71 protein-coding genes and 1 other annotated feature (2 of these 72 cut by a window edge) are annotated in these 55106 nt (G+C 55.0%); of the genes, 70 read left to right on the forward strand and 1 reads right to left on the reverse strand.

From position 1 onward, the window contains the following. The 70 genes from CBW65_RS08165 to CBW65_RS08510 form a co-directional block, all read left to right on the forward strand. Positions 1-165 carry the 3' end of an HAD family hydrolase gene (locus tag CBW65_RS08165; RefSeq protein WP_087456420.1) on the forward strand. Its footprint begins 489 nt before the window's first position, so only the last 165 of its 654 coding nucleotides appear in the window; the start codon falls outside the window, past its left edge; the stop codon is at positions 163-165. Between the two features lie 163 nt (positions 166-328). Beyond that, complete coding sequence (locus CBW65_RS08170) at positions 329-790, forward strand: CtsR family transcriptional regulator (RefSeq protein WP_087456421.1); 462 nt, start codon at positions 329-331, stop codon at positions 788-790. Between the two features lie 20 nt (positions 791-810). Next, entirely contained in the window at positions 811-1347 is a 537-nt protein-coding gene (locus CBW65_RS08175; RefSeq protein WP_087456422.1) for a protein-arginine kinase activator protein McsA, read from the forward strand. A gap of 3 nt (positions 1348-1350) precedes the next feature. Then, positions 1351-2427, forward strand: coding sequence for a protein arginine kinase (locus tag CBW65_RS08180; protein ID WP_087456423.1), 1077 nt, complete (start codon positions 1351-1353; stop codon positions 2425-2427). Between the two features lie 46 nt (positions 2428-2473). Further along, complete coding sequence (locus CBW65_RS08185; RefSeq protein ID WP_087456424.1) at positions 2474-4918, forward strand: ATP-dependent Clp protease ATP-binding subunit; 2445 nt, start codon at positions 2474-2476, stop codon at positions 4916-4918. A 148-nt stretch (positions 4919-5066) separates the two neighbouring features. Continuing rightward, positions 5067-6440 carry a DNA repair protein RadA gene (radA, locus tag CBW65_RS08190; protein ID WP_087456425.1) on the forward strand — a complete coding sequence of 458 codons (1374 nt, stop codon included), beginning with the start codon at positions 5067-5069 and terminating at the stop codon, positions 6438-6440. 5 nt (positions 6441-6445) lie between these two features. After that, the gene (disA, locus tag CBW65_RS08195) at positions 6446-7522 is read left to right on the forward strand and encodes a DNA integrity scanning diadenylate cyclase DisA (protein ID WP_087456426.1); all 1077 of its coding nucleotides are present in this window, start codon (positions 6446-6448) and stop codon (positions 7520-7522) included. A gap of 28 nt (positions 7523-7550) precedes the next feature. Further along, positions 7551-8279: a CDP-diacylglycerol--serine O-phosphatidyltransferase gene (pssA, locus tag CBW65_RS08200; RefSeq protein ID WP_087456427.1), complete on the forward strand. Its 729-nt coding sequence runs from the start codon at positions 7551-7553 to the stop codon at positions 8277-8279. A gap of 300 nt (positions 8280-8579) precedes the next feature. Next, on the forward strand, positions 8580-9656 hold the full coding sequence (locus tag CBW65_RS08205; protein ID WP_087456428.1) for a PIN/TRAM domain-containing protein: 1077 nt from the start codon (positions 8580-8582) through the stop codon (positions 9654-9656). 74 nt (positions 9657-9730) lie between these two features. After that, positions 9731-10426, forward strand: coding sequence for a 2-C-methyl-D-erythritol 4-phosphate cytidylyltransferase (gene ispD / locus CBW65_RS08210; RefSeq protein WP_087456429.1), 696 nt, complete (start codon positions 9731-9733; stop codon positions 10424-10426). Continuing rightward, a complete protein-coding gene (gene ispF, locus CBW65_RS08215; protein WP_157721837.1) occupies positions 10423-10902 on the forward strand; it encodes a 2-C-methyl-D-erythritol 2,4-cyclodiphosphate synthase in 480 nt (159 codons plus the stop codon). Before ispD ends, ispF begins: the two co-directional genes overlap by 4 nt. 52 nt (positions 10903-10954) lie before the next feature. Continuing rightward, a complete protein-coding gene (gene gltX, locus CBW65_RS08220) occupies positions 10955-12406 on the forward strand; it encodes a glutamate--tRNA ligase (protein ID WP_087459165.1) in 1452 nt (483 codons plus the stop codon). Positions 12407-12727: 321 nt separating this feature from the next. Beyond that, positions 12728-13402 (forward strand): serine O-acetyltransferase, encoded by a 675-nt coding sequence (gene cysE / locus CBW65_RS08225; protein WP_087456430.1) that lies wholly within the window; start codon positions 12728-12730, stop codon positions 13400-13402. Continuing rightward, the gene (cysS, locus tag CBW65_RS08230; protein WP_087456431.1) at positions 13383-14771 is read left to right on the forward strand and encodes a cysteine--tRNA ligase; all 1389 of its coding nucleotides are present in this window, start codon (positions 13383-13385) and stop codon (positions 14769-14771) included. The genes cysE and cysS overlap by 20 nt, the downstream gene beginning before the upstream one ends. 4 nt (positions 14772-14775) lie before the next feature. After that, positions 14776-15246 carry a Mini-ribonuclease 3 gene (locus CBW65_RS08235; RefSeq protein WP_087456432.1) on the forward strand — a complete coding sequence of 157 codons (471 nt, stop codon included), beginning with the start codon at positions 14776-14778 and terminating at the stop codon, positions 15244-15246. Between the two features lie 159 nt (positions 15247-15405). After that, a complete protein-coding gene (gene rlmB, locus CBW65_RS08240; protein WP_198299840.1) occupies positions 15406-16242 on the forward strand; it encodes a 23S rRNA (guanosine(2251)-2'-O)-methyltransferase RlmB in 837 nt (278 codons plus the stop codon). Positions 16243-16256: 14 nt separating this feature from the next. Then, entirely contained in the window at positions 16257-16769 is a 513-nt protein-coding gene (locus tag CBW65_RS08245) for an NYN domain-containing protein (protein ID WP_087456434.1), read from the forward strand. A 160-nt stretch (positions 16770-16929) separates the two neighbouring features. Beyond that, positions 16930-17577, forward strand: coding sequence for an RNA polymerase sporulation sigma factor SigH (gene sigH, locus CBW65_RS08250; RefSeq protein WP_269768008.1), 648 nt, complete (start codon positions 16930-16932; stop codon positions 17575-17577). A gap of 200 nt (positions 17578-17777) precedes the next feature. Next, positions 17778-17927 carry a 50S ribosomal protein L33 gene (gene rpmG, locus CBW65_RS08255; RefSeq protein ID WP_087456435.1) on the forward strand — a complete coding sequence of 50 codons (150 nt, stop codon included), beginning with the start codon at positions 17778-17780 and terminating at the stop codon, positions 17925-17927. Positions 17928-17957: 30 nt separating this feature from the next. After that, positions 17958-18200 (forward strand): preprotein translocase subunit SecE, encoded by a 243-nt coding sequence (secE, locus tag CBW65_RS08260; protein ID WP_087456436.1) that lies wholly within the window; start codon positions 17958-17960, stop codon positions 18198-18200. A gap of 66 nt (positions 18201-18266) precedes the next feature. After that, on the forward strand, positions 18267-18800 hold the full coding sequence (gene nusG / locus CBW65_RS08265; protein ID WP_087459167.1) for a transcription termination/antitermination protein NusG: 534 nt from the start codon (positions 18267-18269) through the stop codon (positions 18798-18800). A gap of 105 nt (positions 18801-18905) precedes the next feature. Further along, entirely contained in the window at positions 18906-19331 is a 426-nt protein-coding gene (gene rplK, locus CBW65_RS08270; protein ID WP_087456437.1) for a 50S ribosomal protein L11, read from the forward strand. A 106-nt stretch (positions 19332-19437) separates the two neighbouring features. Further along, positions 19438-20121, forward strand: a complete 684-nt coding sequence (gene rplA / locus CBW65_RS08275) for a 50S ribosomal protein L1 (RefSeq protein ID WP_087456438.1) — start codon at positions 19438-19440, stop codon at positions 20119-20121. 71 nt (positions 20122-20192) lie between these two features. Continuing rightward, positions 20193-20331: a sequence feature (ribosomal protein L10 leader region), on the forward strand. A gap of 25 nt (positions 20332-20356) precedes the next feature. Beyond that, positions 20357-20848, forward strand: coding sequence for a 50S ribosomal protein L10 (gene rplJ, locus CBW65_RS08280; RefSeq protein WP_087456439.1), 492 nt, complete (start codon positions 20357-20359; stop codon positions 20846-20848). Between the two features lie 50 nt (positions 20849-20898). Further along, positions 20899-21264, forward strand: a complete 366-nt coding sequence (rplL, locus tag CBW65_RS08285; protein WP_087456440.1) for a 50S ribosomal protein L7/L12 — start codon at positions 20899-20901, stop codon at positions 21262-21264. A 116-nt stretch (positions 21265-21380) separates the two neighbouring features. Further along, entirely contained in the window at positions 21381-21989 is a 609-nt protein-coding gene (locus CBW65_RS08290) for a class I SAM-dependent methyltransferase (RefSeq protein ID WP_087456441.1), read from the forward strand. 260 nt (positions 21990-22249) lie between these two features. Further along, on the forward strand, positions 22250-25783 hold the full coding sequence (rpoB, locus tag CBW65_RS08295; RefSeq protein ID WP_087456442.1) for a DNA-directed RNA polymerase subunit beta: 3534 nt from the start codon (positions 22250-22252) through the stop codon (positions 25781-25783). 23 nt (positions 25784-25806) lie between these two features. After that, positions 25807-29469 carry a DNA-directed RNA polymerase subunit beta' gene (gene rpoC, locus CBW65_RS08300; RefSeq protein ID WP_087456443.1) on the forward strand — a complete coding sequence of 1221 codons (3663 nt, stop codon included), beginning with the start codon at positions 25807-25809 and terminating at the stop codon, positions 29467-29469. 316 nt (positions 29470-29785) lie between these two features. Continuing rightward, a complete protein-coding gene (gene rpsL / locus CBW65_RS08305; protein WP_087456444.1) occupies positions 29786-30205 on the forward strand; it encodes a 30S ribosomal protein S12 in 420 nt (139 codons plus the stop codon). 42 nt (positions 30206-30247) lie between these two features. Then, positions 30248-30718, forward strand: a complete 471-nt coding sequence (gene rpsG, locus CBW65_RS08310) for a 30S ribosomal protein S7 (protein WP_087456445.1) — start codon at positions 30248-30250, stop codon at positions 30716-30718. An 86-nt stretch (positions 30719-30804) separates the two neighbouring features. Beyond that, positions 30805-32880 carry an elongation factor G gene (gene fusA / locus CBW65_RS08315; protein WP_087456446.1) on the forward strand — a complete coding sequence of 692 codons (2076 nt, stop codon included), beginning with the start codon at positions 30805-30807 and terminating at the stop codon, positions 32878-32880. 30 nt (positions 32881-32910) lie between these two features. Continuing rightward, positions 32911-34098, forward strand: coding sequence for an elongation factor Tu (gene tuf / locus CBW65_RS08320; RefSeq protein WP_087456447.1), 1188 nt, complete (start codon positions 32911-32913; stop codon positions 34096-34098). Positions 34099-34499: 401 nt separating this feature from the next. Next, on the forward strand, positions 34500-34808 hold the full coding sequence (gene rpsJ / locus CBW65_RS08325; RefSeq protein ID WP_087456448.1) for a 30S ribosomal protein S10: 309 nt from the start codon (positions 34500-34502) through the stop codon (positions 34806-34808). A gap of 30 nt (positions 34809-34838) precedes the next feature. Continuing rightward, entirely contained in the window at positions 34839-35462 is a 624-nt protein-coding gene (gene rplC, locus CBW65_RS08330; RefSeq protein ID WP_087456449.1) for a 50S ribosomal protein L3, read from the forward strand. A 30-nt stretch (positions 35463-35492) separates the two neighbouring features. Next, the gene (rplD, locus tag CBW65_RS08335; RefSeq protein WP_087456450.1) at positions 35493-36113 is read left to right on the forward strand and encodes a 50S ribosomal protein L4; all 621 of its coding nucleotides are present in this window, start codon (positions 35493-35495) and stop codon (positions 36111-36113) included. Continuing rightward, positions 36113-36403 carry a 50S ribosomal protein L23 gene (gene rplW / locus CBW65_RS08340; protein ID WP_087456451.1) on the forward strand — a complete coding sequence of 97 codons (291 nt, stop codon included), beginning with the start codon at positions 36113-36115 and terminating at the stop codon, positions 36401-36403. The genes rplD and rplW overlap by 1 nt, the downstream gene beginning before the upstream one ends. Positions 36404-36426: 23 nt before the next feature. Further along, positions 36427-37260 carry a 50S ribosomal protein L2 gene (gene rplB / locus CBW65_RS08345; protein WP_087456452.1) on the forward strand — a complete coding sequence of 278 codons (834 nt, stop codon included), beginning with the start codon at positions 36427-36429 and terminating at the stop codon, positions 37258-37260. A 30-nt stretch (positions 37261-37290) separates the two neighbouring features. After that, positions 37291-37569: a 30S ribosomal protein S19 gene (rpsS, locus tag CBW65_RS08350; RefSeq protein ID WP_087456453.1), complete on the forward strand. Its 279-nt coding sequence runs from the start codon at positions 37291-37293 to the stop codon at positions 37567-37569. 32 nt (positions 37570-37601) lie between these two features. After that, entirely contained in the window at positions 37602-37937 is a 336-nt protein-coding gene (gene rplV, locus CBW65_RS08355) for a 50S ribosomal protein L22 (protein ID WP_087456454.1), read from the forward strand. Between the two features lie 20 nt (positions 37938-37957). Continuing rightward, positions 37958-38629 (forward strand): 30S ribosomal protein S3, encoded by a 672-nt coding sequence (gene rpsC / locus CBW65_RS08360; protein WP_087456455.1) that lies wholly within the window; start codon positions 37958-37960, stop codon positions 38627-38629. Between the two features lie 3 nt (positions 38630-38632). Continuing rightward, positions 38633-39067, forward strand: a complete 435-nt coding sequence (rplP, locus tag CBW65_RS08365) for a 50S ribosomal protein L16 (RefSeq protein WP_087456456.1) — start codon at positions 38633-38635, stop codon at positions 39065-39067. Continuing rightward, positions 39057-39254 carry a 50S ribosomal protein L29 gene (gene rpmC / locus CBW65_RS08370; protein WP_087456457.1) on the forward strand — a complete coding sequence of 66 codons (198 nt, stop codon included), beginning with the start codon at positions 39057-39059 and terminating at the stop codon, positions 39252-39254. The genes rplP and rpmC overlap by 11 nt, the downstream gene beginning before the upstream one ends. A gap of 27 nt (positions 39255-39281) precedes the next feature. After that, positions 39282-39545: a 30S ribosomal protein S17 gene (gene rpsQ / locus CBW65_RS08375; protein WP_087456458.1), complete on the forward strand. Its 264-nt coding sequence runs from the start codon at positions 39282-39284 to the stop codon at positions 39543-39545. A gap of 44 nt (positions 39546-39589) precedes the next feature. Further along, a complete protein-coding gene (rplN, locus tag CBW65_RS08380; protein ID WP_087456459.1) occupies positions 39590-39958 on the forward strand; it encodes a 50S ribosomal protein L14 in 369 nt (122 codons plus the stop codon). A gap of 43 nt (positions 39959-40001) precedes the next feature. Continuing rightward, positions 40002-40331: a 50S ribosomal protein L24 gene (rplX, locus tag CBW65_RS08385; protein WP_087456460.1), complete on the forward strand. Its 330-nt coding sequence runs from the start codon at positions 40002-40004 to the stop codon at positions 40329-40331. A gap of 24 nt (positions 40332-40355) precedes the next feature. Beyond that, positions 40356-40901, forward strand: coding sequence for a 50S ribosomal protein L5 (gene rplE, locus CBW65_RS08390; RefSeq protein WP_087456461.1), 546 nt, complete (start codon positions 40356-40358; stop codon positions 40899-40901). A gap of 31 nt (positions 40902-40932) precedes the next feature. After that, entirely contained in the window at positions 40933-41118 is a 186-nt protein-coding gene (locus CBW65_RS08395) for a type Z 30S ribosomal protein S14 (protein WP_038092297.1), read from the forward strand. 34 nt (positions 41119-41152) lie between these two features. Then, positions 41153-41551 (forward strand): 30S ribosomal protein S8, encoded by a 399-nt coding sequence (gene rpsH / locus CBW65_RS08400; protein ID WP_087456462.1) that lies wholly within the window; start codon positions 41153-41155, stop codon positions 41549-41551. 31 nt (positions 41552-41582) lie between these two features. Continuing rightward, the gene (gene rplF / locus CBW65_RS08405) at positions 41583-42122 is read left to right on the forward strand and encodes a 50S ribosomal protein L6 (protein WP_087456463.1); all 540 of its coding nucleotides are present in this window, start codon (positions 41583-41585) and stop codon (positions 42120-42122) included. Positions 42123-42165: 43 nt separating this feature from the next. Further along, positions 42166-42534 carry a 50S ribosomal protein L18 gene (gene rplR / locus CBW65_RS08410; protein ID WP_087456464.1) on the forward strand — a complete coding sequence of 123 codons (369 nt, stop codon included), beginning with the start codon at positions 42166-42168 and terminating at the stop codon, positions 42532-42534. A 29-nt stretch (positions 42535-42563) separates the two neighbouring features. Then, positions 42564-43061: a 30S ribosomal protein S5 gene (rpsE, locus tag CBW65_RS08415; RefSeq protein WP_087456465.1), complete on the forward strand. Its 498-nt coding sequence runs from the start codon at positions 42564-42566 to the stop codon at positions 43059-43061. Positions 43062-43076: 15 nt separating this feature from the next. Next, a complete protein-coding gene (gene rpmD, locus CBW65_RS08420; RefSeq protein WP_087456466.1) occupies positions 43077-43259 on the forward strand; it encodes a 50S ribosomal protein L30 in 183 nt (60 codons plus the stop codon). A gap of 33 nt (positions 43260-43292) precedes the next feature. Next, positions 43293-43736, forward strand: a complete 444-nt coding sequence (gene rplO / locus CBW65_RS08425; protein ID WP_087456467.1) for a 50S ribosomal protein L15 — start codon at positions 43293-43295, stop codon at positions 43734-43736. Further along, positions 43736-45019: a preprotein translocase subunit SecY gene (gene secY / locus CBW65_RS08430; RefSeq protein WP_087456468.1), complete on the forward strand. Its 1284-nt coding sequence runs from the start codon at positions 43736-43738 to the stop codon at positions 45017-45019. Before rplO ends, secY begins: the two co-directional genes overlap by 1 nt. Positions 45020-45074: 55 nt before the next feature. Further along, complete coding sequence (locus CBW65_RS08435) at positions 45075-45725, forward strand: adenylate kinase (RefSeq protein WP_087456469.1); 651 nt, start codon at positions 45075-45077, stop codon at positions 45723-45725. Next, entirely contained in the window at positions 45722-46468 is a 747-nt protein-coding gene (gene map / locus CBW65_RS08440) for a type I methionyl aminopeptidase (protein WP_087456470.1), read from the forward strand. The genes CBW65_RS08435 and map overlap by 4 nt, the downstream gene beginning before the upstream one ends. A gap of 10 nt (positions 46469-46478) precedes the next feature. Continuing rightward, a complete protein-coding gene (locus CBW65_RS08445) occupies positions 46479-46811 on the forward strand; it encodes a KOW domain-containing RNA-binding protein (RefSeq protein ID WP_198299787.1) in 333 nt (110 codons plus the stop codon). Next, complete coding sequence (gene infA / locus CBW65_RS08450; RefSeq protein ID WP_087456472.1) at positions 46798-47016, forward strand: translation initiation factor IF-1; 219 nt, start codon at positions 46798-46800, stop codon at positions 47014-47016. The genes CBW65_RS08445 and infA overlap by 14 nt, the downstream gene beginning before the upstream one ends. Positions 47017-47041: 25 nt before the next feature. After that, on the forward strand, positions 47042-47155 hold the full coding sequence (gene rpmJ, locus CBW65_RS08455; RefSeq protein ID WP_018131305.1) for a 50S ribosomal protein L36: 114 nt from the start codon (positions 47042-47044) through the stop codon (positions 47153-47155). Positions 47156-47274: 119 nt separating this feature from the next. Further along, positions 47275-47643 carry a 30S ribosomal protein S13 gene (gene rpsM / locus CBW65_RS08460; protein ID WP_087456473.1) on the forward strand — a complete coding sequence of 123 codons (369 nt, stop codon included), beginning with the start codon at positions 47275-47277 and terminating at the stop codon, positions 47641-47643. Between the two features lie 19 nt (positions 47644-47662). Then, the gene (gene rpsK, locus CBW65_RS08465; RefSeq protein WP_087456474.1) at positions 47663-48073 is read left to right on the forward strand and encodes a 30S ribosomal protein S11; all 411 of its coding nucleotides are present in this window, start codon (positions 47663-47665) and stop codon (positions 48071-48073) included. Positions 48074-48158: 85 nt separating this feature from the next. Next, on the forward strand, positions 48159-48785 hold the full coding sequence (rpsD, locus tag CBW65_RS08470) for a 30S ribosomal protein S4 (protein WP_087456475.1): 627 nt from the start codon (positions 48159-48161) through the stop codon (positions 48783-48785). Between the two features lie 86 nt (positions 48786-48871). Next, entirely contained in the window at positions 48872-49816 is a 945-nt protein-coding gene (locus tag CBW65_RS08475) for a DNA-directed RNA polymerase subunit alpha (RefSeq protein WP_087456476.1), read from the forward strand. A gap of 43 nt (positions 49817-49859) precedes the next feature. Then, complete coding sequence (rplQ, locus tag CBW65_RS08480; RefSeq protein WP_087456477.1) at positions 49860-50222, forward strand: 50S ribosomal protein L17; 363 nt, start codon at positions 49860-49862, stop codon at positions 50220-50222. A 70-nt stretch (positions 50223-50292) separates the two neighbouring features. Next, positions 50293-51030: a tRNA pseudouridine(38-40) synthase TruA gene (truA, locus tag CBW65_RS08485; protein WP_087456478.1), complete on the forward strand. Its 738-nt coding sequence runs from the start codon at positions 50293-50295 to the stop codon at positions 51028-51030. Positions 51031-51145: 115 nt separating this feature from the next. Then, positions 51146-51580: a 50S ribosomal protein L13 gene (gene rplM / locus CBW65_RS08490; protein WP_087456479.1), complete on the forward strand. Its 435-nt coding sequence runs from the start codon at positions 51146-51148 to the stop codon at positions 51578-51580. 18 nt (positions 51581-51598) lie between these two features. Further along, positions 51599-51994 (forward strand): 30S ribosomal protein S9, encoded by a 396-nt coding sequence (rpsI, locus tag CBW65_RS08495; protein ID WP_087456480.1) that lies wholly within the window; start codon positions 51599-51601, stop codon positions 51992-51994. A gap of 106 nt (positions 51995-52100) precedes the next feature. Continuing rightward, positions 52101-52823 carry an N-acetylmuramoyl-L-alanine amidase CwlD gene (cwlD, locus tag CBW65_RS08500; RefSeq protein ID WP_087456481.1) on the forward strand — a complete coding sequence of 241 codons (723 nt, stop codon included), beginning with the start codon at positions 52101-52103 and terminating at the stop codon, positions 52821-52823. A 33-nt stretch (positions 52824-52856) separates the two neighbouring features. After that, a complete protein-coding gene (locus CBW65_RS08505) occupies positions 52857-53288 on the forward strand; it encodes a hypothetical protein (RefSeq protein ID WP_087456482.1) in 432 nt (143 codons plus the stop codon). A 50-nt stretch (positions 53289-53338) separates the two neighbouring features. Beyond that, positions 53339-54421, forward strand: coding sequence for an Mrp/NBP35 family ATP-binding protein (locus tag CBW65_RS08510; protein ID WP_087456483.1), 1083 nt, complete (start codon positions 53339-53341; stop codon positions 54419-54421). A gap of 187 nt (positions 54422-54608) precedes the next feature. Here the strand turns inward: CBW65_RS08510 and gerD are convergent, their stop codons facing one another. After that, positions 54609-55106, reverse strand: the 3' portion of a protein-coding gene (gene gerD / locus CBW65_RS24565) for a spore germination lipoprotein GerD (RefSeq protein WP_232463524.1). It continues 297 nt past the right edge of the window; 498 of the gene's 795 nt are visible here — the last part of the coding sequence; the start codon falls outside the window, past its right edge; it ends in the stop codon at positions 54609-54611.

Consider the following 55106-nt stretch of genomic DNA (forward strand, 5'->3'; position numbering starts at 1 on the left):
CAAAACGCGATCATGGTCGGCGACCGCAAATCGGACATTACCGCCGGAAGAGCGAATAATCTTTTTACGGTCGGGTGTGATTTTGGTTTTGCCGGGCAGAATGAGTTAGTGGAGGCCGACGTGGTCATCCAGCGTTTCCCTGATCTTTTGTCAAAGGTCAAATAAGGTCAAGATAATCAAAGATAGTCAAAGAAAGTCCAACCAGACCCTCAGAATTGCCTGAAAAACAGACTTGGGAATCGGTGAGGGTCTGCATATAATAAAGACAAAAGGTCAATATTAGTCAAAGTCAAACCTTCGAACCAGAGGAGGGGGGATCTCCGGCACCATGCGCAACATCTCTGACATCATTGAACAGCATATTAAGAAAATTATGTCCGGCGGCGGCAGCGGGATCTGTGAGATCAAGCGCAGCGAACTCGCCGACATGTTCAATTGTGTGCCCTCCCAAATCAACTACGTGATTTCCACACGCTTCACCATAGAAAAGGGATATGTCGTCGAATCGAAGCGCGGCGGCGGCGGTTTCATCCGCATCACCAAGGTCGGTCTTGAACTCAATCATACGTTGCACCGCGTCATCCTTGATCTGATGGGCAGTTCGGTCACCGCCAAGGAAGCGGAGGGCATGATCCAGCGCCTGCACGATGAAGGGGTGTTAAACCCCCGCGAAGCCCGCGTGATGCGCTCCGTGGTCTGCACCGACATTTTGGCGCTCACGCCCGCCATCCGCGACCAGATCCGCGCCAACTATCTGTCGGCGATGCTGGTCGCACTGCTCAAAGGATAAGCGCAGAAGGAGGAATACCGATGCTCTGTCAGCGTTGTCAACAACGGGACTCTACGGTTCATTTTACGAAGATTCTCAATGGAGAAAAGAGCGAGATCCATCTATGCGAAACGTGTGCCCGCGAAAACGGCGAGTTCATGATGAAGCCCGGCGAAAACTTTTCCTTTCACAATCTGCTCAGCGGATTGTTGGGATTTGAAAACGGGGGCGCCTTTGGTCAAATGTCGGGTGTGCAGAAGCCGCAGATCACCCGCTGCAACACCTGCGGCCTCAGCTACCAGCAGTTTGCCGAACTGGGCCGCTTCGGCTGCGCAGACTGCTACAGCAGTTTTGGCCCGCGCTTAGAACCGCTGCTCCGCCGCATCCACGGCGGCGCGACCACCCACACCGGGAAAGTGCCGCACCGCACCGGCGGGATCATCAAGCAGCGCAAACAGATTGAGACGCTCCGCAGCGAACTCCAGCAGAAGATCCAGATGGAACAGTTTGAAGAAGCCGCGACGCTCCGCGACCGGATTCGCGAACTGGAACAACTAAGCGAAGCAGGAGGGAACTAAAGGATGCCGATTCAAGATTTTGTGCACGACACCAGCCGCTGGATGAACGACGAAGGCCCGCACTCGGACATCGTCATCTCCACCCGCATCCGCCTTGCCCGCAACCTGATCGAACATCCGTTCCCGATGCTGCAAAGCGAGCACCAAGCCGATGAAGTGATCGAGCGGGTCCGCTCGGCGATCGAAAGCGACACGTTTGCCGAACAGGGCGGGGGGCGCTTCGAACTGATCCAGCTCGACACGATCACCGACCTCGACCTGAAGACGCTGGAGGAGAAATACCTCATCTCCAGCACGATGGTCGATCATGCTGCGCGTGGCGCTGCGGCGATTCGCGAAGATGAGCTGGTCTCGATCATGATCAATGAAGAAGACCATTTGCGCCTGCAAGTGCTGATGCCGGGCCTGCAGCTCGCCGAGGCGTGGGAGACGGCCAACCGGGTCGACGACCTGCTCGAAGCCAAGCTGAATTACGCGTTCGACGAACGCTTCGGCTACCTCACCGCCTGCCCGACCAACGTCGGCACCGGCATCCGCGCCTCGGTCATGCTCCACTTGCCAGCCCTTGTCGCCACTGGCCAGATCAACCGTGTGCTCTCCGCGCTCGGTCAGGTCGGACTGGTCGTGCGCGGCGTGCATGGCGAAGGGACGGAAGCGATCGGCAACCTCTTTCAGCTGTCCAACCAGATCACGCTTGGCGTGCCGGAAGAGGAAGTGATCCACAGCCTCGAATCGGTGGCGCAAAAGATCATCGAGCACGAGACGCAAGCCCGCACCTATCTCCTGCAGGAGAGCCGTGAGGACATCGAAGACCGCATCGCCCGCTCCTTTGGCATCCTCGCCTACGCGAGACGTTTGTCTGCCAAAGAGACGATGCAGCGCCTGTCTGACATTCGCCTCGGCATCGACCTTGGCGTGATCAAAGGCATGTCGAAAAACATTCTCAAAGAGCTGATGGTGATGACCCAGCCCGCCTTTTTGCAAAAAAAATCGGGGGTGGCGTTAGCGCCCGGCGAGCGCGATTTTCGCCGGGCCGAACTGGTCCGCGACAAGCTTCGCAGCGGAGCAGGTCATATCTGATCCCGGCTTTTGAATAAACTCAAATACCGCTTGGAGGTGGATTCCTATGATGTTTGGACGTTTTACGGAGCGAGCGCAAAAAGTGCTCGCCTTGGCACAGGAAGAAGCAAGCCGTCTCGGTCATTCCGGAGTAGGCACCGAGCACATTCTGCTCGGCCTCGTTCGCGAAGGGGAAGGCATCGCGGCAAAAGCGTTGGTGTCGCTTGGCCTCTCCAGCGATAAGATCCAAAAAGAAGTGGAAAAGATCATCGGCCGCGGTCCGGGCCAATCGGCCGGCATGGCCTACACCCCGCGCGCGAAAAAAGTGATCGAACTCTCGATCGACGAAGCGCGCAAGCTCGGCCACAACTATGTTGGCACCGAGCACATCCTGCTTGGCCTGATCCGTGAAGGCGAAGGCGTGGCAGCCCGCGTGCTCGCCAACCTCGGCGTCTCGCTGAACAAAGCCCGCCAGCAAGTCTTGCAGCTGCTCGGCGGCGACACGCACGAAGGGCATCAGGAGAACCCGCAGTCGGCGAACACCCCGACCCTCGACGGTCTGGCCCGCGACCTGACCCAGATGGCGCGCGATCAAAAACTGGACCCGGTCATCGGCCGCTCCAACGAGATCGAACGCGTCATCCAGGTCCTGTCCCGCCGCACGAAAAACAACCCGGTGCTGATCGGCGAACCGGGCGTTGGTAAAACTGCCATCGCTGAAGGCCTCGCCCAAAAAATCGTCGACAACGAGATCCCGGAGACCCTGCGCAACAAGCGCGTGATGGTGCTCGACATGGGCACCGTGGTCGCCGGCACGAAATATCGCGGCGAGTTCGAAGACCGCTTGAAAAAGATCATGGATGAGATCCGCGCGGCGGGCAACATCATCCTCTTCATCGACGAGTTGCACACCTTGATCGGTGCCGGCGGCGCAGAAGGCGCGATCGACGCGTCGAACATCCTGAAGCCTGCCCTCGCCCGCGGCGAACTGCAGTGCATCGGCGCGACCACGCTTGACGAATACCGCAAGCACATCGAGAAAGACGCGGCGCTGGAACGCCGTTTCCAGCCGATCACCGTCGACCAGCCGAACAAGGAAGAAGCGATCCTGATCCTGCACGGCCTGCGCGACCGCTATGAAGCGCATCACCGCGTGAAGATCCTCGACGAAGCGATCGATGCGGCCGTCAAGCTGTCCGACCGCTACATCACCGACCGCTTCCTGCCGGACAAAGCGATCGACCTGATCGACGAAGCGGCATCCCGCGTGCGCCTGCGCACCTACACCCAGCCGCCGAACCTCAAGGAGCTGGAAGAAAAGCTCGAAGACATCCGCTCCGAGAAAGAGTCGGCCGTCCAGTCGCAGGAATTTGAAAAAGCAGCCTCGCTGCGCGACACCGAGCAGAAGATCCGCGAAGAGCTGGAAAGCCGCAAGCAAGAGTGGCAGTCCAACCAAGTGAAAAAAGACTCCGAAGTCACCGCCGAAGACATCGCCGACATCGTCGCTTCCTGGACCGGCGTCCCGGTCAAGAAACTGGAAGCGGAAGAGTCGGAGCGCCTGCTTAAGATGGAAGAGATCCTGCATGAGCGCGTCATCGGCCAGGATGAAGCGGTCAAATCGATCTCCCGCTCGATCCGCCGCGCCCGCGCCGGCCTGAAAGATCCGAAGCGTCCGATCGGCTCCTTCATCTTCCTCGGCCCGACCGGCGTCGGTAAAACCGAGCTGGCGAAGTCCTTGGCAGACGTCATGTTTGGCGACGAAAATGCCATCGTGCGCATTGACATGTCCGAGTACGGCGAGCGTCATTCCACCGCGCGTCTGGTCGGAGCGCCTCCGGGCTATGTCGGCTACGAAGAAGGCGGCCAACTCACCGAGAAGATCCGCCGCAAGCCGTACTCCGTCGTGCTGTTCGATGAAATCGAAAAAGCGCATCCGGAAGTGTTCAACGTGCTTCTGCAAGTCCTCGATGACGGCCGCCTGACCGACTCCAAAGGCCGCACCGTCGACTTCCGCAACACGGTGATCATCATGACGTCCAACGTCGGGGCTGCCGCAATCAAGAAAGGCGGCGCGCTGGGCTTCACCGCCAACAAAGAAGCCAACTACGTCGACATGAAGGACCGCGTGATGGAAGAGCTGAAAAAGCAGTTCCGTCCGGAGTTCCTCAACCGGATCGACGACACGATCGTCTTCCACCAGCTGGAAGAGATCCACATCAAAGAGATCGTGACCCTGATGAGCGACGAACTGCGCCGCCGCCTGCGCGAGAACGACATCCACTTCGACCTCACGGATGAGGCGAAGGCATTCCTCGCGAAGGAAGGCTATGACCCGCAGTACGGCGCCCGCCCGCTGAAGCGTGCGATTCAGCGCCACATCGAAGACCAGCTGTCGGAAGCACTGCTCTCCGGCGCGGTCAAAAAAGGCGACAGCGTGCTGATCGATGCGACAGAAGGCCGCCTGGAAGTGAAAAACCAAGGGGCTGCACCTGCAGCACCGACCACCGTTTAATTCTTGAACAGGAGACCCGGTTTCGTGGATCACGCAACCGGGTCTTTTTTGCTGAGATCTGACAAGAACTGCCCTTGTTGATTCAAACTCTTTCCTATATGATGAAGATTGGAACCTTTTTGTAGGACATCTCAGAATGGGGACAATTATGGCAAAGTATAAATCAAAATTTGTGTGCCAAGACTGTGGATATGAAAGTCCCAAATGGATGGGCAAATGTCCGGGATGCGGTCAGTGGAATACGATGGCCGAAGAAGTTGTGAGCAAGCCAACTGCGCAGGTCGGCTCGCAAATCTTGCAGCAGTCCGAGCCTGCCATTGCACATAAGATCACCGAGATCAACACGGTGAACGAAGCGCGCACGCACAGCGGCCTGGTCGAATTTGACCGCGTGCTGGGCGGCGGTGTCGTCAAAGGATCGCTGGTGCTTGTCGGCGGCGACCCGGGGATCGGGAAATCGACCTTGCTGCTGCAAACGTCGAACTCGATCGCCGCGCGCGGCAACAAAGTGCTGTACGTATCGGGCGAGGAATCGGCGAAGCAGATCAAGTTGCGCGCAGACCGTCTGGAAGCATTGTCCGACAATCTGTACATTTTGCCGGAGACCGATCTGGAGCGGGTCGAGCAGCACATCAAGCTGCTCAATCCCGATTTTCTGATCGTCGACTCCATTCAGACCGTATACCGTCCCGGCCTGCAATCGGCGCCTGGCAGCGTCGGGCAGGTCCGCGAGTGCACCGCATTTTTGCTGCGCATTGCCAAGTCGCTCGATATCGCCACCTTTATCGTTGGTCACGTCACCAAAGAAGGCGCGATCGCAGGTCCGCGAATGCTGGAGCATATGGTCGACGCCGTGCTGTACTTTGAAGGCGAGCGTCACCACACCTACCGCATCTTGCGGGCGGTGAAAAACCGCTTTGGCTCGACCAACGAGATCGGGATTTTCGAGATGCGGGAAAAAGGGTTGGAGGAAGTGCACAACCCGTCCGAACTGTTTCTGTCCGAACGTCCGCACGGCGTCGCAGGCTCCTGCGTCATCGCCAGCATGGAGGGCACGCGCCCGGTGCTGGTCGAGATCCAGGCGCTGGTCACGCCTTCCAGCTACGGCAACCCGCGCCGCATGGCGACGGGGCTGGATCACAACCGCGTCAGCCTGATCATGGCGGTGCTGGAGAAGCGGATGGGGTTATACCTGCAGTCGCAGGATGCATATGTCAACGTGGCAGGCGGCGTTCGTCTCGATGAACCGGCTGTCGACCTCGGCATCGCTTTGGCGCTCGGATCTTCGTTCCGGGAGAAAGCGATGGGGCCGACCGACTGTTTTATCGGCGAAGTGGGACTCACCGGCGAAGTGCGCGGCGTATCGCGCATCGAGCAGCGGGTCCGGGAAGCGATGAAGCTCGGGTTCACCCGGGTGATCGTGCCGACGAAGAACCTGCGCGGCTGGCAGCCCCCGGCCGACATTCAAGTGATTGGTGTTGAGACGGTACAGGAGGCGTTCCAAGTAGCTTTAGGGGGATGACAGGGATGAGAGAAGATTTGAAAAAAGAAAACCTGATCAACAAAATCCTCCGCTTCATCGCACCTGGCACCCCGCTGCGGGACGGCTTGGAAAACGTGCTGCGGGCGAAGACGGGGGCTTTGATTGTGATCGGCAGTTCTCCACAGGTGATGGAGATCGTCGACGGCGGGTTTTCGATCAACTGCGAGTTTTCTTCGGCCGGCATGTATGAGCTGGCCAAGATGGACGGAGCGATCATTCTGTCCGATGACGGCAAGCGGATTCTGTATGCGAACACGCAGCTCAATCCCGACCCGTCGATCCCGTCTTTCGAGACGGGGACGCGCCATCGCACAGCGGAGCGCGTGGCGAAGCAGACCGGCCAACTGGTCGTCTGCATCTCCCAGCGCCGCGATGTGATCACGCTGTACCAGTCGAATTTCCGCTATACGCTGAAGGACATCGGCGTGATTTTGACCAAAGCCAATCAGGCGATCAACACGCTGGAGAAGTACAAATCGGTGCTTGATCAGGCGATGACCAACTTGTCGGCCTTGGAGTTTGAAGAGCTGGTCACCTTGCATGAAGTGGCGCTCGTCATTCAGCGCATCGAAATGGTCTTGCGCATCAAGTCGGAAATTCGCCGCTATATCACCGAATTGGGCACCGAAGGGCGACTTATTTCGATGCAGCTCGAAGAATTGGTCTCGAAAGTGGATGAAGAAGCGTATCTATTGGTGAAGGACTATTGCCGCGACCTCGATGTGACGCCGCACCACATTTTGCAGGAGCTGCACGCGCTCAATTCGGATGACTTGCTGGAAAGCAACATGCTGGTGAGAGTTTTGGGCTACTCGGGGAACATTAACATTACCGAAGAGCCTGTCTCCTCGCGCGGATACCGGATTTTGAACAAAATTCCGCGCCTCCCGCAGCCGGTCATCGAAAATTTGGTGGAAACCTTCAACGCTCTGCCACGTATTTTAACTGCGAGCATCGAAGAGCTCGATGATGTCGAAGGCATCGGCGAAGTCCGGGCCCGCGCCATCAAAGAAGGGCTCAAACGCATTTCCGAACAGGTCTTTATCGATCGGCACATCTAACCTGTCGGAGAGGGAGGTACGTACCTATATGCTAGTACGTCGCGCATTACCGAGCATGTTTACCGTCGGGAACTTATTTTTAGGTATTATATCGATTATCGTCGCATTCCAAGGCAACTTCGACTGGGCAGCGCTGCTGGTGATCATCGGCATGCTGCTCGACGGTCTTGACGGCCGGGTCGCAAGGATGCTCAACGCACAAAGCGAATTTGGCAAAGAACTCGACTCTTTGTCGGACGTGATTTCGTTTGGTGTGGCGCCTGCTTTTATCATGTACGGAGTGGTGCTGCACGAGATGGGCTGGGTCGGCACGGTGATCACCGCCGTGTTCCCGATCTGCGGGGCGCTGCGCCTGGCGCGTTTCAACGTCGCCACCGGTTCGCCGAACTACTTCATCGGCCTGCCGATCACCGCTGCCGGCGGTGTGCTGGCTACGCTGGCGCTCTACCATGACCTGCTGCCGGCGCCAAACATCACGCTGCCCTTGTTCATGGTGTTCCTCGCCTACCTGATGGTCTCGAACGTCAAGTACCCCAACTTCAAGAAAGTCGGGATTCCGAGATCAGCCTATTACATCGTGCCGCTGATTCTCTTGATCGTGTTGACCACCTTCATGTTCTGGCCGCAATACGTGAACCGGCTGATCTTCCTGCCGCTTGCTTTCTACGCGCTGTACGGCGTGTTAAAAAAAAACGGTAAGAAAAAATCCCGAAAAACGGAAGTTGTGGAAGATCCGTACGAAACGATAGCGAAGTAAAAATTACCTGCCGGAAAAGCCGCTTGGGGATGAAACCCCGGCGGCTTTTCTGCGTATGTATTGGGTACGGACACTTGTGCAATGCTGCAATCCACGTTGCATTCGACACAATGTGACTTTTTGTTGACGAATCATGTCTGACTGTGATAGTATAGATCATTTAAAATTGACTGTCCGGTTCGAGTGTGCTATGCTGGACTATGAACTCATCAAAGACGTCATCGGACGTCTTCTTTTCTTAAACCACGTTTTGACTGCCGTTTCATTGTCTATAATGCAAGATATGGAGGTGACATTCCTGTGTTAAAACGCATTGTGCATTTGTTTTTCGCCGTTATCGGGATTGTGCTGGGATACCAGTTTGCACCGGATTTGTTCAGTCTGATCTCACTTGACATCAATCCGTTTGTACATCCGATTTTCGGAGCCGTGTTAGGCGGTTCGCTGTTCATTCTGGCGACGAGCTGGATCGTTGATTATACGGTGAGTTTGATCAAATGGTTCGAAGAGAAGATGATCAAAACTCCGTTCCCCGACGTGATCGCCGGAGCGTTCGGGATGGTTCTCGGTCTTATCATTGCCTACCTGATGGCTCCGGCCATCGCGCTGATTCCGGTCGTCGGCAGCGTCGTGCAATTTTTCGCAAGCGTGCTGCTGGCTTACATGGGCTACCGCTTCTTCTTCACCAAACGCGAAGACCTGATGAACTTCTTCCCCGGCCGTCTGGGCGGCAAGGAGAAGGCCAAGGGTGAAGAGAAGCACCGTCCGGGCGAAGCGAAGATTCTCGATACGAGCGTCATCATCGACGGGCGCATCGCCGACATCGTGAAAACGGAATTCCTTGACGGCGTGCTCGTCATCCCGTCCTTTGTGCTGGAGGAGCTGCAGCATATCGCCGACTCGTCCGATGTGCTCAAGCGCAACCGCGGCCGCCGCGGGCTGGACATCCTGAACAAGATCCAGAAGGAATTGAAGATCAAAGTTCAGGTGATGGAGATCGACTTCGAAGAGATTCAGGAAGTCGATTCCAAGCTGGTGCGCCTCGCCAAGCAGATCAACGGGAAAGTCGTCACCAACGACTTCAACCTGAACAAAGTCTGTGAGCTGCAAGGCGTTGGCGTTCTGAACATCAACGATCTCGCCAACGCGGTGAAGCCGGTCGTGCTGCCGGGCGAAGAGATTTTTGTGCAAGTGATCAAAGACGGCAAGGAGCACAACCAAGGGGTCGGCTACCTCGATGACGGCACGATGATCGTCGTCGAAGGCGGACGCGATTTTATCGGCACCCGCCTCGAAGTGCTGGTCACCTCGGTGCTGCAGACCTCTGCCGGCCGGATGATTTTTGCCAAGCCGAAAATGCTTGAGCGTGCCTTGTAACATCGAAGCGCCGTACCCTCGTGGTGCGGCGCTTTTTCCTGATTGGAGTCGTGATTGAAAGAGGGGAATGACCTGTGCATACAGAAGTGATTGTAGTCGCAGCCGGCAGCGGTTCGCGCATGGGCAGCGACATCAAAAAACAATACCTGCCGCTGGCAGGGGCGCCGATCTTGATCCGCACCTTGCAGGCATTGGCCGAATGTTCGTCCGTTGATCGGATGGTATTGGTCGTCTCGGAAGATGATAGGGAGTATGTACATACGCTTTGCCAAGAACATCAGATGATGAAAATCGGCGCGATCGTCGCCGGGGGCCGGGAGCGACAAGACTCGGTGCGCCGGGGACTGGCCGCTTTGGATGAAAAAACGGAGCTGGTTGCCGTCCACGATGCGGCGCGTCCGCTCGTCACGATGGAAGAAGTGGAAGCCGTGCTGGCCGCTGCCCGAACCAAAGGGGCGGCGACGCTTGGCGTGCCGGTCAAAGACACGATCAAGCGGGTCGCAGAGGGTCTGGTCCAAGAGACCTTGCCGCGCAGCGAGCTGTTTGCGGTGCATACCCCGCAGGCGTTTCACCGCAGGGTCTTGGAAGACGCGCACCAGCGTTCGCTGGAAGTTGGCGGTCTGGGCACCGATGACGCCTCGCTCGTCGAATGGGCGGGCGTGCCGGTCACGATGGTTGAAGGGCGATATACGAATTTGAAAATTACCACGCCGGACGATCTGGTGATCGCCGAAGCGTTATGGAAATTGAAAGGGGAAAGAGTGCGATGATGCGAGTGGGCATGGGATATGACGTGCATCAGCTGGTCGAAGGACGCGACCTGATCCTGGGCGGTGTGCTGATTCCACACGAGAAAGGGCTGCTCGGGCATTCCGATGCTGATGTTCTTTTGCATGCGATCAAAGACGCGCTGCTCGGCGCGATTGCAGAAGGCGATATCGGCAAGCATTTTCCGGACACGGATGAGCGTTTCAAAGGGGCGGACTCGCTCAAACTGCTCACCCACGTCTGGAGCATGGTCAAAGAGCGCGGCTACGTGCTGGCCAACCTCGACTGCGTCATCATGGCGGAGCGTCCGAAACTGCGCCCGTACATCGATGAAATGCGCGGCGTGATCGCCCGCGAGCTGGAAGCGGAACTGGGGCAGGTCAACGTCAAAGCGACGACGACCGAAAAACTCGGCTTTGTCGGCCGCGAAGAAGGCATGGCCGCACAAGCGGTGGTGCTTCTCGTCAAACAATCCTAACTTTGGTACAATACTTGGGTACGCTGGGAAGAATCTATTTTTCATGGGGGTCCTGAAAATGACGGTACGTTTACGTTATGCACCAAGTCCGACCGGACATTTACATATCGGCGGCGCGCGCACCGCGCTGTTCAACTATCTGTTTGCCAAGAAACACGGCGGCACTTACATCCTGCGCATCGAGGACACCGACCAGGCGCGCAACAAAGAAAACGCGGAGCAAGGCTTCATGGAAGGCTTCCGCTGGCTCGGCCTGAACTGGAATGAAGGCCCGCAGGTGGGCGGCGAATACGGCCCGTACTCCTGCATGGAGCGCCTCGACATCTACCAGCAGCACACCGATCAGCTGCTGGCCAGCGGTCAGGCGTACTATTGCTACTGCACCGAGGCCGAACTGGAAGCGGAGCGCGAAGAGCTGGCGGCGAAAGGCGAACTGCCGCGCTACCTCGGCAAATGCCGCCATCTGACGGCGGAAGACCGCGCCAAGCATGAGAGCGAAGGGCGCAAGCGGACGATCCGTTTCCGCGTGCCGGAAGACAAGGTCTACTCTTTTAATGACATGATCCGCGGCACGGTGGAATTCGAATCGAACGGCATCGGCGATTTTGTTATCGTCAAATCGGACGGCATCCCGACCTATAACTTTGCTGTCACCATCGACGATGCGCTGATGCAGATCTCCCATGTCGCGCGCGGCGAAGAGCATCTCTCCAACACCCCGCGTCAATTGATGATCTATGAAGCGTTTGGCTGGCCGCAGCCGCTGTTTGCGCACCTGCCGCTGATCCTGAACGAAACGGGCAAGAAGCTGTCCAAGCGCGACGAGTCGATCGTCCAGTTTATCGAGCAGTACGCAGAGCTTGGCTACCTGCCGGAAGCGATCAACAACTTCCTCGCGCTGCTCGGCTGGTCCCCGACCGTCGAACAGGAGATCTTCTCGCTGGAAGAGCTGGTTGAACAGTTTTCCTTTGACCGCGTGTCCAAGTCCGGAGCGATTTTTGACAAGGACAAGCTGGCGTGGATGAATGGCCAGTACATCAAATCGGCCGACCTCGACCGCATCGTCGATCTCGCCGCTCCGTTCCTGCAGTCGGCCGGCCGCATCGGCGCCGAGTATGACCGCGCCTGGGTCTCGCAGCTCGTTGCTTTGTACAAAGACGGCATGCTGGCCGTTTCGGAAATCGTGCCTTTGTCGGAGCTGTTCTTCACCGATGGAGTTGCATACGATGAAGAAGCAAAAGCAGTTTTGGCGGAAGAGACCGCGCCCCTCGTGCTGAAAGCATTCCGCGACAAGGTGCTGGCGCTGAGCGAATTCACCGCCGAAACGATCCAAGCCGCGCTGAAAGAAGTGCAAAAAGAGACCGGCATCAAAGGCAAAGGGCTGTTCATGCCGACCCGCGTGGCGGCGACCGGCCAGCTGCACGGCCGCGATCTCAACCAGACCCTGGCGTTGCTGGGCCGGGAAAAAGTGGCCGAGCGCATCGGAAAGTTGATTGAACTGTAAGCTTTTGTTAGGATAGAGAGACAATCCAAGATGTGCAGATCGTAAAGATCATGCGCAAGGAAGAAGTAAAGAAGCACGACCTGACAGAGAGCACCGCCGCGAAGCATTTCGGCACGCGGGTGAGAGCGGTTGCGAGGAGACGGCTTTTTGAATGCGCCTTGCGGTTTGCGGGAGGAAATGCCCGACGGATCACCTCCGTTATCAGGTGCAGAAGCGGGTGCTTTTGATCGTAAAAGCATCAAGCAGAGTGGAACCACGGTGATTCGACCGTCTCTGTCTATTGGCAGAGGCGGTTTTTTATTTGGGGAGGAGTGGATGTAAATGTTGGGACGGATGCGGGAAGATATCCAAGTCATTTTTGACCGTGACCCGGCGGCACGCTCCACATTGGAAGTGGTGTTGACCTACTCGGGCCTGCATGCCTTGTGGGCGTATCGTGTTTCGAATTGGCTGTGGAGAGCGAATCTGCGGACTCTGGCGCGACTGAACTCGCAACTGGCGCGCTGGGTGACCGGGATTGAGATCCATCCGGGGGCGACGATCGGACGCCGCCTGTTCATCGACCATGGGATGGGTGTGGTGATCGGGGAGACGGCGGAGATCGGCAATGACTGCACCTTGTACCAAGGCGTTACCCTCGGCGGCACAGGCAAAGAAAAAGGCAAGCGCCATCCGACCTTGGGCGACAACGTGCTGATCGCCTCGGGCGCGAAAGTGCTGGGGTCGTTTACGATCGGCGCGGGCTCGAAAGTCGGCGCGGGCTCGGTCGTGCTGCGCGAAGTGCCGCCAAACTCGACGGTGGTGGGGATTCCCGGCAAAGTGGTGATTCAGGACGGACGCCGCGTGGATGATATGGAGCAGTGCAACCTGCCCGACCCGGTCGCAGAGCAGATCAAACAGTTGCAGCAGCAGATTGATGACTTGAAGAACGAATTGGAAACACTACGTACACAAGAAGGGGGAGTGCGCGATGTCAATGTCAATACAGGTATATAACTCACTGACTCGCCAGAAAGAGCTTTTTCAAAGCATAGAGCCGGGCAAAGTCAAAATGTATGTCTGCGGCCCGACCGTCTATAACTATTTTCATATTGGCAACGCGCGGCCGTTCGTTGTCTTCGATATGATCCGCCGTTATTTTGAATATAAAGGCTATGAAGTCAACTATGTGCAGAACTTTACCGATGTTGATGATAAGATCATCAAGCGCGGTCACGAAGAAGGCCTGACCCCGCAGGAAGTGGCCGACAAGTATATCGACAGCTATTTTGCCGATGCGGACGCCTTGCATGTGCGCCGCGCCACCGCTCATCCGCGAGTGACCGAAGAGATGCGCGAGATCATCGAGTTTATCGAGGATCTGATCCAGCGCGGCCATGCCTATGAGTCGCAGGGCGACGTCTATTTTGACACGACGACGTTCGAAGGGTACGGCAAGCTGTCCGGCCAGACGCTGGAGAATCTGATCGCCGGCGCCCGCGTCGAAGTGAGCGATCTCAAGCGCAACCAGACCGATTTTGCGCTCTGGAAATCGGCCAAAGCCGGCGAGATCGCTTGGGATTCCCCGTGGGGACCGGGTCGTCCGGGCTGGCACATCGAGTGCTCGGCGATGAGCATGAAGTATCTCGGCGAGCAGATCGACATTCACGGCGGCGGTGTCGACCTGACCTTCCCGCACCATGAGAACGAGCTGGCGCAGACCGAGGCTTGCACGCACAAGCCGTTTGCCACCTATTGGATGCACAACGCGTTTGTGAACCTCGGCAATGAAAAAATGTCCAAGTCGACCGGCAATTTCCTGACCGCCCGCGACCTGCTGCAAAAATATGACGGGACGGTGCTGCGCTTCCTGCTGCTCTCCGCGCATTACCGCAACCCGGTCAATTTTTCCGAAGAGCTGGCGGAGAATGCCAAAGCGGGCTATGAGCGGATCACGACGGCGCTCTTGAACTTGAAACACCGATTAGAGAGCGCGCCTGCGGGTCATGCTGATACTGTAGACGCTGACAAATACCGCACGGCATTTGAAGCGGCGATGAACGATGACTTCAACTCTGCCGATGCGATCACGGCGATTTTTGACCTCGTGTCGGATGCCAATGTGTATTTGCGCAGTGAGCAGGTGGAACAAGGGGCGCTGCAGGCGTACCTGCAGCTGATCGAAGAGTTCCTCGATGTGCTGGCTTTGGGTCCGGCAGATGAAGACGCCGGGCTGGACGCACAGGTGGAAGCGTTGATTCAAGAGCGCAACGACGCCCGCAAGTCGAAAAATTGGGGCCGGGCCGACGAGATCCGCGATGAGCTGACCGCGATGGGCATCGTGCTGGAAGACACGCCGCAGGGCGTACGCTGGAGACGGAAGTGAGACCATGGCAGAAGAAGTGACGGAAACGACAGAAGCAACAGGCGTGCAGGGGCTGTTTAACACAGCGGCCAAACCGGTCAAGAAGCCGCACGAGATGACCGGCCTCGCCCTCGCCTACATGGGGGATGCGGTCTGGGAGATCATCATCCGTGAGCATCTCTTGCAAAAAGGCGAGATGAAGCCGGACCGCCTGCACAAATTCGCAACCAAATTTGTCAAAGCCAAAGCGCAGTCGGATGTGCTGCACATGCTGCTGCCGGGCTTGAGCGAAGAAGAATTGTCGATCGTCAAGCGCGGGCGCAATGCCAAGTCGGGCTCCACGCCGAAAAACGGCAGCCTGATCGACTATCGCCACGCGACCGGATTTGAGAGCCTGATGGGCTATCTTTATCTGCGCGGCGAGTATGCGCGCCTGCACGAGCTGGCCGGCGCTGCGATTCAATGGCTTTTGGATGAGACGAACCAACCAACATAGACACTAACCGAAAAGGGATGAATCCATATGAGAAAAAACACGAGAGATAAAGCACCGCGCGGACGCAAAGGGCCGGGCGCAGCAGACCGCAGAGGACCGGGGGCAGGACGCACCGGCGGCGGAGACCGCAAAGGACCTGGCGCAGAGCGCAAAGGCCCGATGGCAGACCGCCGCGGACCGGCTGCAGACCGCGACCGTGAGCGTGAACGCGTAGTTCGTCCGGAACGCATCGAGCGCGACCAAGTGTCGTTTGAAGGCGGCAACGAGCAGGTCGAAGGGCGCCATCCGGTGATGGAAGCGCTGCGTGCGGGGCGTGAGATCAACAAGATCCTCGTCGCAGAAGGCGCGCAAGGCTCGATCACCGAGCTGCTTGGCAAAGCACGTTCGAAAAACATCATCATCCAGACCGTTCCGCGCACCAAGCTTGACCAGATCTCCGAAGGGCGCAACCACCAGGGGATCATCGCCTACATCGCGGCGAAAGAGTATGTGGAACTCGATGTGATCGTGCAGGCGGCAAACAACTCGCCGCGTCCGGGCCTGATCGTCGTGCTCGACGAGATCGAAGACCCGCACAACCTCGGCTCGATCCTGCGTACGGCAGACGGGGTTGGCGCGCACGGCGTGATCATTCCGAAGCGCCGCGCCGTTCCGCTGACAGCAACGGTGGCCAAAGCATCGGCCGGCGCGATCGAACATGTGCCGGTGGCGCGCGTCGCCAACATCTCGCAGACGATCGAGCAGCTGAAAAAAGACGGCTACTGGGTGGTCGGCACCGACGTGGACGGCGAAAACATGTACCATCAAGTCGAGATGACCGGCCCGACCGTGCTGGTGATCGGCAACGAAGGCAAAGGGCTTGGCGAAGTGGTCAAAAAGCGCTGCGACTATCTGGTGCGCCTGCCGATGGTCGGTCAAGTGCAATCGCTCAATGCCGGCGTGGCGACCGGCATCCTGCTGTACGAAGTGCTTCGTCAGCGCGGCGAAAAGAAGTAGTTGGCTGAACTCTCATGCGTGAAGTCCTGATTGTTGACGGGTACAACATCATCGGCGACTGGCCGGAGCTTCGCGATTTGAAATACGAACGTCTCGAAGCGGCGCGTGACAAGCTGGTCGATGACCTCAAAGAGTACAAGGCGTTCACCGGGCGCGAGGTGATCATCGTGTTTGATGCGCACCTCGCCTCAGGCGGACAGACCGAAGAGGTGATCTCCGGCATCAAGATCCTCTATTCCAAGCACGAGGAGACGGCCGACGAGCTGATCGAGCGGCTGGTGTACGAGCTCCTGCGCGAGAAAGTCAGAATGCATATCTACGTGGCGACCGGCGACTACGTGGAGCAGCAAGTCACCTTCGGGGGAGGAGCGCTGCGCATCACAGCGCGCGAACTGAAGACGGACGTGAAGAACGCCAAACGCCAGATTCGGGAAAACGTGGAGAAAAGAAACAATACCAGAAACGTCATCGACGATCATCTTTCCCCGCAAGTGCGGGAGATGTTCGAGAAATGGCGCAGAGGATAGACCGTCGAAGCCAAAAACTTCCGGCGGTTTTTTCTTTGTTCAAAATTTGTTCAAATATTGGAGGAGGAAATGACGGAAGTTAGCAATTGACCCTGCTAGATTACATAAAGTATAATGAGTTCATCATTGGCGCTACGCCTCATAGTCGGAGGGATGAGAGTTGACAAGCATTCCTACAGGTCAAGTGCAGCATGAACTTGAAGCGATGTCTGATGAAGACTTGGTCGAACTTGTGCGACAGGGCGATGACGAAGCGCTTGAACATTTGATCCATAAATACAAAAACTTCGTACGGGCCAAGGCCCGCTCCTATTTTCTGATCGGCGCGGACCGCGAGGACATCGTGCAGGAAGGCATGATCGGCTTATACAAGTCGATTCGCGACTTCCGCGATGACAAGCTGGCTTCCTTCAAGGCTTTTGCTGAACTGTGCATCACCCGTCAGATCATCACAGCGATCAAGACGGCGACGCGTCAGAAGCACATTCCTTTGAATTCTTACGTTTCCTTGGACAAGCCGATCTACGATGAAGATTCGGATCGTACGCTGCTCGATGTGATCTGCGGCTCCCGTGTCACCGACCCGGAAGAGCTGATCATCAACCAGGAAGAGTTTGATGACATCGAGGTGCGAATGGGCGAGATATTGAGCGACTTGGAGCGCAAGGTCCTGATGCTCTACCTCGACGGACGATCCTATCAGGAGATCGCCGTCGATCTGAAGCGCCATGTCAAGTCGATCGACAACGCACTGCAGCGGGTGAAACGCAAGCTGGAACGCTATTTGGAAATTCGGGACGTTATTTGAGAAGAAGAGGCGGGCCGTTTCACAGCCCGTCTTTTTTTGTTGCCCGCATTTTTCCGCCGTTTAACGGTGGTCAATGTTGTCAATCCTAGTATCAAGGCAGTTCGGTTGACATCAACTATGCGTTGTGCTAAATTTATATGGGTATCCATGAGAATGGACAAGTTTTGATATTTAGAGCATCCAGCTAGGAGGTGTCATAGATGCGAGTTAACGTGACCCTGGCTTGCACCGATTGCAAGCAACGCAACTACATCACCAAAAAGAATAAGAAGAACAACCCCGACCGCATCGAGTTGAAGAAGTTTTGCAAGTTCTGCAACACTCATACTGCGCACCGTGAAACTCGCTAATGGTGCCCTTTTTTAAGGGGGAAATCACACATGGCTAGTTCTAGTTCTGTTGCAGGTGAACAAAAGCAGTCCCGCCCGGGTTTTTTCAAGCGTTCGACCCAGTTTTTCAAGGACGCTTGGGGCGAGCTGAAGCGCGTTCGCTGGCCTAACCGCAAGGAGCTTACAAGCTACACTTTGGTGGTTATGGGAACGTGTATTTTCATCATCCTCCTGGTCTTTGGTTTTGACCTCGGGATCAGCTACCTGCTCGAGTTGATGGGGCTGGGAGCGTAACAAGACACAGTAACTTTTCACCAAACAAGGGGGGAAGGGCATCCTGCCCTCGCGTACATGGAACAATTGGAGAAACGCTGGTATGTCGTGCATACCTACTCTGGTTACGAAAACAAGGTGAAGACCAACCTTGAAAAGCGCGTGCATTCGATGGAGATGGAAGACAAGATTTTCCGTGTCCTCGTCCCTGTGGAAGAGGAGACGGAGATCAAAAACGGCAAGAAGAAATCGGTTATGCGCAAGGTCTTCCCGGGCTACGTGCTCGTTGAGATGATCATGACCGACGATTCTTGGTATGTCGTGCGCAACACACCAGGTGTAACAGGCTTTGTCGGGTCCGCTGGGGCTGGTTCCAAGCCGACTCCTCTGTTGCCGTCTGAAGTCAAGACCATCCTTAAGTCTATGGGTGTGGATGAGACTCGCAAAAAGGTGGATTATACCCTCAAAGAAGCCGTTCGTATCGTCGAAGGGCCGTTTGCAAACTTTGTGGGTTCGATCGAGGAGATCCAAGAGGACAAGCAGAAGCTCAAAGTTCTGGTCTCTATGTTCGGACGCGAAACCCCACTTGAGCTTGACTTCGAACAGGTGGAGAAGTTATAATCTTGTCTGGTATTGCGTTGGTCTGTGATCTCACCCATCATGGGCCAATTTTAGTGGGAGGGCTTGTCCCGTTGACCACATCTTGTGAAGAAGGAGGTGGACGTAGTGGCTAAAAAAGTTACCAAAATCGTGAAGCTGCAAATTCCGGCAGCAAAGGCCACCCCTGCTCCGCCGGTAGGTCCGGCGCTTGGTCAGGCTGGGGTAAACATCATGGGCTTCTGCAAAGAGTTCAACGCTCGTACCGCTGAACAGGCAGGCCTGATTATCCCGGTTGTCATCACGGTTTATGAAGACCGTTCCTTTACTTTCGAAACGAAGACTCCGCCGGCAGCTGTTCTGCTCAAAAAAGCAGCAGGCATCGAGTCCGGTTCCGGCGAACCGAACAAGAAGAAAGTTGCAACTGTTAAGCGTGACAAGGTTCGCGAAATCGCTGAATCCAAAATGGTTGACCTCAACGCTGCGAATGTGGAATCCGCAATGCGTATGGTTGAAGGCACCGCACGCTCTATGGGCATCGTAATCGAAGACTAATCACTTGAATTAGCTTCGTTTCTTCGTCGGGTTGGCGGGTCTCTGCCAACCCTTATTCGTGGGAGGTTACTTTGTACCGTCATTACCACATAAGGAGGAAAGATCAATGGCAAAAGTAGGCAAGAAATATGCTGAAGCTGTAAAGCTCGTTGATCGCGATACTCAGTACGACGTGGCTGAGGCGATCGAGCTCGTAAAGAAGACCGCTGTTGCAAAGTTCGACGAAACTGTCGAAGTTGCTTTCCGTCTGGGCGTTGACCCGAAGAAAGCTGACCAGGCAATCCGCGGTGCGGTTGTTCTGCCGCATGGCACCGGTAAAGTATCTCGCGTACTCGTGTTCGCGAAAGGTGACAAGGCGAAAGAAGCAGAAGCTGCAGGCGCAGATTTCGTTGGCGATGAAGACATGATCAACAAGATCAACCAAGGCTGGTTCGATTTCGACGCTGTCGTCGCAACTCCGGACATGATGGCTTCGGTTGGTAAACTCGGCCGCGTTCTTGGTCCGAAGGGTCTCATGCCGAACCCGAAGACCGGTACCGTTACGTTCGACGTGACCAAGGCTGTTAATGAGATCAAAGCTGGTAAGATCGAATACCGCGTTGACCGTGCTGGTAACATCCATGCACCGATCGGCAAAGTTTCCTTCGAATCTGACAAGCTGATCGAGAACCTCAACACGCTGGTTGATACCCTTCAAAAAGCGAAGCCGGCTTCCGCGAAAGGCCAGTACATGCGCAACGTTACCGTGTCCTCCACCATGGGCCCGGGCGTGAAGATCAACCTGCAATAATTTAACACAAAGAATCGAATGCAATATGCTTTGACTTTCGCGGTCAAGCATGATAATATAGCTTCTGTTGCGAAGTGAATAACAACGAACCGCAGACAGCAGGTGTCGAGGCAACTCGACTTAATGTCCTGCCGAGGTCAAGAAGTGATAACCTTTAACTAGGTAACTTATGCCCTCGTAGACTGTCTGCGGGGGTTTTCTTCTTGATCAAAGAAGCACACAGGAGGTGTAACGAATGGGAATCCGTGAGGAAAAAGTAACTCTCGTCAATGAGATTGCTGAGAAGCTTCAGAACTCCAAGTCCACGATCATCGCTGACTACCGCGGTCTGACCGTGGCGGAAGCGACCGAACTGCGTAAGCGTCTGCGCGAAGCAGGTATCGAGTTCCGCGTTCTGAAGAACACCATGACCCGTCGTGCTGCTGAACAAGTCAACTTGGGCGAAGTCAACCAATACCTGACCGGCCCGAACGCAATCGCGTTCTCCAATGACGATGTTGTAGCACCGGCTAAAATCCTCAACACTTTCGCGAAAGAGCACAAAGCTCTGGAACTGAAAGCTGGTATCGTTGAGGGCAAGGTGATTGGCCTTGAAGAAGTAACGGCTCTGGCAGAACTGCCGAACCGCGAAGGTCTGCTTTCCATGCTGCTTAGCGTCCTTCAAGCTCCGATGCGCAACCTGGCATACGCTGTATCTCAGATTGCTGACCAGAAAGAGCAAGCGTAACTTTTACGCACAAACAACTACACTTACACCATTTCTAGGAGGTCTCTCTAATGTCTAAAGAACAAATCATTGAAGCCATTAAAGGCATGTCCGTTCTCGAACTGAACGACCTGGTAAAAGCAATCGAAGAAGAATTCGGCGTAACCGCTGCAGCTCCGATGGTTATGGCTGGCGGCGCAGCTGGCGGCGCGGTTGCTGAAGAGCAATCCGAATTCGACGTAATCCTGACCTCTGCTGGCGCTTCCAAGATCAACGTAATCAAAGTTGTTCGCGAAATCACCGGCCTGGGCCTGAAAGAAGCAAAAGAAATCGTTGACAACGCTCCGAAAGCTCTGAAAGAAAAGATCTCCAAAGAAGAAGCTGACGGCATCAAAGCTAAGCTTGAAGAAGCTGGCGCAGCTGTTGAAGTTAAGTAATTGCCCTTACGGCGATAAGAAGCACCTTGCCTCGTTGCAGGGTGCTTTTTTTATGAAGTTTTCCCACTACTAGATAATGAAGGAATTGGGCAAAGTATACATTGGGAGGTGTGTTCGTGGGCGATCATTATTTTACCAACCAGCCAAATGTGGAACACGACATCCGCACCATCCGCGTCACCTTGCGCGGTTTCAACCTCACGTTTTGGACGGACGCCGGCGTTTTTTCCAAAGGAGGCGTCGACTTCGGCAGCCAGCTCTTAATTGAAACGATGCAGATTCCGGAGGGGGCGAAAGTTCTCGATGTCGGCTGCGGCTACGGACCGATCGGGATCACCGCCGCACTCCTCGCCGGAAGCGGAGATGTCACGCTGGTCGATGTCAACGAACGTGCAGTGGAACTGGCGCAGAAAAATATCGAGCAGAACTTGGCGCCGGGTGCGAAGGCAATCGTCAGCGATCGTTTTGAAAAAGTGGCCGGTGAGAAATTTGATGTGATCTTGACCAATCCGCCGATTCGCGCCGGCAAAGCGGTGGTGCACTCGATCTTTGAACGGGCGCCCGAACATCTCACCGAGACTGGCGAGCTGTGGGTGGTCATTCAAAAGAAGCAAGGCGCGCCGTCTGCGAAGAAAAAGCTCGAAGAGCTGTTCGACAGCGTGGAGGATGTCGCTCGGGACGCCGGGTTTCGGATTTTCCGCTGTCAAGGGGTTTTGCAGAATTGATGCGGAAAGTAAGAAGCTTCTAGGTTGACACTGTTTTTCCATTGTAGTATAGTTATGAAATGCATACTGCCAAATTGCCCCCATGCGCAGTTTTTCACGAATCTGTACGTGTTTAGGGAATGATTTGTGAATAATTCGCAGGTATTTTGGTAACGACTAAATATTACGTGGTTTTTCGAAATGTGTTTACATAACGTATCGCATTTTATTTTTTTGGGTGCGAGCGAGTGTGTGGATCAAAGGTATGAGGGGTGACAGATTTGAAGGGACAACTCGTGCAATACGGCAAAAGGCAGCGTAGAACTTATGCGCGTCTGGAAGAAGTATTGGAACTGCCGAATCTGATCGAGATTCAGCAAAAGTCCTACCAGAACTTCCTCGATGAGGGACTGCGGGAAATGTTCCAAGACATCTCGCCGATCTCTGACTTTACGGGCAACCTTTTGCTGGAGTTTGTAGACTACAGCCTGGGTGATCCGAAGTATTCGGTCGACGAATCGAAGGAGCGCGACGTTACATACGCTGCACCGCTGCGTGTCAAAGTGCGTCTTATTAACCGGGAAACTGGGGAAGTCAAAGAGCAGGAAGTCTTTATGGGTGATTTCCCGCTGATGACCGAGACCGGCACGTTCATCATCAACGGCGCCGAGCGCGTCATCGTTTCTCAGTTGGTTCGTTCCCCAAGCGTCTACTTCAATACCAAGATTGATAAAAACGGGAAGAAGGCGTATACCGCTACTGTCATCCCGAACCGCGGTGCTTGGCTGGAGTTGGAGACGGACGCGAAGGACATCATTTACGTACGGATCGACCGGACACGGAAAATCCCTGTGACGGTGCTTTTGCGTGCGCTTGGTTTCTCCACTGACGCGGAGATCTTGAACCTGCTGGGCGAAGATGAATATCTGCGCAACACGCTGGACAAGGACAACACGGAGAACTCTGAGAAGGCCTTGCTTGAAATCTATGAGCGCCTTCGTCCGGGTGAACCGCCGACGTTGGATAATGCCCGCAACTTGCTGATTTCCCGCTTCTTCGATCCGAAGCGCTACGACTTGGCAAATGTCGGCCGCTACAAGATCAACAAGAAGTTACATATTAAGAACCGTTTGCTCGGTCAGCGTCTCGCAGAGACCCTTGTTGACCAGAACACCGGGGAGATCATCGCAGAAGCAGGTCAGGTCCTCGACCGCCGCCTGCTCGACAAGGTCCTCCCGTGGCTTGAAGGCGATATCAACCATGTTGAGTACAAGTCCACTTCCGGCGTCGTGCAGGAAGAGATGATCAACGTGCAAGAGATCCGCATCTTCTCTCCGCGCGAAGACGGCAAGGTGATCAAGGTCATCGGCAACGCAAACATCGACAAGAACGTCAAGCACGTAACGCCGGCTGACATTCTGGCGTCGATCTCCTATTTCATCAACCTGCTGCATGGCGTTGGCTCCACCGACGACATCGACCACTTGGGGAACCGCCGTCTGCGTTCGGTTGGCGAATTGCTCACCAACCAGTTCCGCATCGGTCTTTCCCGTATGGAGCGCGTCGTTCGCGAGCGCATGTCGATCCAGGACGCGAATGCGATCACGCCGCAAGCGTTGATCAACATTCGTCCGGTGATCGCCGCGATCAAGGAGTTCTTTGGCTCCTCGCAGCTGTCCCAGTTCATGGATCAGACCAACCCGCTGGCAGAACTCACGCACAAGCGCCGTCTGTCCGCACTTGGTCCGGGCGGTTTGACGCGTGAACGCGCAGGCTTCGAAGTTCGTGACGTCCATCACTCTCACTACGGCCGGATGTGCCCGATCGAGACCCCGGAAGGTCCGAACATCGGTTTGATCAACTACCTCTCCACCTATGCGCGCATCAACGAGTACGGTTTTATCGAAACGCCGTACCGCCGCGTAGATCCGGAGACCCTCCAAGTCACCGACCAGATCGACTATCTGACTGCTGACGAAGAGGACAACTATGTCATTGCGCAGGCGAACATCGGTCTCGATGAAACGGGCAAGATCGTTGACGATCAGGTTATCGTCCGCTTCAAAGAGGAGACGCTGCTGCTCGCTCCGGAGCGCGTCGACTACATGGACGTTTCGCCGAAGCAGGTCGTATCGGTCGCAACCGCGTGTATCCCGTTCCTCGAGAACGACGACGCGAACCGCGCGCTGATGGGATCGAACATGCAACGTCAGGCCGTTCCTTTGCTCAAGCCGCATGCGCCGTTCGTCGGCACCGGCATGGAGCACAAGGCGGCGAAAGACTCCGGTTCGACCGTTGTCTCCAAGCATAACGGCATCGCCGAGCGCGTGTCAGCCAACGAAGTGTGGATCCGCGAGCAGAAAGAGATCGACGGCAGACTCGTCAATGGCGACCTGCATAAATATAAACTCCTTAAATTCACCCGTTCCAACCAAGGCACCTGCATCAACCAGCGTCCGATCGTGGAAGCTGGCGAGCAGATCAAGAAGGGCCAGATCATCGCGGACGGTCCGGCGACCGATTCTGGTGAACTCGCGCTTGGCAAGAACGTTATCGTCGCGTTTATGACCTGGGAAGGTTACAACTACGAGGATGCGATCTTGCTGTCTGAGAAGCTGGTGAAGGAAGACGTGTACACCTCGCTGCATATCGAGGAGTACGAAGCGGAAGCCCGCGACACCAAGCTCGGGCCGGAAGAGATCACCCGCGACATCCCGAACGTCGGCGATGAAGCGCTGAAGAACCTCGACGAGCGCGGCATCATCCGCGTCGGCGCTGAGATCGAAGCGGGCGACATCCTGGTCGGGAAAGTAACGCCGAAGGGCGTGACCGAACTGACTGCGGAAGAACGACTGCTGCACGCGATCTTCGGCGAAAAGGCGCGCGAAGTGCGCGACACCTCGCTGCGCGTTCCGCACGGCGGCGCCGGCATCATCGTCGACGTCAAAGTCTTCACCCGCGACAACGGCGACGAACTGCCGCCGGGCGTCAACCAGCTGGTGCGCGTCTACATCGCGCAAAAGCGGAAGATCTCCGAAGGTGACAAGATGGCAGGCCGCCACGGTAACAAAGGTGTCGTGGCCCGCATCATGGCAGAAGAAGACATGCCGTTCCTGTCGGACGGCACGCCGGTACAGGTTGTACTGAACCCGCTGGGCGTACCGTCTCGGATGAACATCGGTCAGGTCCTCGAGACCCACTTGGGGATGGCTGCCCGTTACCTCGGCATCTCCGTCGCGACTCCGGTCTTTGACGGCGCCCGCGAATCGGACGTGTTCGACACGCTTGAAGAAGCAGGACTCCCGCGCGACGGCAAACAGGTGCTCTACGACGGCCGCACCGGCGAACCGTTTGAGAACCGCGTCACCGTCGGCTGTGTATACATGCTGAAGCTTCACCACTTGGTCGATGACAAGATTCATGCCCGCTCCACCGGCCCGTACTCCCTCGTCACTCAGCAGCCGCTGGGCGGTAAGGCGCAGTTCGGCGGTCAGCGCTTCGGTGAGATGGAGGTATGGGCGCTGGAAGCATACGGCGCTGCATACACCCTGCAAGAGATCCTCACCGTCAAGTCTGACGATGTGGTCGGCCGCGTGAAGACATATGAAGCGATCGTCAAAGGGGAAAACGTTCCGGAACCGGGCGTGCCCGAATCGTTCAAAGTGTTGATCAAGGAGCTTCAGTCCCTCGGTATGGATGTGAAGATCCTCTCGGAAGATGAGCAAGAGATCGTGATGCGTGAAAGCGACGAAGATGATGATTCGGGTGAGAAGCTCAACCTGAATCTGTCCGCTCGAGAAGTCGCTGACGAGTAAGAACGGAAAGGGAGGTAGGCCCCTTGTTGGACGTCAACAACTTTGAGTACATGAAGATCGGGTTGGCATCCCCGGAAAAGATCCGCTCGTGGTCGCACGGGGAAGTCAAGAAACCTGAGACGATCAACTACCGGACCCTCAAGCCTGAAAAAGAAGGTCTGTTCTGCGAAAAAATCTTCGGACCAACCCGCGACTGGGAATGTCATTGCGGCAAGTACAAGCGCGTTCGCTATAAAGGCGTCGTTTGTGACCGCTGCGGTGTAGAAGTCACGCGTGCAAAAGTCCGTCGGGAGCGTATGGGGCACATTGAACTTGCTGCCCCGGTCTCCCATATCTGGTACTTCAAAGGCATCCCGAGCCGCATGGGTCTCGTGCTGGACATGAGCCCGCGCTCGCTCGAGGAAGTCATCTACTTCGCATCCTACGTGGTAACCTCCGCAGGCGACACGCCGCTTGAATACAAGCAGTTGCTCTCCGAGAAGGAATACCGTTCGTACCGCGAAAAATACGGCTATGCTTTCGAAGCCGGCATGGGCGCTGAAGCGATCAAAAAGCTGCTGCTCCAAGTCGAAGTCGAAAAAGAAGTCGTGCAGCTCAAGGAAGAGCTGAAGTCTGCACAAGGCCAGCGCCGCAACCGTGCGATCAAGCGTCTGGAAGTCATGGAAGCGTTCCGCACCTCGACCAACGCGCCGTCTTGGATGATCCTCGACGTGCTCCCGGTCATCCCGCCGGAACTGCGCCCGATGGTGCAGCTCGACGGCGGCCGCTTCGCGACGTCCGACTTGAACGACCTGTACCGCCGCGTGATCAACCGGAACAACCGTCTCAAGCGTCTGCTTGACCTCGGCGCTCCGGACATCATCGTGCAAAACGAGAAGCGCATGCTGCAGGAAGCTGTAGACGCGCTGATCGACAACGGCCGCCGCGGCCGTCCGGTAACGGGCCCGGGCAACCGTCCGCTCAAATCCCTTTCGCACATGCTGAAAGGGAAGCAAGGCCGCTTCCGTCAAAACCTGCTCGGGAAGCGCGTCGACTACTCTGGCCGTTCCGTTATCGTAGTAGGTCCGCACCTGCGCATGTATCAGTGCGGTCTGCCGAAAGAAATGGCGCTCGAGCTGTTCAAGCCGTTCGTCATGAAGGAACTCGTCGCCAAAGGCCTCGCGCACAACATCAAGAGCGCGAAGCGCAAAGTGGAGCGCGTCTCGGCGGAAGTGTGGGATGTGCTGGAAGAGGTCATCAAGGAACATCCGGTGCTCCTCAACCGCGCACCAACCTTGCACCGTCTGGGCATCCAGGCGTTCGAACCGACGCTGGTCGAAGGTCGCGCGATCAAGCTCCATCCGCTCGTATGTACGGCGTATAACGCCGACTTTGACGGCGACCAGATGGCAGTCCACGTTCCGCTGTCTGCAGAAGCACAAGCGGAAGCGCGTCTCCTGATGCTGGCAGCACACAACATCCTCAACCCGAAAGACGGCAAACCGGTCGTCACTCCGACGCAGGACATGGTTCTCGGCTCGTACTACCTGACCATGGACCGCGTAGGCGAACCGGGCGAAGGACGTGTGTTCCACTCGACGACAGAAGCGCTGCTCGCTTACGATATGGGTCAAGTCTCGCTGCACACGCGGATCATCATTCCGGCGAAAGTGCTCGGCAAGACCTCCTTTACCGAACAGCAGCAAAATGCGTACCTGATCACCACTCCGGGCAAGATCATCTTCAACGAGATTTTCCCGGCTGACTTCCCGTTCATCAACTCCGCGAAGCAGGAAAACCTGCTCAAAGGGACACCTGATATGTTCTTCATCTATGACAAGTCGTCCGACTTCCGCGCAGCAGCTGCTGCTGTGGAACCGCAGTCGGCTGTCGTCAAAGGCTACATCGGGCAGATCATCGCGGAATGTTTCCGCCGTTACGGCACGACGATCACTTCGGAGACGCTCGACAAGATCAAAGCGATGGCGTTTAAATACTCGACCAGAGCCGGGATCACCATCTCCGTTGCGGACATCATCGTTCCGAAGGCGAAGTATGACATCATCACGCAAGCGGAAGAGAAAGTCGCGTCGGTCACCAAGCAGTTCCGCCGCGGTCTGATCACCGACGACGAGCGCTATGACCGCGTCATCTCCGTCTGGTCGAAAGCAAAAGACGAGATCACGTCCGTGCTGATGGGCTCCTTGGACCGCTACAACCCGATTTACATGATGGCGCACTCCGGTGCGCGCGGTAACGTATCGCAGATCACCCAGCTCGCAGGGATGCGCGGTCTGATGGCGAACCCGTCCGGCCGGATCATCGAGTTGCCGATCAAGTCGAACTTCCGTGAAGGCCTCACCGTACTCGAGTACTTCATCTCGACGCACGGTGCCCGTAAAGGTCTTGCGGATACCGCGCTCCGTACCGCCGACTCCGGTTACCTCACCCGCCGCCTCGTCGACGTCGCGCAAGACGTCATCGTCCGCCAGCAAGACTGCGGCACCGACAAAGGCGTTTGGGCCGAAGAGATCCGCGACGGCAAGGAAGTCATCGAGGAATTGTTTGACCGCATCGTCGGCCGCATTACCTTCCAGCAAGTCGTTCATCCTGAGACGGGCGAAGTGATCGTCGACGTGAACGAACAGATCGACGAAGAGATGGGCCGCACCATCATCGGCGCGAACATCGAACGCGTCTACATCCGCTCTGTCACCGCTTGCCGCACCCAGCACGGCGTCTGCATCAACTGCTACGGCCGCAACCTGGCGACCGGCAACATGGTGGAGATCGGCGAGGCGGTCGGCATCATCGCCGCACAGTCGATCGGTGAACCGGGTACCCAGCTGACCATGCGTACGTTCCATACCGGGGGCGTTGCGGGTGATGACATCACCCAAGGTTTGCCGCGTATCCAGGAATTGTTCGAAGCACGTAACCCGAAAGGCCAAGCGATCATCACCGAGATCGACGGCACCGTATCTGACATCCGCGAAGTCAAAGACAAGCGCGAGATCGAAGTTTCCGGCAATGCTGAAGTCAAGGTGTATCCGGTTCCGTACGGCTCCCGCATCCGCGTGGCCGTAGGCAAGGTGATCGAGGCGGGCGACGAGCTGACCGAGGGTTCCATTGACCCGAAAGACATGCTGAAGGTAAAAGGCATCCACGGCGTGCAGATGTACCTGCTGCGCGAAGTGCAGCGCGTATACCGTCTGCAGGGCGTTGAGATCAACGACAAGCACGTTGAGGTTATGGTCCGCCAGATGCTGCGCAAAGTCCGCATCATCGACGCAGGCGACACCACCCTGTTGCCGGGCACCTATGTCGACATCTACGAGTTTGAGAAGGCGAACATGCCTGTGCTGATCACCGGCAAGGGCGATCCGGCTGTCGCGCGCCCTGCGTTGCTTGGTATTACCAAAGCATCGCTGGAGACCGACTCCTTCCTCTCTGCAGCGTCCTTCCAGGAGACTACCCGTGTCCTGACCGAAGCTGCGATCAAGGGGAAAGTGGACCGTCTGCTCGGCCTCAAAGAGAACGTCATCATCGGTAAGCTGGTTCCGGCCGGCACCGGGATGTCCCGTTACCGCAACATTAAGATCGAAGACGGCACCGAGACGGATGAGGAAACTCTGTCCACCGAGGGCGGATCCCACGACGAGATCGAAGGTTCCGAGCTGGAAACGGTCGAAACGGCTGTTGAATAAACATGCAGGCCACAGGAAGGCGCTCCCTTACGGCGGGCGCCTTCCCGCTGGCTTTCTGCCATGGAGATAAAAATAATTTTGCGAGCCGTCCGGAAGTGTTGACTTCCTGCAAACTAGGTGATACAATCTCGTAGTGTGCCTGAGGTCATCGTTTAAGACAAGCAGTCATGTTGCTGGTGACTGTGTCGCACATCGCTTGTCATTAGGTATTTTGGCTGGCTGATCTAAGTTAGTTCGCCACTTACCTTTTTCATTTGCCTAACCATGAGCCACCGGGCTCTGTGGACTTGAAACTTTGGAAGGAGGTGCAGCAACAATGCCGACAATTAACCAATTGGTACGCAAAGGCCGTAAGTCCGTCGAGAAGAAATCGACTGCACCGGCGCTGCAGAAAGGCTACAACAGCTTCGTAAAGGAGCAAACCGATCTGCCGTCCCCGCAAAAGCGTGGGGTTTGCACTCGCGTAGGTACCATGACCCCGAAGAAACCGAACTCCGCACTGCGTAAGTATGCGCGTGTTCGTTTGACCAACGGTATCGAGGTAACCGCGTACATCCCGGGTATCGGTCACAACTTGCAAGAACACAGCGTGGTTCTCGTTCGTGGCGGCCGTGTAAAAGACCTTCCGGGTGTTCGTTACCACATCGTTCGCGGCGCACTGGACACTGCAGGCGTGAAAGACCGCATGCAAGCTCGTTCCAAGTACGGCGCGAAGCGTCCGAAAGCGAAGAAGTAATGACTGCAAGTAGTGCAGAAACACCGAAAGGAGGCGAATTGCATGCCGCGTAAAGGTCCAGTACCGCGCCGTGACGTGCTGCCGGATCCGGTTTACGGATCCAAGCTGGTAACTCGTCTGGCTAACAAATTGATGTACGATGGCAAGAAGTCCACTGCGCAAGGCGCAGTTTACGAAGCGTTCGACAAAATCCGTGAGAAGACTGGCAACGATCCGTTGGAAGTGTTCGAAACGGCAATGAAGAACATCATGCCCGTACTCGAAGTTAAAGCTCGCCGTGTAGGGGGCGCGAACTACCAAGTTCCGATCGAAGTCCGTCCGGAGCGCCGAGTAACCCTCGCGATCCGTTGGCTCGTCGATTACTCCCGCAAGCGCAACGAAAAAACCATCGTGGACAAGCTGGCTAACGAACTCATGGATGCTGCCAACAACACTGGCGGTTCCGTGAAGCGTCGTGAAGACATGCACAAGATGGCTGAAGCGAACAAAGCGTTTGCTCACTACCGCTGGTAGGATTTATAAATTACGTGTTCGGATAGGTTCTCTTTGGGATCTGTCCGATCACCTGTATACTTATTTGAGAAAGGAGGATGTGCCATATGTCCCGTAAGTTCCCTCTTGAGAGAACAAGAAACATCGGTATCATGGCTCACATCGACGCTGGTAAAACCACTACCACCGAGCGCGTCCTGTTCTACACCGGCCGCGTGCATAAGATCGGTGAAGTGCACGAAGGTGCAGCGACGATGGACTGGATGGTCCAGGAGCAAGAGCGTGGTATCACGATCACATCCGCTGCAACCACTGCAGAATGGAACAACCACCGCATCAACATTATCGACACACCAGGTCACGTGGACTTCACTGTTGAAGTTGAGCGTTCCCTGCGCGTCCTCGATGGTTCGGTAGGCGTATTCTGCGCGAAGGGCGGCGTTGAACCGCAGTCCGAGACCGTATGGCGCCAAGCGGACAAGTACTCCGTTCCGCGTATCGCATACGTCAACAAGATGGACATCATCGGTGCTGACTTCTTCCGTTGCATCGACATGATGCGCGATCGCCTCAAGGCGAACGCTGTGCCGCTGCATTTGCCGATCGGCGCAGAAGACACCTTCCAAGGCATGGTTGACCTGGTCACCATGAAAGCGGTCATCTACACCGACGACCTTGGCAAGACCTCTGAGCAGGCTGAAATCCCGGCTGACCTCAAAGACCGCGCTGAAGAGCTGCGCGCATCCCTCGTGGAAGCTGTTGCAGAACTTGACGAAGAGCTGATGATGAAATACCTCGAAGGCGAAGAAATCACCACCGAGGAAATCAAAGCTGCTCTGCGCAAAGGCGTAATCAACGTTCAGATCATCCCGGTTCTGTGCGGTTCCTCGTACAAGAACAAGGGTGTTCAGCAAATGCTGGACGCTGTTGTTGATTACATGCCGGCTCCGACCGACGTTCCGGCGATCAAAGGCGTTACCGAAGACGGTGAAGAGACTGAGCGTCCGTCCTCCGACACTGAGCCGTTCGCGGCTCTGGCGTTCAAGATCATGACTGACCCGTTTGTAGGTAAGCTGGCGTTCTTCCGCGTTTACTCTGGTGTTCTGACCTCGGGCTCCTATGTCCTGAACTCCACCAAAGGCAAGCGTGAACGTATCGGCCGTATCCTGCAGATGCATGCCAACCACCGTGAAGAGATCTCGACCGTTTACTCGGGCGACATCGCTGCAGCAGTTGGTTTGAAAGACACCACCACCGGTGACACTCTGTGCGACGAGAAGAGCGTTGTTATCCTCGAGTCCATGGAATTCCCGGAGCCGGTTATCTCCCTCTCCCTCGAGCCGAAGTCCAAAGCAGACCAAGATAAACTTGGTATCGCTCTGTCCAAGCTCGCAGAGGAAGACCCGACCTTCAAAACCTACACCGACCAAGAGACCGGTCAAACGATCATCTCCGGTATGGGCGAGCTGCACCTTGAAATCATCGTAGACCGTCTCCTGCGCGAATTCAAAGTTGAAACCAACGTTGGTAAGCCGCAGGTTGCGTACAAAGAAACCATCTCTTCCAAAGTGAAGATCGAAGGTAAATTCGTACGTCAGTCCGGTGGTAAAGGTCAATACGGTCACGTATGGCTCGAGCTGGAACCGCTTGAGCGCGGCGCTGGCTACCAATTCGAAAACAAGATCGTCGGCGGCGTTGTTCCGCGCGAATACGTCCCGGCTGTCGATAACGGTATTCAAGAAGCTATGAGCAACGGTATCCTTGCTGGTTACCCGCTCATCGACATGAAAGCTACGATCATCGATGGTTCTTACCATGACGTCGACTCCTCCGAGATGGCGTTTAAGATCGCAGGCTCCATGGCACTGAAAGCCGGCGCTGTGAAAGCAGGCCCGGTCATTCTTGAGCCGATCATGAAGGTTGAAGTTATCGTTCCGGAAGAATACATGGGCGATATCATGGGCGACGTCAACTCTCGTCGCGGCCGTATCGAAGGTATGGAAACCCGTGCAGGTGCACAAGTCATCCGCGCTTACGTTCCGCTTTCCGAAATGTTCGGTTACGCAACTACCCTGCGTTCCCGTACCCAAGGCCGTGGCCAGTATGCGATGGAGTTCTTTGCCTTCGAAGAAACCCCGAAATCCATCACGCAAGAAATCATCGCCAAAAACAAAGGCGAGTAATTTATACACGAATAAGAGGAGTTGACCAAAGTGGGAAAAGCTAAATTTGAGCGTAACAAGCCGCACGTTAACATTGGTACTATCGGTCACGTCGACCACGGTAAAACCACTCTGACTGCAGCAATCACCACCTACCTGGCGAAAAAGGGCGGCGCGCAAGCAATGGCGTACGACGCAATCGACAAAGCTCCGGAAGAGCGCGAGCGCGGTATCACCATCAACACCGCTCACGTTGAGTACGAAACCGAAAACCGTCACTACGCACACGTAGACTGCCCGGGACATGCCGACTATGTTAAGAACATGATCACCGGCGCAGCACAAATGGACGGCGCGATCCTGGTTGTTTCCGCAGCTGACGGCCCGATGCCGCAAACTCGTGAACACATCCTGCTGTCCCGCCAAGTAGGCGTTCCGTACATCGTTGTCTTCATGAACAAATGCGACATGGTTGACGATGAAGAACTCCTCGAGCTGGTTGAAATGGAAATCCGTGACCTGCTCTCCGAGTACGAATTCCCGGGCGACGACATCCCGGTAATCAAAGGCTCCGCTCTGAAAGCTCTGGAAGGCGACGCTGCTTGGGAAGGCCGCATCGACGAGCTGATGGCTGCTGTTGACTCCTACATCCCGGAACCGACTCGTGAAACCGACAAGCCGTTCCTGATGCCGGTCGAGGACGTGTTCACCATCACTGGCCGTGGTACCGTTGCTACCGGCCGCGTTGAGCGCGGTGAGCTCAAAGTTGGCGACAACGTAGAAATCGTTGGTCTGGTTGAAGAAACCAAGTCCACCGTTGCTACCGGTATCGAAATGTTCCGCAAGCTGCTCGACTTCGCACACGCTGGTGACAACATCGGCGCACTGCTGCGCGGTGTTGACCGCAGCAACATCGAGCGCGGCCAAGTTATCTGCAAGCCGGGCTCCATCAAGCCGCACACCACCTTCAACGCAGAACTTTACGTTCTGACCAAAGAAGAGGGCGGCCGTCACACCCCGTTCTTCCAAGGCTACCGTCCGCAGTTCTACGTTCGTACTACCGACGTAACTGGTATCGTTCAGCTGCCGGAAGGCACCGAAATGGTAATGCCGGGCGACAACATCTCCGTTATCGTTGAGCTGATCTCCCCGATCGCTCTCGAAGATGGTACCCGCTTCGCAATCCGCGAAGGCGGCCGTACTGTTGGCGCAGGCGTAGTTGCTTCCATCATCAAGTAATTACCCTTCGGGCGAAGAGGACGAATCTTTCGAGATTCGTCCTCTTTTTTTGTTTTCGCAACGATTTTTCTATTTTCATCATTTTCCATAGCGATAGGCTTTGACATTTCACGCATCATCCTCTAAAATAGGAGAAGTGTCCTACTGAAACGAAGACAACACGCTCGTGTGTTCCATAAAATCAGGACCCTCCAAAAAGAGGATGAATAATTTTGCGAGACACATCGACAAATAGCTTGTCTTTTAAGAGTCGAAGTAGTATACTTTTAAATTGTTGGTCTTGACTGCGATGATGCGAAAGGTTGCTGAGGTGCCGATTGATTTTTGCCATATGCGGCACGGATCAGGTAAATTTTCGCGGAGTATGTCCACTACAAATGGGCGAAAAGGAGGGAACACATATGGCGAAACAGAAAATCCGTATCCGTTTGAAGGCTTACGATCACAAAATTCTCGACACTTCTGCTGAGAAGATTGTTGAAACGGCTAAGCGTTCCGGTGCGTCCGTATCGGGTCCGATTCCGCTTCCGACTGAGAAGTCGATCTTCACGATCCTGCGTGCACCGCATAAATACAAGGATGCGCGTGAGCAGTTTGAAATGCGTACGCATAAACGTCTGATTGACATCGTTAATCCGACGCCGCAAACTGTTGATGCTCTGATGCGACTTGATCTGCCGTCTGGCGTTGATATTGAGATCAAGCTCTAAACCCAATTTCTAATTTGAGGAGGTGTCAACATGAAAGGTATCTTGGGACGTAAACTCGGTATGACTCAGGTGTTTACTGAAGAAGGTAACGTCGTTCCGGTAACTGTTATCGAAGCAGGTCCGAACGTAGTTCTTCAAAAGAAAGACCTTGCAAACGATGGCTACGAAGCGATCCAGCTCGGCTTTGCTGACAAGAAGAACGTGAACAAGCCGGCGCAAGGCCATGCAGCAAAGGCAAACACCACCCCCAAGCGCTACGTTCGTGAAATGCGCGGAGTTGATCTGGCAGCATACGAAGTAGGTCAAGTCTTGAATGCTGACGTATTTGCAGCTGGTGAAATTGTCGACGTTGTTGGTGTATCGAAGGGTAAAGGTTTCGCTGGTGCGATCAAGCGCCACAACCAATCCCGCGGTCCGATGGCTCACGGTTCCCGTTACCATCGTCGCCCTGGTTCCCTCGGCTCCATCAACCCGGGCCGCGTATTTAAAGGACAAACCCTCCCGGGTCGTATGGGTGGCGAGCGTATTACCGTTCAGAACCTCGAAGTCATCAAGATTGACACCGAGCGCAACCTGCTGCTCGTTAAAGGTTCTATTCCGGGTCCGAAAAACTCCTTCGTAACAGTCAAGTCGGCTGTTAAGGCGGGTAAATAAATCATTTCTTAGGAAAGGAGGAGACCCTACATGCCGAAAGTGCCTGTATATAACATGAGTGGCTCCCAAGTTGGAGAGATCGAACTCTCCGAAACCGTGTTCGGTATCACCCCGAACCAACACGTGCTGCACGAAGCAGTTGTCATGCAACAAGCATCTCTGCGCCGTGGTACTCACGATGTAAAGAACCGTTCCGAAGTTCGCGGCGGCGGCCGTAAGCCGTGGCGTCAAAAGGGTACCGGTCGTGCGCGCCAAGGTTCCATCCGCTCCCCGCAATGGGTAGGCGGTGGTACCGTATTTGGTCCGACCCCGCGTTCCTACGCTTACAAGCTCCCGAAGAAAGTTCGTCGTCTGGCGCTGAAATCCGCGCTCGCTACGAAAGTAAACGCGAACGAAATCTTCGTACTCGATGCATTGACCATTGATGCTCCGAAGACGAAGGACATGGTGAAGCTCCTGAACAACCTGAAGCTCGGCAAAGCTCTGATCGTTGCAAGCGAGAAGGATGCAAACATCGCTCTCTCTGCACGTAACATTCCGGGCGTGAAATTCGTCGATGCTACCGGTATCAACGTACTGGATCTTCTCCATCACGATGCACTCGTCATTACTAAAGACGCAGTGGCTAAAGTCGAGGAGGTGTTCGCATAATGAAGAACGCACGCGACATCATCAAGCGTCCGGTGATCACCGAGCGCACCACTGACCTGATGGAAGAAAACAAGTTCGTTTTCGAAGTAGACCTGAAAGCGAACAAGACTGAAATCAAAGCAGCTCTCGAAGAAATCTTCGGCGTAACCATCGACAAGGTTAACACTTTGCGCGTTCCGTCCAAGAAAAAGCGCGTAGGCCGCCATGTTGGCCGCACGTCCGAGTGGAAAAAGGCGATTGTTACCTTGACCGCGGACTCGAAACCGCTTAACTTCTTCGAAGGTGCGTAACCACTAAGAAGGAGGGACTTCCTATGGGTATCAAGAAGTACAAACCGACCTCTCCGGGTCGTCGTTTCATGACAGTTCTGACCTATGAAGAGCTGACGACCGACAAACCCGAAAAATCCCTTCTGCTGCCGCTGCACAACAAGGGTGGCCGCAACAACACAGGGAGAACCACTGTACGTCACCAGGGCGGCGGCGCGAAGCGTCAATACCGCATCATCGACTTCAAGCGCAACAAGGATGGCATTCCGGGCCGCGTTGCTACGATCGAATACGATCCGAACCGTACCTCTTTCATCGCTCTGATCAACTACGTTGACGGCGAGAAGCGTTACATCATCGCTCCGGTTGGCCTGAAAGTCGGCGATATGATCCAGTCCGGCACTGATGTCGACATCAAAGTCGGCAACGCACTGCCGCTGGCTAACATCCCGGTAGGTACCGTGATCCACAACATCGAGCTGAAAGCTGGCAAGGGCGGCCAAATCGCTCGCGCTGCAGGCGCTGAAGCTCAATTGCTCGCAAAAGAAGGCGACTACTGCCACGTACGTCTGGCATCCGGCGAAGTTCGCCTGATCCGTTCCGAGTGCAAAGCTACCATCGGCCAAGTCGGCAACCTCGACCACGAGCTGGTGAACATCGGTAAAGCAGGCCGCAACCGACACAAGAACATTCGTCCGACTGTCCGCGGTGTTGTTATGAACCCGAACGATCACCCGCACGGTGGTGGTGAAGGCCGCGCTCCGATCGGCCGCAAGTCTCCGATGTCCCCGTGGGGCAAACCGACCCTCGGCAAGAAGACGCGCAAGAAGAACAAGCAATCTAACAAATATATTGTTCGTTCGCGCAAGAAGAAGTAATTTAACTGCCTAACGAAGGGAGGTACTAACATGAGTCGCTCTCTTAAGAAAGGACCGTTTGTAGACGATCATCTCATGAAGAAAGTTGAAGAGATGAACGCTGCCGGCGATAAGAAGGTTATCAAAACCTGGTCTCGCCGTTCCACCATCTTCCCGGATTTCATCGGACACACCTTCGCGGTATATGATGGCCGCAAGCACGTTCCGGTGTACGTAACGGAAGATATGGTCGGTCACAAGCTTGGTGAATTCGCACCGACTCGTTCCTACAAAGGACACGGTGCTGACGAGAAAACATCTCGCCGCTAATATTTTATGATCGGTAGAGAGGAGGTAATACAATGCAAACTGCGAAGGCAGTCGCTCGTACCGTGCGTATCGCACCGCGCAAAGTCCGCCTGGTTGTGGACTTGATCCGCGGCAAGAAAGCTTCGGAAGCGATCGCGATCCTCAAGCACACTCCGAAAGCTGCATCTCCGGTTGTTGAAAAGGTTCTGAACTCCGCTCTGGCGAATGCAGACCACAACTACAGCCTGGACCTGGACAGCCTCTATGTTAAAGAAGTATTCGTGGATCAAGGACCGACCCTGAAGCGCTTCCGTCCGCGCGCACAAGGCCGTGCATTCCGTATTCACAAGCGCACCAGCCACATCACCGTGGTACTCGGTGAAAAGTAGTCAAGAAGGAGGGATAACGGATGGGACAAAAGGTTAACCCCGTAGGCCTTCGCGTTGGTATCATTCGCGACTGGGAGTCGAAATGGTTCGCTAACAAGAAGGAATACACCGAACTGCTTCACGAAGATATCAAAGTTCGTGAGTATATCGAGAACCGCCTGAAAGATGCATCTGTTGCTACGGTAGAAATCGAACGGGCTGCAAACCGTATCAACGTAACCATTCACACTGCGAAGCCGGGTATGGTTATCGGTAAGGGCGGCGCTGAGGTTGATAACCTGCGCACCGCACTGTCCACCATGACAGGCAAGCGTGTACACATCAACATCGCTGAGATCAAGCATCCGGACATGAATGCTCACCTGGTTGCTGTAAACATCGCACAACAGCTCGAACGCCGTATCGCGTTCCGCCGTGCAATGAAACAATCGATCCAGCGCACTATGCGCACTGGCGCTAAGGGTATCAAAGTACAAGTATCCGGTCGTCTTGGCGGCGCTGAGATCGCGCGTACCGAAGGTTACTCCGAAGGTACGGTTCCGCTGCACACTCTGCGCGCTGACATCGACTACGCTCACTACGAAGCTCACACCACTTACGGCCGTATCGGCGTAAAAGTGTGGATCTACCGTGGCGAAGTACTGCCTACCCGCGGCGCAAAGAAAGTAGCTGCCGAAGAAGGGGGTAAGTAAGACATGTTGTTGCCAAAGCGCGTCAAGCATCGTAAAGAGCATCGCGGCCGCATGGCTGGTCGCACCAAAGGCGGCGAGTCTGTAGCATTTGGTGAATACGGTCTGCAAGCTCTCGAACCGGCTTGGATCACCAACCGTCAAATCGAGGCTGCCCGTATCGCGATGACCCGTTACATCAAACGTGGCGGTAAAGTATGGATCAAGATCTTCCCGAGCAAGCCTGTTACTGCTAAGCCGGCTGAAACCCGTATGGGTGCTGGTAAAGGTTCGCCGGAAAAATGGGTAGCGGTTGTTAAACCGGGTCGCGTCATGTTCGAACTTGCTGGCGTTCCGGAAGAGACTGCACGCGAAGCGATGCGTCTCGCAATGCACAAACTGCCGATCAAGTGCAAGTTTGTAAAACGCGAAGAAGTGGGTGGTGAGGCAGATGAAAGTTAAAGACATCCGTAACTTGTCCACCGTTGAGATTGAAACTAAAGTCAACGACCTGAAAGACGAGCTGTTCAACCTGCGTTTCCAACTGGCAACCGGTCAGCTCGACAACCCGATGCGCATTCGTGAAGTGCGCAAGGATATCGCACGTGCCAAAACGATCCTCAGAGAGCGCGAACTGGGAATCGGCTAATCTCTCCGCTAGAAAGGAGGACTAAGGATGAGCGAACGTAACTACCGCAAAGTCCGCACCGGCAAAGTCGTATCCGACAAAATGGATAAGACGATTGTTGTCGCTGTTGAAGAACAGAAGAAGCACCCGCTCTACGGGAAGCTTGTTCTCGTAACGACTAAGTTCAAAGCGCACGATGAAAACAACACTGCAAAGGTTGGCGACATCGTGAAAATCATGGAAACCCGTCCGCTGTCGAAAGATAAGCGCTGGCGTCTTGTTGAAGTGGTAGAGGAAGCAGTTATCCTCTAATCGGAACCTAGAGTCTATGACTCACTTGGAAGGAGGTCCCTGGCATGATTCAACCGCAATCCCGTCTTGCTGTAGCAGACAACTCTGGTGCTAAGGAAATCATGTGCTTCCGCGTTCTTGGTGGCTCGAACCGTAAATCCGCTAACATCGGCGACATTATCGTTGCTTCTGTGAAAAGCGCAACACCCGGTGGCGTTGTCAAGAAGGGTGATGTAGTTAAGGCGGTTATCGTTCGTACGAAGACCGGCGCTCGTCGTAAAGACGGCACCTACATCAAGTTTGATGAAAACGCAGCTGTCATCATCAAGGAAGACAAGTCTCCGCGCGGCACCCGTATCTTCGGGCCGGTAGCTCGTGAACTGCGTGAGAAAGACTTCATGAAGATCATCTCTCTGGCACCTGAAGTGCTGTAATCGATATAAGTTTCAGGTAGTAACACCTGAGGAGGTGTAACAAGTGGCTAAAGCTAAACTTCATGTGAAGAAAGGCGACCAAGTTGTCGTTCTCACTGGCAAGGATAAAGGCAAGAAGGGTCGCATCTTGGAAGCATACCCGTCCGAGCAGCGCGTTTTGATCGAAGGCGTGAACATCGTTAAGCGTCACACCAAGCCGAACGCGACCAACCAGCAAGGCGGTATCATCGAAAAAGAAGCGCCGATCCACGTTTCGAACGTAGCGATCGTTGACCCGAAAACCGGCGGTGCTACTCGGATCGGTAAAAAGATTCTGAACGACGGCACTAAGGTTCGTTACGCAAAGAAATCTGGCGAAACTCTCGACAAGTAGTCAGGTCAAGAAAGGAGGTAACCTATCGTGGCTCGTTTGCAAGAGTTTTACAATGCAGAAGTTCTTCCTGCTCTGATGAGCAAGTTCGAATATAAGTCTGTTATGCAAGCTCCGAAGCTCGAAAAGATCGTAATCAACATGGGTCTTGGCGAAGCGGTTGCTAACGCTAAAGTTCTGGATGCAGCTGTTGCTGATCTGGAAACGATCTCCGGTCAAAAGCCGGTTATCACCAAAGCGAAGAAGTCCATCGCAGGCTTCAAAATTCGTGAAGGCATGCCGATCGGTGCAAAAGTCACCCTGCGCGGTGAGCGTATGTACCATTTCCTCGACAAGCTCTTCAACGTGGCTCTGCCGCGTGTACGCGACTTCCGCGGTATCTCCCCGAAAGCGTTCGACGGCCGTGGTAACTACACCCTCGGTCTGAAAGAACAGCTGCTCTTCCCGGAGATCGAGTACGAGAAGGTCGACAAAATGCTGGGTATGGACATCGTGTTCGTAACCACTGCGAAGACCGACGAAGAAGGCCGTGAATTCCTGCGTCTCATGGGCGCACCGTTCCGTCAAGCATAAAAAATTCCGCAAATTTTAGGAGGTATGGACAGTGGCTCGTAAGGCTATGGTCGTTAAACAGCAACGTACGCCGAAGTTCAGCACCCGCGCATACACCCGTTGCCGTGTGTGCGGACGTCCGCACTCGGTTTTGCGGAAGTTCGGCATCTGCCGTATTTGCTTCCGTGAACTGGCGTACAAAGGTCAACTCCCTGGCGTGAAGAAAGCCAGCTGGTAATAGATAAAGCGATTAGGGAAGGAGGTTTTTACACATGGTGATGACTGATCCGATCGCAGATATGCTGACTCGTATCCGGAACGCGAACATGGTTGGTCACGAGAAAGTTGAAATCCCGGGCTCCAACCTGAAGAAGGCTGTAGCTGAAATCCTCAAGAGCGAAGGTTTCATCCGTGACGCTGAATTCATTCCGGACAACAAGCAAGGGATCATCCGCGTGTTCCTCAAGTACGGTGCAAACAACGAGCGTGTTATCACTGGCTTGAAGCGCATTTCCAAGCCGGGCCTGCGCGTATACGCAAAGTCGACTGAAATCCCGCGTGTTCTTGGTGGTCTGGGTATCGCAATCCTCTCCACTTCGAACGGCCTGATGACAGATAAAGAGGCTCGCCGCAACCAAGTTGGCGGCGAAGTACTCTGCTACGTTTGGTAATAAAAGCTTCTTACGATTGGAGGTGTAACTTGTGTCTCGTATCGGTAGAAAAGTAATCGAGTTGCCGGCTGGCGTTGAGGTAACTCAAAACGGCGCTTCCGTGACCGTTAAAGGTCCGAAAGGCACCCTGACCCGTGAATTCCATAAGGACATGGCGATCAAGGTAGAAGGCACTCAGGTGGTTGTCGAACGTCCGTCCGACAACAAGCTGCACCGCTCTCTGCACGGCACCACCCGTTCCGTCCTCAACAACATGGTAGAGGGCGTATCCAAGGGCTTCGAGAAGAACCTCGAACTCGTGGGCGTTGGTTACCGTGCTGCGAAAGCGGGCGATAAAGTAACTCTTTCCCTCGGTTTCTCCCACCCGGTTGAAATCGTTCCGGAAGAAGGCATCGAAATCGATGTTCCGGCAGCTACCAAGCTGACCATCAAGGGCATCAACAAGGAACGCGTTGGCCAAGTGGCTGCACAGATCCGTTCCCTGCGCGAACCGGAGCCGTACAAAGGCAAAGGTATCAAGTACGAAAACGAAGTCGTCCGCCGCAAGGTTGGTAAGACTGGTAAGAAATAGTAGCATGAGACATGCAATCCTTGCATGAAGGGAGTGAAACTCGATGATCACCAAAGGTGACAAGAATAAAGCTCGTAAGCGCCGTCACTTCCGCGTACGCCGTAAGGTAGCGGGTACCGCTCTGCGCCCGCGTCTGAACGTATTCCGTTCCACCAAGCACATCTACGCACAAGTAATCGACGATGCTACCGGTGTAACTCTCGTTTCCGCTTCGACCGTTGACCCGGCTCTGAAAGGCCAAGTTGGCCACGGCGGCAACGTTGAAGCTGCTGCGAAAGTCGGCGAACTCGTTGCGAAGCGCGCGATTGAAAAAGGTATCACCAACGTCGTATTCGACCGTGGCGGATACCTGTACCATGGCCGCATTGCAGCTCTGGCTGCAGCTGCTCGTGAAGCAGGCCTCGAATTCTAATCATCTTGTAAAGAAGGAGGGAAACCTTAATGCGTATCGATCCGAACCAACTCGAACTGTCTGAGAAAGTCGTCGCAATCAACCGTGTTGCGAAGGTCGTAAAAGGCGGTCGACGTTTCAGCTTCTCCGCTCTCGTTATCGTAGGCGATGGCAACGGTCACGTCGGCGCAGGTCTCGGCAAAGCTGCTGAGGTGCCGGACGCTATCCGTAAAGGCATCGACGATGCGAAGAAAAACCTCGTCTACGTTCCGCTCGTAGGCACCACCGTGCCGCACGACATCCTGGGACGCTTCGGCGCTGGTAAAGTTCTGATCAAGCCGGCGAAAGAAGGTACCGGTGTAATCGCGGGCGGTCCGGCTCGCGCGGTCCTCGAACTTGCAGGCGTTAAAGACATCGTTACCAAATCTCTCGGTTCTTCCAACTCCATGAACATGGTCAACGCAACCCTCGACGGTCTGAAGCGCCTCAAGCGCCCGGAAGACGTTGCGAAGCTGCGTGGCAAGTCCTTGGAAGAAATTCAGGGTTAAGGAGGGGATATCACAATGGCAAAGTTGGAAATCACCCTCAAGAAAAGCCCGATCGGGCGTCCTGAAGACCAGAAAGTTACCGTGACTACCCTGGGCCTGCGCAAGCTGAACCAGACGGTTGTTCACAACGACACTCCGCAAATCCGCGGTATGGTCAACAAAGTTCAACACCTCGTTGAATACAAAGTAATCGACTAATCAAGCATCAAAATATAGAGGAGGTGCATCGGGATGAAATTGCATGAGCTCCAACCGGCTGAAGGTTCGAAGCACGTTCGCAAGCGCAAGGGCCGCGGGATCGGTACCGGCAACGGCAAGACTGCCGGCCGTGGTCACAAAGGTCAAAACGCTCGCTCCGGCGGTGGCGTTCGTCTGGGCTTCGAGGGCGGTCAGACTCCTCTGTTCCGTCGTCTGCCGAAGCGCGGCTTCAACAACTCGGTATTCGCTACCGTGTTTGCTGAAGTGAACGTTGCGAAGCTGAACAAGTTCGAAGCTGGCACTGTTGTAACCCCTGGACTGCTGAAAGAGGCGGGTATCGTTAAGAACCTGCACGACGGCGTTAAGATCCTGGGTAACGGCGAAATTACCGTAGCTCTTACTGTACAAGCGCAGGCTTTCTCCAAGTCTGCTATCGAGAAAATCGAAGCTGCTGGCGGTAAGGCTGAGGTGATCTAATGTTTACGACGATCGCGAACATCTGGAAAGTGTCCGATCTGCGTAATCGAATTTTGTTCACCCTGCTCATGATTCTGGTATTCAGGATCGGGAGTTTTATCCCGGTCCCGAATGTCAACGCAAAAGCACTCGCAGAGATCGGGGAAAACCCGATCTTCGGGATGCTTAACACGTTCTCGGGCGGTGCGCTCCAGAACTTCTCCATCTTCGCAATGTCGATCACCCCGTACATCACGGCGTCGATCATTGTCCAGCTCCTCGGCATGGGCGTGCTCAAGAAGTTCGAGGAATGGCAAAAAGAAGGGGAAGCCGGACGCAAAAAGTTGGCACAGATTACGCGATACGGTACAATCGTACTGGGTATGATCCAGGCTTTCGGCCTGTCCGTAACCTTTAACAACCAGCTTCCGGGACTTATCACCGATACAAGCTGGACGGGGTACGCGCTTATCACGCTTACGCTGACAGCCGGTACGGCGTTCCTGATGTGGCTCGGTGAGCAAATCACTGAGAAGGGCATCGGCAACGGGATCTCGATCCTCATCTTTGCGGGTATTATCGCAGGGGTAGAGCGCGGGGCCCGCACGATTTACGAGACTTGGTTCTATAACCAGGAACAGCTCGGCATGAGCTTCGTAAAACTCGGGGTGCTGCTCGTCGGCATCGTGCTGCTCATCGCAGCGATCGTGTTCGTACAACAAGGTGTGCGCCGGATTCCGGTGCAGTATGCGAAGCGTGTTGTTGGGCGTAAAACGATTGGTGGGCAATCCACTCATATCCCGCTCAAGGTTAACGCTGCAGGGGTTATTCCGGTGATTTTCGCATCGTCCCTGCTGATGTTCCCTGTCACGGTCGCACAATTCCTTCCGTCTAATACTGTGACGGACTGGATTCAATCACGGCTTGCTTTCGGGCAACCGTTGTACGTTGCTTTTGAAGTGATTCTGATCATTTTCTTCACTTACTTCTACACGTTTGTACAGATCAACCCTGTGCAGCTGTCGGATGGCATGAAGAAAAATGGCGGCTTCATCCCGGGTATCCGCCCAGGCAAGCCGACCGAGCTGTTCATCACTCGGGTTATGAATCGCATCACTCTTTCCGGCGCACTCTTCCTCGCTGCCATCTCCGCGATGCCAGTCGTGTTTATGGGTGCAACGGGCTTGAATCTGTTTTTCGGCGGCACTGGTCTTCTCATCGTCGTCGGGGTTGCTCTTGAAACCATGAAACAAGTTGAAAGCCAGCTCCTGCAACGCCACTACAAAGGATTTATCCGCAAGTAGTGGAAGAGAGGGCATGGCCCGAAACCAGAAGTCTTTGACAATGGAGGGATGATGGATGCAAGTCATCTTTATGGGATTGCCTGGTGCAGGTAAAGGCACGCAGGCAGAACGCATCGTCTCCGAGTTCGGGATCCCTCACATCTCTACCGGTGACATGTTCCGGGCGGCGATAGCAGAAGAGACTCCTCTTGGACTTCAAGCGAAGTCGTTCATGGATCAGGGGCTCCTCGTTCCAGACGAAGTCACCATCGGGATTGTGCGTGAACGATTCCAAAAGCCGGACTGCGAAAAAGGGTTTCTCCTCGATGGTTTTCCGCGTACGTTGGCTCAAGCAGAAGCGCTCAACGCCATGCTTGTTGACCTCGGCCGTGAGATCGACGTTGTCATTAACCTGACTGTCGCTCGTGAAAACCTCTTAGCGCGTTTAACCGGTCGTCGGATTTGCAAATCTTGCGGCGCGACTTACCACGTCATCTTTAACCCTCCGGCGACGGAAGGCAAATGTGACAAGTGTGACGGCGAGCTCTACCAGCGCTCGGACGACACCACTGAAACGGTAGCCACCCGCTTGGATGTTAACATCAAGCAATCCGAACCAATTTTGGCTTACTACGAAGCCAAGGGTCTGCTGAAAACTATCGATGGCGAACAAGCGATCGATGAAGTATACAAGCAAATCTCTTCCATTCTACGAGGTGTGGAATGATCGTCAGTAAGTCCAATGTAGAGCTGGATTTGATGCGTGAGGCAGGACGGATCGTTGCGTTGACACACAAAGAGCTGCAAAAAGCAGTTCTTCCGGGGATCACCACGAAGGAACTTGACCAGATTGCTGATGATTTTATCCGCAAACAAGGTGCGCTTCCTTCATTCAAGGGGTACCACGGGTATCCAGCTTCTATCTGTGCATCCGTCAATGAGGTGATCGTTCATGGGATCCCGGGCAACCAGGTTCTCCAAGAAGGCGATATCATCTCCATTGACATCGGTGCGAACATCCACGGCTTCCACGGCGACTCCGCCTGGACATACGCGGTAGGCCAGATCAGCGAGACGGCGCAGAAGTTACTCGACGTAACGGAAGCAGCGCTTTTCAAAGGCTTGGAACAAGCCAAAGACGGCAACCGGCTTTCTGATATCGGTCACGCGGTGCAACAGTACGTGGAATCGCACGGGTTCTCGGTCGTACGTGAATTCGTTGGCCACGGCATTGGGCGACAAATGCATGAAGACCCGTCTATCCCGAACTATGGCCCGCCCGGGCGTGGACCACGATTGAAGACCGGCATGACGCTGGCGATCGAGCCGATGGTCAACGTCGGCAGCTTCCACACGAAAACGCTCCAGGACAACTGGACGGTCGTGACAGCTGACGGCTCGCTGGCCGCTCACTTTGAGCATACAGTGGCAGTTACTCCTGACGGACCGGACATCTTGACGAAAGCGTAAGGTGAACAGGATGCTTCATCCGATGCGTCCCCATCTTGGGCAGATCGTCTTGGTGACCCAAGGCAAAGAAACAGGTAACTACGCGGTCATTGTAGGGATTCCAGGTCCGAAGACCGTTTTGCTGGCGGACGGCGCGAAGCGTAAAAGCGACGCACCCAAGCGCAAGAATCTCGCGCATATCCAGCTGCTTCCTCATCGCGATGAAGTGTTGACTGCCGAGCTTGAGCAAAAAGGTCAGGTGCAAAATGCGTTGTTGCGCGGTTGCCTGAACCGATTCAAACGATCGTTTGTACAGAGTAATGATGAAGCGAAGAGAGGAAGTGACCTCAGTGGCGAAAGATGATGTCATCGAAGTGGAAGGAAGGGTTATCGAACCGCTTCCGAATGCAATGTTTCGAGTGGAATTGGAAAACGGACACAAAGTGCTCGCACATGTATCTGGCAAGATTCGAATGCACTATATCCGGATTCTACCGGGGGACCGTGTAACCGTTGAATTGTCTCCGTACGATTTGACGCGTGGCCGGATTACCTACCGCTACAAATAAGGACTTACGATTGGAGGTAATCGCAATGAAGGTACGTCCTTCTGTTAAGCCGATTTGCGAAAAGTGCAAGATCATTCGTCGCAAAGGCGCCGTTATGGTCATTTGCGAAAACCCGAAGCACAAGCAAAAACAAGGTTAAGTTTCAACAGAGCGTAGAGCGGCTGCCCCGTTCCGCTCTGACGGAACTTCGGGAACTGCGCTGCTGTTGTTTCCTATAAACTAAGCACATCAATGATCACTTGGGAGGTGTACACGCACATGGCACGTATTGCAGGTATCGATATCCCGCGCGACAAGCGCGTGGAAATCAGCTTGACCTACATCTTCGGTATCGGCCGTAAGACCGCGAACAAGGTCCTCGAAGCTACCGGCGTTAACAAAGACGCTCGCGTAAAGGATCTGACTGAAGATGAGATCAACAAGCTCCGTGAATTTATCGACAAGAACGTTAAAGTTGAAGGTGACCTCCGTCGCGACATCGCTTTGAACATCAAGCGCCTGATCGAGATCGGTTCCTACCGTGGGATCCGTCATCGCCGCGGTCTTCCGGTTCGCGGTCAACGCACGAAGACCAACGCTCGCACGCGTAAAGGTCCTCGCCGCACTGTAGCAGGCAAGAAAAAATAATAAGGGGGGAAACTGACACATGGCAAAAGTTAAAGGACGCGGTAAAGGTGCTACCACCCGTACCAAACGTCGTGACCGTAAGAACGTTGAAGTTGGCGTAGCTCACATCAAGTCGACTTTCAACAACACGATCGTTACCATCACCGATATTCAAGGCAACGCGATCTCCTGGGCTACTGCCGGCGGCCAAGGCTTCAAAGGCTCCCGTAAGTCGACCCCGTTCGCAGCTCAAATGGCAGCTGAGTCTGCTGCTAAAGTTGCGATGGAGCATGGCATGAAATCCTTGGAAGTCTTCGTAAAAGGTCCGGGCGCTGGTCGTGAAGCAGCGATTCGTTCCCTGCAAGCTGCAGGCCTCGAAGTTTCCATGATCAAAGACGTCACTCCGATCCCGCACAACGGTTGCCGTCCGCCGAAGCGCCGCCGCGTATAACGTTGGCGCTTCTCTTCTGTGTGTAAGTAGACACGGAAACTTATAGCAAGAGAGTATGATTCTAACAGGAGGTGTCAATACTAGAATGGCAAGATACACCGGTTCTGTTTGCCGTTTGTGCCGCCGTGAAGGCGTTAAACTGTATCTGAAAGGCGAACGCTGCTATACCGACAAGTGTGCCATCGACCGCCGCGCTTACGCGCCGGGCCAACACGGCCAGGCTCGTAAGAAGGTATCCGAATACGGTACCCAGCTGCGCGAGAAGCAAAAAGCACGTCGCGTTTACGGCGTCCTTGAAAAGCAATTCCGTGCTTACTACGAAGAAGCTAACCGCCGCAAGGGGATCACTGGTGAAACCCTGCTGCAGATTCTGGAAAGCCGCCTGGATAACGTTGTGTATCGCTCCGGTTTTGCAGCTTCCCGTCCGGAAGCTCGTCAAATCGTGAAACACGGCCACATCCTCGTGAACGGCAAGCGCGTCGACATCCCGTCTTACCTGACCAAGCCGGGCGACGTAATTGCGTTTTCCGATAAAGCCCAAGAAGCTCCGCGCGTGAAGGAACTCTTGGAATCTGCTGAATCCAAAGCAGTGGTCGCGTGGCTCGAGAGAGACCTGAACACCAAGTCTGCGCGCATCGTTCGCGTTCCGTCTCGTGACGAAATCGACGTTCCAGTTGCAGAACAAATGATCGTCGAACTTTACTCTCGCTAAGATTTGAGTGTACTCGGCAGACTATCACCCTCAGCTGCGCAAGTCTCACCGGAATGTTCGAGTTGTCGAGAAGGAGGGTTACGTGAATGATTGAAATTGAAAAGCCGAGAATCGAGACTGTTGAGATCAACGAAAGTGGCACGTACGGGAAGTTTGTGGTGGAACCGCTTGAACGCGGTTATGGCACCACTCTGGGGAACTCTCTGCGCCGCATCCTGTTGTCTTCCCTGCCGGGCGCTGCTGCGACCAGCGTGAAGATTGAAGGGGTGCTCCATGAGTTCTCTACCGTCCCGGGCGTCGTCGAAGATACAACAGAGATCATCTTGAATCTCAAACGGCTTTCGCTCAAAATCCATTCCGACGAGGAGAAAACGCTGACGATCGACGCGGAGGGACCGGGCGCGGTCACCGCCGGCGATATTCGTGTGGATTCCGACGTTGACGTGCTCAACCCGGACCTGCATATTGCCACTTTGGCCGAAGGCGGCAGACTCTTCATGGAGATTACGGCGAACCGTGGACGCGGCTATGTTCCGGCTGACCGTAACAAGAAAGAAGACATGGAGATTGGCGTCATCCCGATCGACTCCATCTACACGCCGATTGAACGCGTGAACTACTCGGTAGAGAATACTCGCGTCGGACAGGTAACCAACTACGACAAGCTGACCCTCGAGGTCTGGACGGACGGAAGCATTCGACCTGACGAAGCGGTGAGTCTGGGTGCGAAGATCCTCACGGAGCACCTGATGTTGTTTGTAGGCCTGACCGATAAAGTACGCGATACGGAGATCATGATTGAGAAGGAAGACGATAAGAAAGAGAAAGTTCTCGAGATGACGATCGAAGAACTGGAACTTTCCGTTCGCTCCTACAACTGCTTGAAGCGTGCTGGCATCAACACGGTTCAAGAACTCTGTTCCAAGACAGAGGAAGAGATGATGAAAGTCCGCAACCTCGGACGCAAATCGCTTGAGGAAGTCCAGGAAAAGCTGGCTGAACTCGGCCTTGGCCTTCGCAACGAAGACTAATCATCTCCTTTGCTACTTTTTTTGAGGAGGAGGGAAACAACACATGGCATACAGAAAACTGAACCGTCGTTCCGGTAACCGCAAAGCGCTGTTCCGCAGCCAGGTAACCGACCTGTTCATCTACGAGCGCATCCAGACCACCGAGGCGAAAGCGAAAGAACTTCGTTCGGTAGCTGAAAAGCTGATCACGCTGGCAAAGCGTGGCGACTTGCACGCTCGTCGTCAAGTTGCAGCTTTTGTTCGCCCGGAAATCGCAGACGCGACCACCAACCAGGATGCAGTGCAAAAGCTGTTCTCCGAGATCGCTCCGCGCTTTGCTGATCGTCAAGGCGGCTACACCCGCATCATGAAGATCGGACCGCGCCGCGGTGACGGTGCACCGATGGTGTACCTCGAACTCGTATAATGTTCCTTACGAGGTTTGCTGCATTTGCAAACCTCGTTTTTGATTAACGAACGGTGTGAGCGGAGGGACTATGCGGAACATCAAACTGACGATCTCGTATGACGGGACCGATTTTCACGGCTTTCAGACCCAGCCGAACCTGCGCACCGTGCAGGGGATGCTGCAAGCTCGTTTGGAAGAAGTGGTCGGACACCCGGTTTCGATCATCGGCTCGGGGCGAACCGATGCCGGCGTGCATGCGCGGGCGCAAATCGTCAACTTCCACACCTCCTCGCGGGTTCCGGTGGAGAAGTGGCCGATCGTGTGCAACGTCAAGCTGCCGAACGACCTTGTCGTCCAGGACGCCGCAGAGGTGCCTGAGGACTGGCACGCGCGTTTTTCCGCACGGGGGAAGGTGTATCGCTACCTGCTGGACAGAAACGCCTTTCCAGACGTGTTTACGCGCAAATACGCCTATCACTACCCCTACCCGATTTGCGTCGAGCGGATGATCGAAGCGGCAACTCATCTCGTGGGTCGTCATGATTTCACCAGTTTCTGTGCTGCCAACACGCCGGTTGAAGACAAAGTACGCACGCTTCACGCGGTTGACCTCCGGGAGGAAGGGCACCTGCTGTCGGTGACCTGCCGCGGCGAAGGGTTTCTTTACAACATGGTGCGGATTATCGCCGGCACACTGATCGATGTCGGACGCGGCAAGATCGAACCGGGAGAGATCCCAGACATTTTGCTTGCGCGCGACCGAAAAATGGCCGGTGTGACCGCTCCGGCCCATGGGTTAACGATGTGGCAAGTTCTGTATGACTGATTAGTCTTGACTTTTTGGCTTGTCCAAAGTAGAATTGACATTGGTATTTTACAGCCCTTGCTAATCCCACTAGCCCCGGCTTTTAAAATACAACAAGTTTCAGGAGGGAATTACTATGCGTACAACGTACATGGCGAAACCAGGCGCTGTGGAACGCAAATGGTACATCATCGACGCTGAAGGTAAAACCGTTGGTCGTCTGGCAACTGAAGTTGCTTCTATCCTTCGCGGTAAACATAAACCGGAATTCACCCCGCACATCGACACCGGTGATTTCGTAATCCTCATCAACGCTGAGAAGGTTGTCTTCACCGGCAAGAAACTGACCAACAAGATCTACTATCGTCACTCCCTGTACCCGGGCGGTCTGAAGCAAACCACCGCTGGCCAAATGCTGGCTTCCAAGCCGGAGCGCGTTCTGACCTACGCGATCAAGGGTATGCTTCCGCATAACACCCTTGGTGCGCAGCAGCTGACCAAGCTGCGCGTATACGCAGGTACCGAGCATCCGCATGCTGCACAAAACCCGATTCCGTGGGAATCGAAGTAAGAGGGAGGTTAGCACACAATGGCACAAGTTCAATACTGGGGCACTGGTCGTCGTAAACACTCCGTAGCTCGCGTACGTCTCGTACCGGGTGAAGGCAACGTGATCATCAACAACCGCACCATGGATCAATTCTTCGGCGGTCTCGAGACCCTGAAACTGATCGTAAAACAGCCGGGCAACCTGACTGAGACCATCGGCAAGTACGATGTGATCGCAAACGTTAAAGGTGGCGGCTTCTCCGGTCAAGCTGGCGCAATCCGTCACGGGATCTCCCGTGCGCTGCTCAAAGCTGATCCGGAACTGCGTGGTTCTCTGAAGAAGGCAGGTTTCCTGACTCGTGACCCGCGTATGAAAGAGCGTAAGAAATACGGCCTCAAAGCTGCTCGTCGCGCTCCGCAGTTCTCCAAGCGTTAATTGTCGGATCGAACAACACAGCTTTTCGGAAAGAAGGATACCCGTTTGGGTGTCCTTCTTTTTTTGTGCCTGTCCGCATATTCTTCCTAGGAAGGAGGGATTGCGGATGTGGAAACGAGGCAAGATGCCGGTCTGGCGGTTTGGCGTCTATGTGGCTTTGTTTTTGATCGGCTCGTTTGGGCTGTATACGGGGACTTTGCAATGGCTGACCGAGCCGTCTTCTTTGTCATGGACAATGCCGCTCAGCGGACAGGTGATCGTGCTCGATGCCGGGCACGGCGGGGTCGATCCGGGTGCGGTCAGCGACTCAGGGGTGCTGGAAAAAGAGATCACGCTGCAGGTGGCGATGCGGGTGCGGGAGTATTTGCAGCAGGCTGGAGCCCAGGTGATCATGATCCGGGAAGAGGATCTAGATCTCGCACCGGAGAATCTGAAGGGTTACAGCCGCCGAAAAAGTCAAGACTTAAAAGAGCGGGCCCGCATCATTCGCGAGTCGGATGCGACGATCTTTATCTCTCTGCACTGCAACGCCATTCCATCGGCCAAATGGTCGGGGGCGCAGACGTTTTATGACACGGAGTTTGAAGACAGCAAGAGGCTCGCAGAAAAGGTGCAGGGGGCGCTGGGCGAGACGGTCGTGACAGATCGCAGCGTCAAGAAGCGGGAAGACATCTACCTGCTGAAAAACGCCGACAAGCCGGGTGCGCTGGTCGAACTGGGCTTCCTCTCCAATCCGGAGGAAACTGAGTTGATGAAAAGCTCCACCTATCAGAAAAAATTGGCCCTGAGCATTTACAAGGGCATCCTCTCGTACTACTCTGAGAAATAAATCACAGTCTACACGTACCAGGAGGCGCAGAAGATGTTTAGACAGTTACAAGCAGGCCGCTGGCAGGCAGCATTGCTTTGCCTCGTGCTGCTCGGCACAGCGGCCGGTTGTGCTCCCAAGGCAGAGCCGGCCAAAGAGACGACAGCTGCCAAGGCGGAATTGGTGTTGGAAACGGAGAAGTCGGCCTATCCGTATCTGGTGTTCGTCAATGAAGGACAGGCCGATGCTGAGGAAGTCCGGGTATATGAAGCAAAAGGCGGTCAGGAGCTGACCGCGCTTGGGCTGAGCCAAAATGACAACGTGATTCCCGCTCAGAAGCCGGTTACGCTGGCGCCAGGCACAGGTGTCCATTATCAGCTGTTGAGCCGGGATCTGCGGGAGTACACAGTGAAATGGACGGAGGACGGGCAGGCGCACCAGATGCAGATGATGCTTAAAGAGCCCGGTCATATTGAAACCCACTAGAGCCTGATATGGTATACTAGTTGCTGTGGAAACTGATGGAGGTGGCATTGATGCTGACAAAACAGGCGATTCTGGATGCGCTGCGTCCGGTGCAAGACCCTGAAGTACATAAAAGTATTGTCGAACTCGGCATGGTGCGCAATGTGGAGATTGCAGGCGACCATGCGAAGATTGAAGTGGTGCTGACCATCGCCGGCTGCCCCTTGCGCAACAAGATCGACTCCGATGTGCGCGAGGCGCTGGGCACGGTGGAAGGGCTGAAGTCGTACGACCTCAACCTGGGGACGATGACCGACGAAGAGCGCGCGAAATTCCGTGAGGTGCTGCGCGGCGGCCAACCGGAGCAGGGCACCCCGCCGCTGCTCGATCCGAATTCCAAGACGCAGTTTATCGCGGTGGCATCCGGCAAAGGCGGCGTCGGCAAATCGACCGTCACCGCCAACCTCGGCGTGGCGTTGGCGCGCATGGGGTATCGCGTCGGGATCATCGATGCGGATATCTATGGCTTTTCGATCCCGGGCATCTTTGGCATTCGCGATCAAAAGCCTACGCTGATCGACAACCTGCTCTTGCCGGTTGTGGCGCAAGGCGTAAAAGTGATCTCGATGCATTTCTTCGTGCCGGACAACCGTCCGGTGATCTGGCGCGGCCCGATGCTGGGCAAGATGATGCGCAACTTCTTTGCGGAAGTGCATTGGGGCGACATCGACATCATGCTGCTCGACATGCCTCCGGGCACCGGCGACATGGCGCTGGATGTGCACCAGATGCTGCCGAAGAGCAAGGAGATCATCGTCACCACGCCGCAGTTTAATGCGACTGAGGTGGCTGCACGGGTCGGGACGATGGCGATCCAGACCAATCATGAGATTCTCGGCGTCATCGAGAACATGTCCTTCTTCGAGACGGGCGGCCAAAAGCACTACATCTTCGGCAAAGGCGGCGGTGAGCGACTGGCGCTGGAGCTGAAGACAGACGTGCTGGTACAGATCCCGATCGGCGCTGCGAACGAGACTGGCGACGGCATCTACGAGGCGGATACTCCGCAAGGCGAAGCGTACGCGAAACTCGCCAAGACGATCGGACGCAAAGTGCTCGATCAGGCGATGACCGAACCGTATACAAAAGCATAACCAAATCAAACAAAAGACCACCCGGTGCCGATCACCAGGTGGTCTTCTCGTTTCATACAGCAGATCAAACAGCGAGTTCATGCAGTGAGTTCATACAGTGAGTTCATACAGTGAGTTCATACAGTGAGTTCATACAGTAGGGTATTCGATAGCTCGGGTGTTGCTTTGTTCTATGTGTTTGTGCGCTTTAGCTTCCGCCACCTCCGCCTCCGCCTTCACCGCCTTGCTGTTTCTCGGAGCCGCCTTCGCCACCTTCGCCGCCACCGCCTTCTTCTTCACCGCCGCTGCTGTCACCTTCGCCCTCTTTCTTCTTCTCTTCGCCTTCACCCTCTTTTTTCTTCTCGCCTTCTTTTCCGCCGCCTTCGCTTTCGATGCCGGCTTTCTTTTTCTCGTTCGGGGTGAGTTCGGTCGTGCCTTCGCGAATCGCCTGCTTCAAGAGGTCGAGGTAAAGCAGCTTGAATTCCGGATTTTGCAGCGACTGGGTCATGATCGCCATCGTCTGCTTGCGATACTCCGGCGTTTTCATCAGGTCATACAGGTTTTGCGTAAACTCCGGAGACTTGAGCAGGACGAGCATCATCTCCTGATACTCCGGATCTCTCAGCAGTTCCTTGAGCACCGATTCATTGTCCTTCTTGAAAGACTTGGCCAAGGCGGACGCAAATTTCGGGTTGCGCATCTGCTC

The sequence above is a fragment of the Tumebacillus avium genome (assembly GCF_002162355.1).
GTDB classification, from domain to species: Bacteria; Bacillota; Bacilli; order Tumebacillales; family Tumebacillaceae; genus Tumebacillus_A; species Tumebacillus_A avium.

What these genes read in the sequence shown, in the direction of transcription:
- CBW65_RS08170 (WP_087456421.1), top strand. Translation starts at nt 329, where the DNA reads ATGCGCAACATCTCTGACATCATTGAACAGCATATTAAGAAAATTATG.
- CBW65_RS08175 (WP_087456422.1), top strand. Translation starts at nt 811, where the DNA reads ATGCTCTGTCAGCGTTGTCAACAACGGGACTCTACGGTTCATTTTACG.
- CBW65_RS08180 (WP_087456423.1), top strand. Translation starts at nt 1,351, where the DNA reads ATGCCGATTCAAGATTTTGTGCACGACACCAGCCGCTGGATGAACGAC.
- CBW65_RS08185 (WP_087456424.1), top strand. Translation starts at nt 2,474, where the DNA reads ATGATGTTTGGACGTTTTACGGAGCGAGCGCAAAAAGTGCTCGCCTTG.
- radA (WP_087456425.1), top strand. Translation starts at nt 5,067, where the DNA reads ATGGCAAAGTATAAATCAAAATTTGTGTGCCAAGACTGTGGATATGAA.
- disA (WP_087456426.1), top strand. Translation starts at nt 6,446, where the DNA reads ATGAGAGAAGATTTGAAAAAAGAAAACCTGATCAACAAAATCCTCCGC.
- pssA (WP_087456427.1), top strand. Translation starts at nt 7,551, where the DNA reads ATGCTAGTACGTCGCGCATTACCGAGCATGTTTACCGTCGGGAACTTA.
- ispF (WP_157721837.1), top strand. Translation starts at nt 10,423, where the DNA reads ATGATGCGAGTGGGCATGGGATATGACGTGCATCAGCTGGTCGAAGGA.
- cysE (WP_087456430.1), top strand. Translation starts at nt 12,728, where the DNA reads ATGTTGGGACGGATGCGGGAAGATATCCAAGTCATTTTTGACCGTGAC.
- cysS (WP_087456431.1), top strand. Translation starts at nt 13,383, where the DNA reads ATGTCAATACAGGTATATAACTCACTGACTCGCCAGAAAGAGCTTTTT.
- CBW65_RS08235 (WP_087456432.1), top strand. Translation starts at nt 14,776, where the DNA reads ATGGCAGAAGAAGTGACGGAAACGACAGAAGCAACAGGCGTGCAGGGG.
- rlmB (WP_198299840.1), top strand. Translation starts at nt 15,406, where the DNA reads ATGGCAGACCGCCGCGGACCGGCTGCAGACCGCGACCGTGAGCGTGAA.
- CBW65_RS08245 (WP_087456434.1), top strand. Translation starts at nt 16,257, where the DNA reads ATGCGTGAAGTCCTGATTGTTGACGGGTACAACATCATCGGCGACTGG.
- rpmG (WP_087456435.1), top strand. Translation starts at nt 17,778, where the DNA reads ATGCGAGTTAACGTGACCCTGGCTTGCACCGATTGCAAGCAACGCAAC.
- secE (WP_087456436.1), top strand. Translation starts at nt 17,958, where the DNA reads ATGGCTAGTTCTAGTTCTGTTGCAGGTGAACAAAAGCAGTCCCGCCCG.
- rplA (WP_087456438.1), top strand. Translation starts at nt 19,438, where the DNA reads ATGGCAAAAGTAGGCAAGAAATATGCTGAAGCTGTAAAGCTCGTTGAT.
- rplJ (WP_087456439.1), top strand. Translation starts at nt 20,357, where the DNA reads ATGGGAATCCGTGAGGAAAAAGTAACTCTCGTCAATGAGATTGCTGAG.
- rplL (WP_087456440.1), top strand. Translation starts at nt 20,899, where the DNA reads ATGTCTAAAGAACAAATCATTGAAGCCATTAAAGGCATGTCCGTTCTC.
- rpsL (WP_087456444.1), top strand. Translation starts at nt 29,786, where the DNA reads ATGCCGACAATTAACCAATTGGTACGCAAAGGCCGTAAGTCCGTCGAG.
- rpsG (WP_087456445.1), top strand. Translation starts at nt 30,248, where the DNA reads ATGCCGCGTAAAGGTCCAGTACCGCGCCGTGACGTGCTGCCGGATCCG.
- fusA (WP_087456446.1), top strand. Translation starts at nt 30,805, where the DNA reads ATGTCCCGTAAGTTCCCTCTTGAGAGAACAAGAAACATCGGTATCATG.
- rpsJ (WP_087456448.1), top strand. Translation starts at nt 34,500, where the DNA reads ATGGCGAAACAGAAAATCCGTATCCGTTTGAAGGCTTACGATCACAAA.
- rplC (WP_087456449.1), top strand. Translation starts at nt 34,839, where the DNA reads ATGAAAGGTATCTTGGGACGTAAACTCGGTATGACTCAGGTGTTTACT.
- rplD (WP_087456450.1), top strand. Translation starts at nt 35,493, where the DNA reads ATGCCGAAAGTGCCTGTATATAACATGAGTGGCTCCCAAGTTGGAGAG.
- rplW (WP_087456451.1), top strand. Translation starts at nt 36,113, where the DNA reads ATGAAGAACGCACGCGACATCATCAAGCGTCCGGTGATCACCGAGCGC.
- rplB (WP_087456452.1), top strand. Translation starts at nt 36,427, where the DNA reads ATGGGTATCAAGAAGTACAAACCGACCTCTCCGGGTCGTCGTTTCATG.
- rpsS (WP_087456453.1), top strand. Translation starts at nt 37,291, where the DNA reads ATGAGTCGCTCTCTTAAGAAAGGACCGTTTGTAGACGATCATCTCATG.
- rplV (WP_087456454.1), top strand. Translation starts at nt 37,602, where the DNA reads ATGCAAACTGCGAAGGCAGTCGCTCGTACCGTGCGTATCGCACCGCGC.
- rpsC (WP_087456455.1), top strand. Translation starts at nt 37,958, where the DNA reads ATGGGACAAAAGGTTAACCCCGTAGGCCTTCGCGTTGGTATCATTCGC.
- rplP (WP_087456456.1), top strand. Translation starts at nt 38,633, where the DNA reads ATGTTGTTGCCAAAGCGCGTCAAGCATCGTAAAGAGCATCGCGGCCGC.
- rpmC (WP_087456457.1), top strand. Translation starts at nt 39,057, where the DNA reads ATGAAAGTTAAAGACATCCGTAACTTGTCCACCGTTGAGATTGAAACT.
- rpsQ (WP_087456458.1), top strand. Translation starts at nt 39,282, where the DNA reads ATGAGCGAACGTAACTACCGCAAAGTCCGCACCGGCAAAGTCGTATCC.
- rplN (WP_087456459.1), top strand. Translation starts at nt 39,590, where the DNA reads ATGATTCAACCGCAATCCCGTCTTGCTGTAGCAGACAACTCTGGTGCT.
- rpsH (WP_087456462.1), top strand. Translation starts at nt 41,153, where the DNA reads ATGGTGATGACTGATCCGATCGCAGATATGCTGACTCGTATCCGGAAC.
- rplR (WP_087456464.1), top strand. Translation starts at nt 42,166, where the DNA reads ATGATCACCAAAGGTGACAAGAATAAAGCTCGTAAGCGCCGTCACTTC.
- rpsE (WP_087456465.1), top strand. Translation starts at nt 42,564, where the DNA reads ATGCGTATCGATCCGAACCAACTCGAACTGTCTGAGAAAGTCGTCGCA.
- rpmD (WP_087456466.1), top strand. Translation starts at nt 43,077, where the DNA reads ATGGCAAAGTTGGAAATCACCCTCAAGAAAAGCCCGATCGGGCGTCCT.
- rplO (WP_087456467.1), top strand. Translation starts at nt 43,293, where the DNA reads ATGAAATTGCATGAGCTCCAACCGGCTGAAGGTTCGAAGCACGTTCGC.
- secY (WP_087456468.1), top strand. Translation starts at nt 43,736, where the DNA reads ATGTTTACGACGATCGCGAACATCTGGAAAGTGTCCGATCTGCGTAAT.
- CBW65_RS08435 (WP_087456469.1), top strand. Translation starts at nt 45,075, where the DNA reads ATGCAAGTCATCTTTATGGGATTGCCTGGTGCAGGTAAAGGCACGCAG.
- map (WP_087456470.1), top strand. Translation starts at nt 45,722, where the DNA reads ATGATCGTCAGTAAGTCCAATGTAGAGCTGGATTTGATGCGTGAGGCA.
- CBW65_RS08445 (WP_198299787.1), top strand. Translation starts at nt 46,479, where the DNA reads ATGCTTCATCCGATGCGTCCCCATCTTGGGCAGATCGTCTTGGTGACC.
- rpmJ (WP_018131305.1), top strand. Translation starts at nt 47,042, where the DNA reads ATGAAGGTACGTCCTTCTGTTAAGCCGATTTGCGAAAAGTGCAAGATC.
- rpsM (WP_087456473.1), top strand. Translation starts at nt 47,275, where the DNA reads ATGGCACGTATTGCAGGTATCGATATCCCGCGCGACAAGCGCGTGGAA.
- rpsK (WP_087456474.1), top strand. Translation starts at nt 47,663, where the DNA reads ATGGCAAAAGTTAAAGGACGCGGTAAAGGTGCTACCACCCGTACCAAA.
- rpsD (WP_087456475.1), top strand. Translation starts at nt 48,159, where the DNA reads ATGGCAAGATACACCGGTTCTGTTTGCCGTTTGTGCCGCCGTGAAGGC.
- CBW65_RS08475 (WP_087456476.1), top strand. Translation starts at nt 48,872, where the DNA reads ATGATTGAAATTGAAAAGCCGAGAATCGAGACTGTTGAGATCAACGAA.
- rplQ (WP_087456477.1), top strand. Translation starts at nt 49,860, where the DNA reads ATGGCATACAGAAAACTGAACCGTCGTTCCGGTAACCGCAAAGCGCTG.
- truA (WP_087456478.1), top strand. Translation starts at nt 50,293, where the DNA reads ATGCGGAACATCAAACTGACGATCTCGTATGACGGGACCGATTTTCAC.
- rplM (WP_087456479.1), top strand. Translation starts at nt 51,146, where the DNA reads ATGCGTACAACGTACATGGCGAAACCAGGCGCTGTGGAACGCAAATGG.
- rpsI (WP_087456480.1), top strand. Translation starts at nt 51,599, where the DNA reads ATGGCACAAGTTCAATACTGGGGCACTGGTCGTCGTAAACACTCCGTA.
- cwlD (WP_087456481.1), top strand. Translation starts at nt 52,101, where the DNA reads ATGTGGAAACGAGGCAAGATGCCGGTCTGGCGGTTTGGCGTCTATGTG.
- CBW65_RS08505 (WP_087456482.1), top strand. Translation starts at nt 52,857, where the DNA reads ATGTTTAGACAGTTACAAGCAGGCCGCTGGCAGGCAGCATTGCTTTGC.
- CBW65_RS08510 (WP_087456483.1), top strand. Translation starts at nt 53,339, where the DNA reads ATGCTGACAAAACAGGCGATTCTGGATGCGCTGCGTCCGGTGCAAGAC.